Annotated in this window: 8 protein-coding genes and 3 pseudogenes; 4 read left to right on the top strand and 7 right to left on the bottom strand. The window is 73.8% G+C overall.

Annotated features, from left to right (window positions below):
• Together AB0389_RS32685 and AB0389_RS32680 are read right to left on the bottom strand one after the other, a co-directional pair.
• On the bottom strand, positions 1–1816 hold a 1816-nt coding region (locus AB0389_RS32685), incomplete at its 3' end, for a beta-ketoacyl synthase N-terminal-like domain-containing protein (RefSeq protein WP_366399162.1).
• Positions 1817–1893: 77 nt separating this feature from the next.
• A pseudogene (locus AB0389_RS32680) lies at positions 1894–5184 on the bottom strand (beta-ketoacyl synthase N-terminal-like domain-containing protein); the annotation flags it as partial.
• A gap of 357 nt (positions 5185–5541) precedes the next feature.
• Here AB0389_RS32680 and AB0389_RS32675 point away from each other — a divergent pair.
• The 4 genes from AB0389_RS32675 (at position 5542) to AB0389_RS32660 (ending at position 9555) form a co-directional block, all read left to right on the top strand.
• Positions 5542–6930 carry a glycosyltransferase gene (locus tag AB0389_RS32675; RefSeq protein ID WP_366399161.1) on the top strand — a complete coding sequence of 463 codons (1389 nt, stop codon included), beginning with the start codon at positions 5542–5544 and terminating at the stop codon, positions 6928–6930.
• Positions 6931–6942: 12 nt separating this feature from the next.
• A complete protein-coding gene (locus AB0389_RS32670) occupies positions 6943–8001 on the top strand; it encodes a DegT/DnrJ/EryC1/StrS family aminotransferase (RefSeq protein ID WP_366399160.1) in 1059 nt (352 codons plus the stop codon).
• A gap of 97 nt (positions 8002–8098) precedes the next feature.
• Positions 8099–9286, top strand: a complete 1188-nt coding sequence (locus AB0389_RS32665; protein WP_366399159.1) for a cytochrome P450 — start codon at positions 8099–8101, stop codon at positions 9284–9286.
• Positions 9287–9306: 20 nt separating this feature from the next.
• Positions 9307–9555, top strand: coding sequence for a ferredoxin (locus AB0389_RS32660; protein ID WP_366399163.1), 249 nt, complete (start codon positions 9307–9309; stop codon positions 9553–9555).
• Positions 9556–9641: 86 nt separating this feature from the next.
• Here the strand turns inward: AB0389_RS32660 and AB0389_RS32655 are convergent, their stop codons facing one another.
• From AB0389_RS32655 to AB0389_RS32635, 5 genes and pseudogenes are all read right to left on the bottom strand, one after another.
• Positions 9642–10826 (bottom strand): cytochrome P450, encoded by a 1185-nt coding sequence (locus AB0389_RS32655; RefSeq protein ID WP_366399158.1) that lies wholly within the window; start codon positions 10824–10826, stop codon positions 9642–9644.
• A gap of 139 nt (positions 10827–10965) precedes the next feature.
• Entirely contained in the window at positions 10966–17346 is a 6381-nt protein-coding gene (locus AB0389_RS32650; protein WP_366399157.1) for a type I polyketide synthase, read from the bottom strand.
• A gap of 75 nt (positions 17347–17421) precedes the next feature.
• On the bottom strand, positions 17422–34329 hold the full coding sequence (locus tag AB0389_RS32645; RefSeq protein ID WP_366399156.1) for a type I polyketide synthase: 16908 nt from the start codon (positions 34327–34329) through the stop codon (positions 17422–17424).
• Between the two features lie 56 nt (positions 34330–34385).
• Positions 34386–43799, bottom strand: a pseudogene (locus AB0389_RS32640) (type I polyketide synthase); the annotation flags it as partial.
• Between the two features lie 192 nt (positions 43800–43991).
• Positions 43992–51173, bottom strand: a pseudogene (locus AB0389_RS32635) (type I polyketide synthase); the annotation flags it as partial.

The raw sequence follows: 51173 nt of genomic DNA, 5'->3' as shown, positions 1-51173 counted from the left end.
ACGACTCCACCAACAACCGAGCCCCCATCCCCACCCACTGAGCCCCCTGCCCAGGAAACACCCACACCGACCTACCCTCGACATCAGCGACACCCTCAGCCAGCCCGTTCACATGCCGGCCGGCACTCAACGCATCCGTCGCTGCCAGGAGTTCGTCCCGATCGGCGCCGATGACGACGGCCCGGTGTTCGAAGAGCGCACGGGAGGTGACCAGCGAGAACCCGACATCGCCCGGCGACACATCCACACCACCCGCCGCCACACGAGCCACCAACCGGCCCGCCTGCTCCCGCACCGCGGCACCACTCCGACCCGACACCACCCACGGCACCACAGGCATCTCGGGCACCACAGACGCCACGGGCACCACCGGAACATCACCATCGACGTCACCGTCACCGGCGCCGTCAACAGACGCCTGCTCCAGCACCACATGCGCGTTCGTACCACTGATACCGAACGACGACACCGCCGCCCGACGCACCCGACCCGTCTCCGGCCACCCCTCCACCCCCGACACCAACCGCACCGCACCCGAAGACCAATCCACGTGCGACGACGGCACCCCGGCATGCAACGTCGGCGGCAGCACACCCGCACGCAACGCCATCACCATCTTCATCACACCCGCGACCCCGGCGGCGGCCTGCGTGTGCCCGATGTTGGATTTGAGGGAGCCGAGCAGGAGCGGCCGTGCCGCGTCGCGGTCCTGGCCGTACGTGGCGAGCAGCGCCTGCGCCTCGATCGGGTCGCCCAGCCGCGTACCGGTGCCGTGCGCCTCCACCGCGTCCACGTCGGACGCGGCCAGACCGGCCGCCGCCAGCGCCTGGCGGATGACGCGCTCCTGCGCCGGGCCACTGGGCGCGGTGAGGCCGTTGGACGCGCCGTCCTGGTTGACGGCGGACCCGCGGATCACCGCCAGCACCGGGTGGCCGTTGCGCCGCGCGTCCGAGAGCCGTTCCACGACGAGCACGCCCACGCCTTCCCCCCAACCCGTGCCGTCCGCTTTGTCGGAGAACGCCTTGCAGCGACCGTCCGGGGCCAGGCCGCCCTGCTTGCTGAACTCGACGAAGACCGACGGGGCCGAGAGCACCGTGACACCGCCGACGACCGCGAGCGACGACTCACCGCTGCGCAGCGAGGCCGCCGCCATATGGAGGGCGACCAGCGATGAGGAGCAGGCCGTGTCCACCGTGAGGGCGGGGCCTTCGAGGCCGAGGGTGTAGGAGATCCGCCCCGACAGCACACTGGCCGCCGTGCCGGTCAGCGCGTGTCCATGAAGTTCGATGCCGGAGCCGGTGCCGGTCCCGCGGCCGCTGCCGGTGCCCGCTGACGGTTGTCCCCAGTGGTACGCGCCGACGAAGACGCCGGCCGCTGTGCCGTGCAGCGTGTCCGGGGCGATCCCCGCCCGTTCGAGTGCCTCCCACGCCACCTCCAGCAGCAGCCGCTGCTGCGGGTCCATGGCCTGTGCCTCGCGCGGCGAGATCCCGAAGAACGCCGCGTCGAATTCGGCGGCCTCGTGGAGGAATCCGCCCTCCTGGGTAGCGCTGCCGCCGTCGCCGGTGCCGGCGAGCCGGTCGAGGTCCCAGCCGCGGTCGGCCGGGAATCCGCCGATGGCGTCGCCGCCGGTGGCGACGAGTCGCCAGAGGTCTTCCGGCGAGTTGACGCCGCCGGGCAGGCGGCAGCCCATTCCCACGATGGCGATGGGTTCACTGCTCTGGAGTTCCAGTTCGCCGATGCGCCGCCGCGCCCGGCGGAGATCGGACGTGACTCGCCTCAGGTAGTCAACGACTTTTCCCTGCTGGTCTTCAGACACCGTGCGTCATCCTCATCGTCCGCGTCTTCTCTTGCGTCTTCGTCTCTGTCTTCCGCGTCCGGCCATCGCGCGGGAATTCAGCGGATTCCCGGCTCCTCAGCTATTTCGAACTCTTCATCGATAATGTCGAGCAACCGGTCGATCGATACGGTTTCGAGGTCCTCTTCGATGTCCACGTCAGTGGAACGCGCCGCGTATTTCTCTTCCGTCGGGCCGGTGAAGTACCGCGCGAGATGGTCGGCGACGCCTGCCGGAGTGGGGAAGCTGAAGACGAGCGTGCTGGGCAGCGGGTGACCGGTCAGGGCGCCGAGGCGGTCGCGGAGTTCGATGCCCGCCAGGGAGTCGAGGCCCAGTTCTTTGAAGACGGCGTGGGCGCCGATCTCGTCCACGCCGCTGTGGCCGAGCACCGCGGCGGTCTCGACGCGTACGAGATCGAGCAGATGCCGTACGCGTGCGGCCCGGGGCATCGCGGCCAGCCGCCGCCCGGCCGACGCGGGTGTCTCACCACGGCCTGCGTCACCGGCCGCTTCGGCGCACGTCGGCGGCCCCGGGCGCACCGCATCGGCCGAGAACACCGGGGCACCGGCGGTGTCGTCAGCGGCGGCGAGCGCGAACGTACCGGCGCCGGTCGTCGGCGGCGGGGCCGGCCAGTGCCTGCGGCGCTGGAACGCGTACGTGGGCAGCTCGACCCGGCGGGCCGACGTGTGCCCGAAGAAGGCCCGCCAGTCGACCGGAACGCCCACCGTGTGCAGCCGTCCCAGCGCGCCGACGAAGCCGGTCTCCTCGTCCCGGTCCGCAGTCCTGCCTTCGCGCCCGCGCCCGCTTCCTCTTCCTCTTCCGCGCAGGGCCGGTACGACGGTCAGCGGCCGGTCCGTGGCGCTCGTACACTCCTTGGCCAGCGCGGACAGGGCGCCGCCGGGGCCGAGTTCCAGCAGGACGTCCATGTGCTCGTCGCGCAGGGCCGTGATCCCGTCGGCGAAGCGCACGGTCCGCCGTACCTGCCGCACCCAGTACTCGGGCGTGGTCAGCAGCCCCGGGCCTGCCAGGCCGCCCGTGACGTTCGAGAGGACGGGCACGGCCGGTTCGTGGAAGGTCAGCGTCTGCGCCACGCGTCGGAAGTCGTCGAGCATCGGGTCCATCAGCGGGGAGTGGAAGGCGTGCGACACGGGCAGCCGCTTCGTGTCGCGGCCCAGGTCGGCGAAGTGCGCGGCGATCGCCAGGACGGCGCTCTCCGCGCCCGAGATCACCACGGAATCCGGCCCGTTGACGGCGGCGACGGACACGGGATCGGCGTGGCCGCGCAGCGTCTCGGCCACGCGCTCGATCTCGGTCTCGGTAGCGCGTAAGGCAACCATCGCACCACCGTCAGGCAACGCCTCCATCAGCTTCGCGCGCGCCGCGACCAGCACACACGTGTCCGCCAGCGACAGCACACCCGCGACATGGGCCGCCGCCAGCTCACCGACCGAGTGGCCGCCCACGGCCGCCGGGCGCACGCCCAGCGACTCGACGAGCCGGAAGAGCGCGACCTCGACGGCGAAGAGGGCGGGCTGCGTCCAGCCGGTGCGGTGCAGCGGTTCGGGGTCCTCGCCCCACATGACCGGGCGCAGAGGGGCTTCGAGGTGCGGTTCCAGTGCGGCCAGGACCGTGTCCAGCGCGTCGGCGAAGACGGGGAACCGCCCGTACAGCCGCTGTCCCATGCCGAGCCGCTGGCTGCCCTGCCCGGGGAAGAGTACGGCCGTGACGCCGTCGCCCGCCGCGCCCCTGGCGGTCTCGGTCACGCCCGCCGGTCCTGCGAGCAGCACCGCGCGGTGGCGGAGCGCGGCGCGGCCGGTGGCGAGCGAGAAGCCGATGTCCGCGCGGTCGAGGCCGGGCCGCTCGGCCACATAAGCGGTCAGGCGGGCGAGTTGCGCGTCCAGAGCGGCCGGGCTCGCGGCCGAGACGGGCCAGGGCACGACGGCGGGCACAGCCGTCGCCTCCCCGCCCGTGACCTCCCCGCCCGTGGTCTGCCCAGTGCTGGTCCCCTCGGCAGTGATCCCCTCGGCCGCAGTCCCTCCGGTAGCTGTCACGACGGGTGCCGGTTCAGCCTGCTCGATGATCAGATGCGCGTTGGTGCCGCTGATCCCGAAGGACGACACGCCCGCGCGGCGCGGTCGGCCGGCGTCCGGCCACGCGACGGTCGCGGTCAGCGGTTCCACCGCGCCCGCGTCCCAGTCGACCCGGGAGGACCGCGTGCCCAGATGGAGTGTGCGGGGCATGGTCGCGTGCCGCAGCGCCAGTACGGTCTTGATGACGCCCGCGACCCCGGCCGCCGCCTGCGTGTGCCCGATGTTCGACTTGACTGAGCCGATCCGCAGGGGCCGCCCGGGCGCGCGCCCCTGCCCGTACGTGGCGAGGAGCGCCTGCGCCTCGATCGGGTCGCCCAGCTTCGTACCGGTGCCGTGCGCCTCCACCAGGTCGATGTCGGCGGCGGTGAGTCCGGCGGCGGCCAGTGCCTGCCGGATCACCCGTTCCTGGGCCGGGCCGCTGGGTGAGGTCAGGCCGTTGGACGCCCCGTCCTGGTTGACGGCGCTGCCGCGCAGGACGGCAAGCACCGGATGTCCGTGGGCGCGCGCGTCCTGGAGGCGTTCGAGGAGGAGGATTCCGGCGCCCTCGGCCCAGGCGGTGCCGTCGGCGTCGTCGGAGAACGCCTTGCAGCGGCCGTCAGGGGCCAGTCCGCCCTGCCGGGAGTGGCCGATGAATCCCATGGGGGTGGACATCACAGTGACACCGCCGGCGAGCGCCATCGTGCACTCCCCGGCGCGCAGGGAGCGCGCGGCCCAGTGGAGGGCGACCAGCGAGGAGGAGGACGAGGTGTCTACGGTGACGGCCGGGCCTTCGAGGCCGAGGGTGTAGGCGAGCCGGCCCGAGGCCAGGCCCGGTGAGAGCCCGGTCATGGCATGGCCCGCCAGGTCGTCGGCCGAGCGCTGGGTGACGGTGGCGTAGTCCTGGCCACTGACACCGACGAATACACCGGTCGCTGTGGCGCGCAGCGAGTGCGGGTCGATTCCGGCGCGCTCCAGCGCCTCCCAGGCGGTCTCCAGCACGAGGCGCTGCTGGGGGTCCGTGGAGACGGCCTCGCGGGGGGACATGCCGAAGAACGCGGCGTCGAAGTCGGCGGCTCCGTCGAGGAATCCGCCGTACGGGGTGGCGCTGCGGCCTGGTCCTTCGCCCGCGAGAGCGGCCAGGTCCCAGTCGCGGTCGGGGGGAAAGCCGGTGATGGCGTCGCGTTCCGCGAGGACGAGTTCCCACAGTTCTTCGGGGGAACGGACTCCGCCGGGATAACGGCAGGCCATCGCGGTGACCGCGATCGGGTCTTCGTGGGCTCCGCTGTTCATGACGTCTTCACTCCCCCTGGGAATCGCCGGCATTGTCTTCGAAATCCGTCCCGCACTTCATCTTCCCGCCGGATCGTACGGTCGCCAACCCTGTACTTTCCCCTAGGGAATTCTTCGGGAGGGAGAGAAGCCTCCGGGGTTTCCGGTGGAAGAAGCTGCGGAAGGGCACGAAAAACTGCGAATGACATGCGAAAGGCCGCGAAAGACTAGGGATTCCCCGGAACGTGGCGTGAGATCAAGTACCTGTCCCGCGTGCGGCAGTACGGCGCGGCCACCGGCGACCGCCGGGTGGAGGGTGGTTTCGGGGGCACCGGAGGGTCGGGCCGCCGCTTCCGGAGGGTGTGGTCCATGGGCTCGACGCGACGGCCGGTGCTGTTCGTCAGTTACGCCGAGAGCGGTCTGCTCAATCCGCTGCTGGTGCTGGTGGAGGAGTTGTCCCGGCGGGGCGTGCCGGACCTGTGGTTCGCCGCCGACGAGAAGGCGCGCCCGCTGGTGGAGGCGGCGGGGGTGGGAAGTCCCGTGTCGTTCGCGTCGCTCGGGGACACCGTACCGACGATGTCGGCGGTCACCTGGGACGACGCGACGTATCGGGAGGTGACGCAGCGCTCGCGGTTCCGGGCGCACCGGGCGGTCGTCAAGCACTCGTTCGTGCCGCGCGCGCGGGTGGAGAAGTACCGGCGGCTGGAGGCGGTGGCCGAGGAGGTGGAGCCGGCGCTGATGGTCGTCGAGAGCATGTGCCAGTTCGGCTACGAGCTGGCGATCACGAAGGGGATCCCCTATGTCCTGGGGGTGCCGTTCGTACCGAGCAATGTGCTCACCTCGCACGTTCCGTTCGCGAAGTCGTACACCCCGAAGGGGTTTCCGGTGCCGCACTCGGGTCTGCCGGGACGAATGTCGTTCCCGCAGCGGGTGGCGAACCAGTTGTTCCGGCTGCGGACGCTGGGGATGTTCCTGACCTCGTCGCTACGTGCGGTGGCCCAGGAGGACGACCGGGTCCGTACGGAGCTGGGGATCGTGCCGGAGGCGCGCCAGATGATGGCCCGGATCGACCATGCCGAGCACGTGCTCTGCTACTCGGTACCGGAGCTCGACTACCCGTTCCCGTTGCCGGAGAAGGTGCGGCTGGTCGGTGCGATGGTGCCGCCGCTGCCGCAGGCGCCGGACGACGGGGGCCTCGCGGAGTGGCTGGACGCGCGGCGCTCGGTGGTCTACATGGGGTTCGGGACGATCACCCGGCTGACCCGGGAGCAGGTGGCGGCGCTGGTGGAGGTGGCCCGGCGGCTGTCGGACCGGCACGCCGTGCTGTGGAAGCTGCCGAAGGAACAGCAGGGGCTGCTGCCCGCGCCGGAGACCCTGCCGGCGAATCTGCGGATCGAGGGCTGGGTTCCCTCGCAGCTCGATGTGCTGGCCCATCCGAATGTCGGTGTGTTCTTCACCCACGCGGGTGGCAACGGCTTCCACGAGGGGCTGTACTTCGGCAAGCCGCTGGTGGTGCGGCCGCTCTGGGTGGACTGCGAGGACCAGGCCGTGCGCGGCCGGGACTTCGGGGTGAGCCTGACGCTCGACCGTTCGGAGACCATCGATCCGGACGTTGTGTTCGACACGCTGTCCCGGGTGCTCGACGACGGTGCGTTCCGTGAACGCGCTGAGCACTTCGGGTCGTTGCTGCGCGCGGCGGGTGGCCGTGGCGCGGCGGCGGATCTGCTGCTCGGCCTGCCGGCCCTCGCCCACAACTGATCGGGGCGCTCCATGTCCTTCACCCATCCCGTCGCCGTGCCCTGGCTCGGCGGGCGCGAGCTCGAATATGTGACCAAGGCCGTCGGCGACGGCTGGATCTCCTCCCAGGGTCCGTATGTCCCGCGGTTCGAGAGTGAGTTCGCCGAGTACAACGGCGTCTCGTACGGCGTCGCCTGCTCGTCCGGTACGACCGCGCTGACGCTGGCTCTGCGGGCGCTGGGCATCGGTCCGGGCGACGAGGTGATCGTCCCGGAGTTCACGATGATCGCGAGCGCGTGGGCGGTCACCTATACGGGAGCCACGCCCGTTTTCGTGGACTGCGGGGACGATCTGAACATCGATGTCTCGCTCATCGAGGAGCGGATCACGCCCCGGACGAAGGCGATCATGCCGGTCCATATCTACGGGCGGCGGTGTGCCATGGACGCGATCATGAATCTGGCGTACGAGTACAACCTCCGGGTGGTGGAGGACTCGGCGGAGGCTCACGGGGTGCGTCCCGTCGGGGACATCGCCTGTTTCTCCCTCTACTCCAACAAGATCATCACGGCGGGAGAGGGCGGGATCTGTCTCACGGACGACAGGCATCTAGCCGAGCAGATGGCCCATCTGCGGGCGATGGCCTTCACCCGGGACCACAGCTTTCTGCACAAGAAGCTGGCTTACAACTTCCGGATGACGAACATGCAGGCGGCGGTGGCGCTGGCGCAGACCGAGCAGCTCGACACGATCCTGGCGAAGCGCCGGGAGATCGAGCGGCGGTACGACGAGGCGCTGGCCGGGATCGACGGGATCACGCTGATGCCGCGGCGCGATGTGCTGTGGATGTACGACGTGCGTGCCGAACGCCGCGAGGAGCTGCGGGACTTCCTGGCGTCGGAGTCCATCGAGACGCGGGTCTTCTTCAAGCCGATGAGCCGGCAGCCCGGCTATCTCGCCCCCGACTGGCGCTCCCTGAAGGCGCATCGCTTCAGCGAGGACGGTTTCTATCTGCCGACCCACACCGGACTGACCACGCGGGACCAGGAGTTCATCACGGACACGGTCCGCAAGTTCTGCGGCGCGCGCTGAGTGCGCATGGGCGCCGCGTGCGCGTGCGCGCGCGGACGCCGAGTAAGCGTGCGCGCCGCCGCGGAGCGTACGGAACCCCCCAGGGAGAGCGAGAGAGATGACAACCACCGACAGATGCCCGGTCGCCTTCCCGCTGCGGCGGCCCGGTAAGCCCTTCCCGGCACCGGAGTACGTGGAGTACCGCGCGCTCGACGGTCTGGTCGAGTCGGTGCTGCCGACCGGCGCCCGGGTGTGGCTGGTGACCCGGCACGAGGATGTGCGGACGGTGCTCACCGACCCGCGGATCAGCTCCAATCCGGCGCATCCGGGGTTCCCCCGGCCGGGGAAGACCGTCGGGGTGCCCTCGCAGGACGAGGTGCCCGGCTGGTTCGTGGCGCTGGATCCGCCGGAGCACGGCAGGTTCCGCCGCACCCTGATCCCGGAGTTCACGGTCCGGCAGGTCAGGGAGATGCGGCCGGCGATCCAGCAGATCGTGGACGCCAGGATCGACGCCATGCTCGCCGCGGGTAGCACCGCCGACCTGATCGCGGACTTCGCGCTGCCCGTACCGTCGCTGGTGATCTCCAGTCTGCTCGGGGTGCCGAAGGCCGACCGTGACTTCTTCGAGGCCAAGACGCGGGTGCTGGTCACGCTCTCCTCCGGTGACGAGGAGCGCGAGGCGGCGTCCAGAGCGCTGCTGCGCTATCTCAACCGGCTCATCGCGGTCAAGCGGAAGCGGCCTGGGGACGATCTGCTGAGCCGGCTGCTGGCGGAGGGGACCCTGTCGGGGCCCGAGCTGTCCGGGGTGTCGATGCTGCTGCTGATCGCGGGGCACGAGACGACGGCCAACAACATCGGGCTCGGGGTGGTGACCCTGCTGTCGCATCCGCGGTGGATCGGCGACGAGCGGGCGGTGGAGGAGCTGCTGCGGTACTACTCGGTGGCCGATCTGGTGGCGTTCCGGGTGGCCGTGGAGGATGTGGAGATCGGCGGGCAGCTCATCAGGGCGGGCGAGGGCATCGTGCCGCTCGTCGCGGCGGCCAACCACGACGGGACGGTCTTCGAGCGGCCGGCCGAGTTCGATCCGGGCCGCTCCGCGCGGTCCCATGTGGCGTTCGGGTACGGGGTGCACCAGTGTCTCGGGCAGAACCTGGTGCGGGTCGAGATGGACATCGCGTACCGGACGCTGTTCGAGCGGATTCCCACCCTTGAACTGGCCGTGCCGGTGGAGGAGTTGCCGCTGAAGTACGACGGGGTGCTGTACGGGCTGCACGCGCTGCCCGTCCGCTGGCAGGAGGGCGCATGAGCAACGGAGGAGGAGCGACGGTGCGGATCAGTGTGGACACCGAACGCTGTGTCGGAGCCGGGCAGTGTGTACTGACGGCTCCCGATGTGTTCGACCAGAGCGACGACGGGCTCGTGGTCGTACTGGCAGATCCGGCGGACGGGCCAGCGGACGGGCCGGCGGACGAGGCGATGCGCGAAGCGGTGCGGGAGGCGGTGCGCCTGGCGGGCAGCGTCTGCCCGTCCGGGGCGATCACCGTACGGGAGGACGGACCGGCCTCCGCTCCGTAACCCTCCGCGGATTACGCACGTAGCGTACGCAACGTACGACGAGCGGGCGCGCCCCCACGGACCGGTGGGGGCGGCGCCCGTCGCTTCTACCAGGCGACCTCCAGCTCGGCGAGGCCGCCGGACAGCTGCCCGCCCGGCACCCGGATCTCGTCGGCGGGCGCGGTGAGCCGCAGCCCCGGCAGCCGGCTGAACAGCAGGGTGTACGCGGTCTTCAGCTGCGTCCGTGCGAGCGGGGCGCCGATGCAGTGCCACATGCCGTGCCCGAACGTCAGATGCGGGTTGGGCGAGCGGCCGATGTCGAACAGCTCGGGGTCGTCGAAGACCCGCCGGTCGAAGTTGGTGAGGGTGAAGTCCAGCAGGACGAGTTCGCCGGTCCTGATGGTGACGTCACCGATCTCGACGTCCTCGGTGGCGTAGCGCGGCAGTACGGAGCCGCCGGCCTTGGCCGAGCGGAGGATCTCCTCCACGGCGCCCGCCATCACCTTCGGGTCGGCCAGCGCCCGGTCGCGCTGCTCGGGGTGGAGGGTGAAGAGCACCACGCCGAGGTCGATGTGGCCGGCGACGCTCTCCAGTCCGGCGAAGAGCAGCCCGGCGGCGATCGGGCCGATGCGCGCGTCGGACGGCTCGGCCGCGCAGAGCCGGGAGATCACGTCGTCACCGGGTTCGGCCCGTTTGCGGACCGCCAGCTCCTCCAGATAGCCGAAGAGCTCCCGCTGTCCCCGCCGGCCGCCCTCGGGATCCCCGAGGTCTCCCATCCGCGCCAGCGCGGCGGTCAGCCGCCCCCGGTCCTCGGCCGGCACACCGAGGAGTTCACCGAGGACGCCGAGGGACAGCGGCAGGGAGAACCCTCCGTGCAGATCGGCGGGCGGTCCCTGGGCCACGAAGTCCGCCAGCGTGGCTTCCGCGACGGCCTCCACCTTCGGCATCAGGCCGAGCACACGCCGGGCCGAGAAGTTCGGTGTGAGCAGGGCGCGGGCCTCGGCGTGCATCTTCCGCGCGACTTCGGCGTCCTCGACGATGAGCATGTCGAGGAACGGATTGCGCACGTACCGGGGGGCGTTGGCGAGGTCCGGGTGGGCCCGTCCGAGCCGCTCGTCGTGGAGCAGCGACTTCAGTTCGGCGTGCCGGGTCACGAGCCAGCCCTCGTCACCGGCGGGGGTCCGTACCTTGCACAGGGGCGCGCGGCTCTGGAGGTCGCGCAGCAGCGGGCTGAGCCGCAGCACGGAGGGTGAACCGCCCTGGTACGCGGGCAGTTCCTGGGATGTGACCATGGGGGGCTCTCCGTTGGTGTCCGTGTCCGGGCGGTATCCCTGTCCGGGCGGTATCCCTGTCCGGGCGGTATCTGTGTCCGGGCGGTATCTGTGTCCGGGCGGTATCCGTGTCCGGGCCGTTCTGTTGGCTCTGGTGGTGCTACGGGTGGCAGCCGTCGCCGAAGCGCTCACCGAGCCACTCCTCGATCGTCCGCGCCGTCAGGGCCGAGTGCTCCTTGGCGAGGGACAGATGGTCGGCCTCGATGTCGCGGATGTCGTCCGCGGGAACGGCGGAGGTGTCGAAGCGGAAGCCGTCGAGCGACCGCGCGCACCGCACCAGGAGGGTGGGTGCGGTGGGGGGCGGTGCCTCGATGTCGGTCATCGCCATGAACCAGTGGGCCATCGCGGACATCCTGGCGCTGTTGAGTGTGACCGACGGGGAGTCGATGTCGGCCAGGTAGAAGCGGGTCGTACGGTCGAGGTCGTTGTTCTCGCCGCTGCTGTAGCGGATGCTCGCGGTGTCCAGCAGGACGACCGCCTCGGGTGTGACGCCCCAGGTGTCCTCCAGCACGCCGGCGGCGAGATAGGCGAGCGAGCCGCCCGTCGAGTGTCCCGCCAGTACGAAGGGTTCGCCGTCGCTGGCGTGCAGGGCGCTCTCCGCGACGACGCGGGCGGCGGCCGTGCTCGTGGCGGGCAGCGGCTCGCCGGGGGCGAAGCCCATCAGCGGCAGCGCGGAGACATGGCGCCTGCCGCGGAAGTGGGCGGCGATACGGGCGTACTGGTGGACGCCGCCGGTGGCGCCCGGCGCGCTGACGAACACCAGCCTCGGCAGGCCGGGGCCCTCGGCCAGCACCACGGGCGCCGACAGTTCCTCCAGGTCGGCGGGGGTCTCGAAGGTGGGCCGGGTGTTGGCGACGGCCTTGAGCATGCGCATGGCCTCGACGAGCTTCCCGCCCGTGACTGCGCTGTGGAACAGGCCCACCAGCGTCTCGTCCGTATCCCGCGCGGCCGTCCGGACCCCGGTGACCGCCGTGCCGTCCGGTGAGCCGGGTGCGAGGTGTCCGGCGAGTTCGCCGCGCAGCCGGCGGGCGAGCTTCGCGGGGGTCTCGTGGTCGAAGACCATCGAGGTCGGCAGCCGCAGCCCGAGCGCCTCGCCGAGCTGGTTGCGCAGCCCGACGGAGACCAGCGAGTCGAAGCCCAGCTCCAGGAACCCACGGCGCGGGTCGACGGCGCCCGGGTCGCGGTGGCCGAGCAGGGCGGCGGCGTAGCCGACCACCAACTCGGTGAGGAACGCGTCCTGTTCGGCCTCGCCGAGGCGCCGCAGCCGTTCGCGCAGGGTGACCGGAGAGCGGTCGGCGCCACCGGCGGAGCGGCGGGTACGGGGCACCAGCTCCCGCCAGAGGGCCGGCAGCGCCTGCTGGTCCCGGAGCGCGGACACCTGGAGCGCGGTCGGGACGACGGTCGGAGCTGCCGTCGCGCCTGTACGGGCGAGGGCCGCGTCGAAGAGCGCCAGGCCCCGGTCGGCGGAGAGTGGCGGCAGACCGGCCCGGGAGATCCGTTCCGCGTCGGCGCCGCTGAGGTGCCCGGTCATTCCGTCGCCGCTCGCCCAGGGGCCCCAGGCGAGCGAGAGCGCGGGCAGTCCCCGGCTCGTCCGGTGCCGGGCGAGGGCGTCGAGGCAGGCGTTGGCAGCGGCGTAGTTGCCCTGTCCCGGGCTGCCCACGATGCCGGAGACGGACGAGTACAGCAGGAAGGCCGACAGGCCGAGGTCACGGGTCGCCTCGTGCAGATACCAGGCGCCGTCGGCCTTGGGCCGCAGGACGCGTTCCAGCGAGCCGGGCGTGAGCGAGCCGATGAGCGCGTCGTCCAGCACTCCGGCGGTGTGCACCACGGCGGTCAGCGGATGCCCGTCGGGGACGCCCGCCAGCAGTGCGGCCACCGCGTCGCGGTCGCCGATGTCGCAGGCCACCGCCGAGGCGGTCGCGCCTCCCTCGGCCAGCGCGGCCAGAAGGCCGGCGGCGCCGGGCGCGTCGGGACCGCGCCGGCTCGCAAGCAGCAGATGCCGTACGCCGTGCCGGGCCACCAGATGCCGGGCGAGCAGCGCGCCGAGACCGCCGGTGCCGCCGGTGATCAGTACGGTGCCCGCCGGGTCCCAGGGGGCTGCCGCCGAAGTGCCCTCCACCGGACCGACGGGCTCGGCGGTATCGGCGGGCTCGGCGGCATCAGTCGGCTGGGCGTTCTCAGCCGGCTCAGCCGACTCGGCGGCCGGCCGGGTCAGCCGCGCGGCCCGGACGCCGTTCGACCGTACGACCAGCTGCTGTTCGTCGAGGGCGAGGAGCCCCGGCAGCACGCCCGCCGACAGGAACGCGTCGTCCATGTCGACGAGCAGGAATGAGCCCGGGGTCTCCGACTGCGCGGCGCGGACGAGGCCCCGGGCGGCAGCGGCGGCCAGGTCCCGTACGTCCTCGCCGTCCACGGCGACGGCGCCGCGGGTGACGAAGACCAGCCGGGACGCGGCGAACCGGGCGTCGGACAGCCACTCCTGGAGCAGGCCGAGCACCCACGAGGTGAGGGCGAGCACCGCGTCGGGCGTGTCCTTCCCGGGGTCGCCGACGACGGGGGCAAGGAGGACGTCGGGTGCCACTCCGCTGTCGCCGAGCGCGCCGGTGAGCGTGGCGGCGTAGGCGCTGACGGTTTCGTCGGCGCGGTGCAGGGCGTACCCCAGGTCGAGTTCGTCGACGCCGACGACCGCCCAGCGGGTGCCCACCACGGGGGCGGACGCGGTGACGGGCAGCCAGTCGAGGGCGAAGAGCGCGCCCTGTTCGCCGTCGCCCGCGTACGGCGCCGGCGCCGGCTGTCCGGAGACCGGGGCGAACAGCACGGAGTCGGCGGAGAGGACCGGCGCGCCCGCCGGGTCGACGGCGGTCACCGTGACGCCGTCGGAGCCGGCCCCGGTGATCCGCACCCGCAGCGAGGAGGCCGCCGCCGCGTGCAGGGTGAGTCCGCGCCACTCCACGGGGACGAGGGCCGCCGGTGGCCCGTCGGTGATGTGCGCGCCCGCCGCCCGCAGCGCGGCGTCGAGGAGGGCCGGGTGGATCCCGTACGCGGAGGTGTCCCCCGCCGGGGCCGGCAGGGTGGCCTCGGCGAACACCTCGCCCGCGCGCCGCCAGACGCCCGTCAGGCCGCGGAGGGCGGGGCCGTACGTGAGGCCGGCGTCGGTGAGCGGTGCGTACAGCGCGTCCAGCGGTACGGGAGCGGCGCCCTCCGGCGGCCAGACGGCGGCATCGAGGACCGCGCCGGTGCCCGCGTCGGAGTTCTCCTCGTCGCGGACCAGCACGCCCCGGGCATGCTGCGTCCACTCGGAGCCGTCGGCGGGGCGGGCGTGCACGGTCAGCGAGCGGCGCCCCGACGCGTCCGCCGCGCCCACCCGCACCTGGAGGGTGACCGCGCCGCGCTCGGGCAGCGCGAGGGGGGTGAGCAGGGTCAGTTCGTCGATCCGGTCGCCGCCCGACCGGTCCCCGGCGTGGATCGCCAGCTCCGCGAAGGCCGCGCCCGGCAGCATGATCCGGCCGTCGGTCCGGTGGTCCGCGAGCCAGGGATGCGACGCGGCCGAGAGCTGTCCGGTGAGGACGGTCTCGTCCGTCCCCGCCACCGTGACGGCTGCTCCGAGCAGCGGATGCCCGGTCGGCGTCACGCCAAGACCGGCCGCGTCGCCGGTGGCCCGGCGCACCGTGGGCCAGTACCGCTCACGCTGGAACGGATACGTCGGCAGCTCCACCCGGCGTGCGCCTGTGCCGGTGAACAGCGCGGCCCAGTCGACCGAGGCGCCGCGCGCGTACAGCCCGGCGAGCGCGGTGAGGGCCTCGGTCTCCTCGGGCCGGTCCTTGCGCAGGAGGGGCAGCGCGGTGACGGCCGGGTCCTGGAGGGTCTCCGGTACGAGTGCGGAGAGCACCCCGTCGGGGCCCAGCTCCAGGAAGGTCCGCACCCCGCGCTCGGCGAGGGTCCGCAGTCCGTCGCCGAACCGTACGGTCGCGCGGACATGGCGGACCCAGTAGTCGGCGGAGCACAGCTCCTCGTCGGTCGCGAGCGCGCCGGTCACGAGGGAGAGGACCGGCAGCGTGGGCCGCTCGAACCTCAACTCGCCGACCACCGAGCGGAATTCGTCCATCATCGGTTCCATCAGCGGCGAGTGGAAGGCATGGCTGACCGGCAGCCGCGTGGTCCTGCGCCCCCGCTCCTCGAAGCGCCGGGCGAGCGCCAGGACTGCGTCCTCGTCGCCGGAGACGACCACCAGGTCCGGGCCGTTGACCGCGGCGAGCGACGTCCGGTCCGTCAGCAGCGGGGTGATCTCGTCCTCGGCCGCCCGTACGGCGACCATGGCTCCGCCGGCGGGCAGGCCGCGCATCAGCCGGGCCCGCGCGGCCACCAGCCGGCAGGCGTCCGCCAGGGTGAACACCCCGGCGAGGTGCGCGGCGGCGATCTCGCCGACCGAGTGGCCGGCGAGGAAGTCCGGTACGACGCCCCAGGATTCCACCAGGCGGTACAGCGCCACCTCGACCGCGAACAGCGCGGGCTGGGTACGGCCGGTGTCGTTCAGCGCACCGGCGTCGTCACCCCAGATCACCTCGCGCAGAGTCGGCGTGTCGGCCGTATCCACGGTGTCCAGGTGGGCGAGTACGGAGTCGAAGGCCTCGGCGAAGACGGCGAATCGCCCGTACAACTCCCTTCCCATACCCAGCCGTTGGGCGCCCTGCCCGGAGAGCAGCACCGCGAGCGGGCCCTCGTCCGCGGTGGCGTCCGCGATGCCTCGCGCCACTTCGCGGACCTCCGCGCCCTGGGGGCCCTCGCCGCCCTCGGCGAGCAGCACCGCCCGGTGCCCGAAGGCGGAGCGGGTCGTGGCGAGCGAGTGGCCGACGTCCAGGGGGGTGTGGCCGCGCGCCGCCGCGAAGGTACGGACCCGGTCCAGCTGGGCGTCGAGCGCCGCCCCGTCCCTGGCGGACACGGGCCATGGCACGGCGTTCGGGACGACCGCCGGGGCGGATACGGCCCCCTGAGCCTCCTCGGCGGCCGGCTCCCACGGCGGCGCCTGCTCGACGAGTACGTGCGCGTTGGTGCCGCTGATCCCGAACGACGACACCCCGGCGCGCCGCACCCGGTCGCCCTGCGGCCACTCGACGGGCTTCGTGAGCAGGCTGACGGCGCCGGCACGCCACTCGACGTGCGCGGACGGCGCGTCCACATGGAGCGTCTGGGGCAGCACACCGTTCCGCAGCGCCAGGACCATCTTCATCACGCCCGCGACACCGGCCGCCGCCTGCGTGTGGCCGATGTTCGACTTTACGGAGCCCAGCCACAGCGGGCGGCCCGGCTCGCGGTCGTGTCCGTACGCGGCGAGCAGCGCCCCTGCCTCGATCGGGTCGCCGAGGGTGGTGCCCGTACCGTGTGCCTCCACCGCGTCGACATCGGCCGGGGAGAGCCCGGCGACGGCCAGGGCCTGGCGGATGACGCGCTGCTGCGCGGGCCCGTTGGGGGCGCTCAACCCGTTGGACGCGCCGTCCTGGTTGACGGCGGAGCCGCGCAGGACGGCCAGCACCTCGTGGCCGTTGCGACGGGCGTCCGACAGCCGTTCTACGAGCAGCAGACCGGCGCCCTCGGACCAGGCCGTGCCGTCGGCGGTGGCGGAGAACGCCTTGCAGCGGCCGTCGGGGGCGAGGCCGCCCTGCACGGTGAATCCGGCGAAACTCGCCGGGGTGGTCATCACGGTGACACCGCCCGCGAGCGCGAGCGGGCACTCCCCGTTCCGTACGGCCTGGGCGGCGAGGTGCAGGGCCACCAGCGACGAGGAGCACGCGGTGTCGAGCGTCACCGAGGGCCCCTCCAGGCCGAGTACGAAGGACAGCCGGCCCGACAGGACGCTCGCCGCGAGCCCGTTGGCCGCGTATCCGCCCATGTCGTCCTGGGCGGCCAGTACGAGATGCGCGTAGTCCTGGGAGTTGGTGCCGACGAACACACCGGTCCTGCCGCCGCGCAGGGCGGCGGGGTCGAGGCCGGCCCGCTCGACGGTCTCCCAGGCGACTTCGAGCAGCAGCCGCTGCTGCGGGTCCATCGCCACCGCCTCGCGCGGGGAGATACCGAAGAATCCGGGGTCGAAGTCCGGTGCGTCGTAGAGGAATCCACCCTCCTGGGTGGCGCTGCGGCCGGGTCCTTCGCCGGCGAGGGCGGCCAGGTCCCAGCCCCGGTCGGCGGGGAAGCCGGAGATCGCGCCGCGACCGGTGGCGAGCAGCTCCCAGAAGTCCTCCGGGGTCCGGATCCCGCCGGGGAGGCGGCAGCCCATGCCGATGATCGCGACCGGTTCCTGACGGCCGGACTCGGCTTCTCTGAGCCGCTGCCGCGTCTGGTGGAGGTCGGCCGTGACCCACTTCAGATAGTCGACCAACTTCCTTTCGTCCGGCCTCTTTTGATCGGCCGCCTGCTCGCCCGGCTTCGTCTCGCCCGGCTTCGTCTCGCCCGGCTTCGTCTCGTCCGGCTTCGTCTCGTCCGGCATCGTCGGTGCACCTTCCTGGGGTGTGGCGTGGGGGGTTTCGTGTACGAACGGGTCCGGCGAAGGGGCGGGGGCCGGTCAGGCGCCGGCCGACCGGCCCAGCTCGTTGTCGATGAAGGCGAAGACCTCGTCGGCGCTCGCGGCCTCGATGCGCTCGCTCACCGCGTGCGCGCCGTTCCTCTCCGTGCCGGGTCCCGCCGTGTCCCAGCGGGCGAGCAGCAGACGCAGCCGGCCGGCCACACCGGTGCGGGTGACCTCGTCGAGCGCGTCCCCGGCGAGCGCCGCCTCCAGCCGGTCGAGTTCGGCGAGCGGTGATGTGCCCGCCCCCGGCGCCTCGTCGCCGAGCAGCGTGGCCGCGAGGTGCCGGGCGACGGCGACCGGGGTGGGGTGGTCGAAGACGAGCGTGGCGGGCAGCCGTACGCCCGTCCGCGCGGTGATCCGGGTGCGGGCCTCCACCGCCATCAGCGAGTCGAAGCCGAGCCCGCTGAAGTCGCGGTCGGCCGGGACCGCTCCGGGGGTGGTGTGGCCCAGGACTGCGGCGGCCTCGGTCCGTACCAGCTCCGTCAGCAGCCGTACGCGTTCGCTCTCGCCGAGCCCGGCGAGCCGCCCGGTCAGCCCGGCCCTGCGGTTGCCCGCGCCCGCCGTGCGGCGCCGGGTGCGGACCAGCGCGCGCAGGATGGCGGGCACCTCGTCCACCGCGCGCGGGGTGTCCGTGGCCGCGCCGGTGGTGACCCGGATGGCCGCCACCAGGGCTTCGTCCCGTACGGTCGCTGCGTCGAACAGCGCGAGGCCCTGCGCCACCGAGAGCGGGGGCATCCCCGAGCGGGCCATCCGCTCCATGTCGGCGGCGGTCAGCGCGCTGGTCATGCCGCCGCCCTGTGCCCAGGGGCCCCAGGCCAGCGAGAGCGCGGGCAGGCCGAGCCCCGCGCGGTGCCCGGCCAGGGCGTCCAGGAAGGTGTTGGCGGCGGCGTAGTTGCCCTGACCCGGACCGCCGGTGATGCCGGAGACCGAGGAGTACAGGACGAACGCGGCGAGGCCGAGGCCCCGGGTCGCCTCGTGCAGATGCCAGGCGGCGTACGCCTTCGGCCTCAGGACGCGGTCGAGCTGCCCGTGGGTGAGGGAGCCGATCGTGGCGTCCTCCAGGGTGCCCGCGGTGTGCACCACGGCGGTCAGCGGATGCCCGGCCGGTACGGTCGCGAGGAGCGCGTCCAGCGCCGTACGGTCGGATACGTCGCAGGCTGCGAGGGTCACCTCGGCGCCCAGGCCCGCGAGTTCGGCGCGGAGCGCGGCGGCGCCGGGGGCGTCCGCGCCGCGCCGGCCGGCGAGCAACAGGCGGGTGATCCCGTGCTCGGCGACGAGGTGGCGGGCGAGCACACCGCCGAGGCCGCCGGTGCCGCCGGTGATCAGGACGGTGCCGTCGGGATCCCAACCCCCGTTCTGGACAACGGACTTCGAGGTTCCCGTGTCCGTTTCCCGGTCCGTGTCCGGTTGCGCTGCCGCGTCCGATTCCGCCAGCCGGGCCAGCCGGGCCAGCCGGGCCACGCGTACGGCGCCGCCCCGCACCGCGGCCTGGGTCTCCCCCGCGTCGAGGAGCCCCGGCAGGGCGGAGGCGGCGAGGCCGAGGGCGGCCGGTTCGTCGAGGTCCAGCAGGAGGAAGGTGCCGGGGTTCTCGGACTGGGCGGAGCGCACCAGCCCCCACACGGCGGCGGCGGCCGGATCGGGCACGGCCTCGTCGCCGGCGGCGACGGCACCCCGGGTGACGAAGACCAGCCGGGCGCCACCGGTGCGCGGGTCGGCCGCCCACCCGTGCAGCAGATCGAGCGCCCCGGCCGTCATGTCGCGGACGGTGTCGGGGACGGACCGGGTGTCGCCCGGCGCGCTGAACACTGGAACGAGAACGGTGTCGGGCACCGGGCCCGGAGCGTCGAGGAGTGCGGCGAGCGAGCCGGCCCGTACGACGGTGAGGCCGTCGACCGGGTCCAGCACACGGGCCACACCGGCGGCATCGGGGCCGATGACCGCCCAGCGCACGCCACGGAGCACAGCGGGGGTGGGGGCGGCGGAGGTGGTGGCGGGGGTGACCCAGTCGAGGCCGAACAGCAGTGCCCTCTCGGTGACTTCGCCCTCCTCGCCCTTCTCGCCCTCCTCGCTCGCCTCACTCACACTCCCGGAGTCCTGGCGGAAGAGGGACTTCGGGGTCAGGGAGCGCACCGAGAGCACGGGCGAGCCGTTCTCGTCGGCCGCCGCCAGGGCCACGGTGTCCGCGCCGGCCGGGGTCAGCCGTACCCGCAGGGCCGTGGCTGCGCTCGCGTGCAGGATCAGTCCGCGCCAGACGGCCGGGGTGGTCCCGCCGGGCAGCGGGTCCTCGTCGTCCAGCAGCCCGGCCGTCCGGACGGCGGCGTCCAGCAGCGCCGGGTGGATGCCGAAGTCCCCGTCCATGCGGGCCTCTTCGGCCAGCTCGATCTCGGCGTACACCGCGCCGTCCCGCGACCAGGCCGCCCCGGGCCCCCGGAACACCGGCCCGAGGTCAAGACCGAGGGCGGCGAGCCGCTCGGCGGAATTGGCCAGGTCCAGGGGTACGGCGCCGGCCGGCGGCCACACCGCCGTGTCGAACTCCGCTTCCGGCACGGCTGATCCGTCAGTGGTCGCGTCGGCGAGTACGGCGGTGGCGTGCGCGGTCCACGGCAGGTCGCCGCCCGCCTCGGCGCGTCCGTACACCGTCAGGGCGCGGCGGCCCGCGCCGTCGGGCGCCCCGATACGTACCTGGAGCCGGACCGCGCCGCGCCGGGGCACGGTCAGCTCCGTGGTGACCGTCAGCTCCTCGATCAGGCCGAGGCCCGCCTCGTCGCCTGCGCGGACGGCCAGTTCGGCGAAGACCGAGGCGGGCAGGACGGTCCTGCCGCCCACCCGGTGATCGGCAAGCCAGGGGTGGGACGGGAGCGAGAGCCGGCCGGTCAGCATCACCTCGTCGCCGCCTGCCACCGGCACCGCCGCGCCCAGCAGCGGATGCCCGGCGGCCACCAGACCGAGTCCTGCGGGGTCGCCCGGGGCGTTGGGCGCGGTCGGCGCCGGCCAGAAGCGCTCGCGCTGGAACGCGTACGTGGGCAGCTCCACCCGGCGCGCGCCCGTCCCGGTAAGTACGGCCGTCCAGTCGACCGGCACACCCTGCACATGCAGATGGGCGAGGGCGGTGACGGCGGTCAGCTCCTCGGAGCGGTCCTTGCGGAGTACGGGGACGACCACGGTGTCGTCCGGCGCGGTGGCCCGGACCAGGGCGGCGAGCACACCGTCCGGGCCCAGCTCCAGGAAGGTCCCGACGCCTGCGTCGGCCAGGGTCCGCACACCGTCAGCGAAGCGGACCGCCTCGCGGACATGGCGTACCCAGTGGTCGGCGGTGCCCAGTTCACCGGCCGTCGCGAGCCGGCCGGTGAGGTGGGAGACGACCGGGATACGGGGCGCCGCGTACGCCAGTGTGCCGGCGACGGCACGGAACTCCGCCAGCATGGGTTCCATCAGCGGCGAGTGGAACGCGTGGCTCACCGCGAGCCGGGTCGTCCGGTGCCCGTCGGCCGCCAGTCGGGCGGCGGCGCGCAGCACGGGCTCCTCGTCGCCCGAAAGCACCACTGCCGCAGGCCCGTTGACGGCGGCGATCGCCACCCGGTCGGAGAGCACGGCCCGTGCCTCGTCCTCGGTGGCCCCGACCGCGACCATGGCGCCGCCGGGCGGCAGCGCGGCCATCAGGCGGGCGCGGGCGGCGACCAGCCGGGCCGCGTCCGCGAGCGGGAACACGCCGGCGACATGGGCGGCCGTGATCTCCCCGACGGAGTGCCCGGCCACGAAGTCCGGTGTGACACCCCAGGATTCCACCAGGCGGTACAGCGCCACCTCGACCGCGAACAGCGCCGGCTGGGTGACCTCCGTACGGTTCAGGGCCTCGGCGTCACCGCCCCAGATCACCTCGCGCAGCGGCTGCCGGAGGCCGGACCCGTCGTCCAGCAGAGCGAGTACGGAGTCGAGCGCGTCGGCGAACACCGGGAAGCGCGCGTACAGTTCGCGGCCCATCCCGAGCCGCTGCGAGCCCTGGCCGGAGAAGAGGACCGCCAGGGGCCGCTCGTCCGCCACGCCCCGGGCGATCTCCCGGAGCCCGCCGTCGGCGGACGGTGTCAGTACGGCACGGTGCTCGAAGAGCGAACGGCCGGTGACCAGCGAGAACCCGACGTCGGCCGGTGCGAGTTCGGGCCGGGCCGCGGTGAAGGACCGCAGCCGGTCCAGCTGGCCGTCCAGCGCAACTTCACTCCTGGCCGATACCGGCCATGGCAGGACTGCGGGTGTCACCTCGGGGGCGCGGGCGTCGGTGTGGGCCGCCAACGGCTCGGCCGGGGGCGCCTGTTCCAGGATGACGTGTGCGTTCGTTCCGCTCATACCGAAGGACGACACGGCGGCCCGGCGGGCCCGGCCGGTGTCCGGCCAGTCCTGCGGTTCGGTGAGCAACTCGACTGCCCCGGCGGACCAGTTGATGCGGGTGGAGGGCTCGGTGACATGGAGGGTGCGGGGCAGGACGCCGTTGCGGAGCGCCAGGACCGTCTTCATGACCCCGGCGATCCCGGCCGCCGCCTGGGTGTGGCCGATGTTCGACTTCAGGGAGCCGAGCAGCAGGGGCCGCTCCGGGTCGCGGTCCCTGCCGTACGTGGCGAGCAGCGCCTGTGCCTCGATCGGGTCGCCGAGCAGGGTGCCGGTGCCGTGCGCCTCGACCGCGTCCACGTCGGCCGGGGTCAGTCCGGCGCCGTCGAGTGCCTGCCGGATGACCCGTTGCTGGGAGGGGCCGTTGGGCGCGGTGAGCCCGTTCGACGCGCCGTCCTGGTTGACGGCGGAGCCGCGCAGCACCGCGAGCACTTCGTGGCCCTGCCGACGGGCCTCGGAGAGCCGTTCGACGACAACGACGCCCACGCCCTCCGACCAGCCGGTGCCGTCGGCCGAGTCGGAGAACGCCTTGCAGCGGCCGTCGGGGGCGAGGCCGCCCATCCGGGAGAAGCCGGCGTAGCTGGTCGAGGTCGTCATGACGGTGACCCCGCCGACCAGAGCCATGGAGCACTCACCGGCGCGCAGCGCCTGCGCGGCCCAGTGCAGGGCGACCAGTGAGGAGGAGCAGGCCGTGTCCACGGTGACGGCCGGCCCCTCGAAGCCGAAGGAGTAGGAGAGCCGGCCGGAAATGACACTGGCGGCGAGCCCGGTGCCCGCGTGGCCTTCCACGTCCTCCCTGGCCCGCATGATCAGGTTGGCGTAGTCCTGCCCGTTGGTGCCGATGAAGACACCGGTCCGGCTGGAGCGCAGCGACACGGGGTCGGTCCCGGTCCGCTCGACGGCCTCCCACGAGGTCTCCAGCAGCAGCCGCTGCTGGGGGTCCATCGCGAGGGCCTCGCGCGGGGAGATCCCGAAGAAGGCGGGGTCGAAGTCCGGTGCGTCGTAGAGGAATCCGCCCTCGGTGGTGGCGCTGCGGCCCGGTCCTTCGCCGACGAGCGCGTCGAGGTCCCAGCCCCGGTCGGTGGGGAACGCTGCGATGCCGTCGCGGCCCTCGGTCAGCATCCGCCACAGGTCCTCGGGGGACCGCACACCGCCGGGGAAGCGGCAGGCCATACCGACGATGACGACCGGGTCGTCCGCCGCGTCGCGCACGGCGTCCGTGGTGCCGGCCGCGGTGTCCGCTGTGCTTGTGGCGCCGGCTTCCGTACGGTCGTCACCGGGTGCGGCCCCCAGCAGTTCGGCCAGCAGATGGCCGGCGAGCGCCGTCGGGGTGGGGTAGTCGAAGACGAGGCTGGCGGGCAGCTCCAGACCGGTCAGCGCGCGCAGCCGCCGGCTCAGCTCCACCGCCGTCAGCGAGTCGAATCCGACGTCGCTGAACGCCTTGTCGGCCCTGATCGGTGTGGCGTCCGGGTGGCCGAGGACCGCGGCGGACTCGGTACGGACGAGGGCCAGCAGCAGCGCCGCGCCCTCGGTGCCGGTCGCGCCGGCCAGCCGTTCCCGCAGCGCCGAGGCGGCGGGCGCGCTCTCCCGGCGAGCCGCCCGGATCTCCTTCAACGCCTCTCTGGCCGCCGGCAGTTCACCGAGCAGCGGGCTGGGCCGCAGGCTCAGTACGGCGCTCAGCAGCCGGGGCTGCTGGAGGTCGGCGAAGACAGTGGTGGGCGCGGGCTCCACGGCGAGGCGCAGGAGGGCGGAGACGGCGAGCGCGGGGTCGAGGACGGCTGCCGCCCCGGCCTGGCTGCCGCCTGTGCCACCACTGCCACTGCCACTGCCACTGCCACTGCTGCCACTGCTGCCACCGCTGCCCCGGCCGCCCCAGGCGACGGAGGTCGCGGGCAGGCCGCGCGCCCGACGCCGCTCGGCCAGTGCGTCGAGGGCCGCCCCTGCGGCGGCGTGCGGGGCCTGGCCGAGGGCACCCACGGAGCCCGCGACCGACGAGCACAGGGCGAAGACGGCGAGATCGAGGCCGTGGGTCAGTTCGTCGAGGAGCAGGGCGGGGGCGACGGTCAAGCGGAACACCGTCGCGAAGCGCTCGACGGAGGCATCGGCGTCAGCATCGGCGGCTCCGGTCGGGCGTCCGGTCGTGGCTCCCGTGCCCGGTCCGGTCGCCGGGAGCGGGTCGTGGTCCCCCGCCGCGTGCACCACTCCCGTCAGCGGGCAGTCCTCGGGAACGGCCTTGAGTACGCGGGCCAGTTGGTCGCGGTCGGCGATGTCGCAGGCGGTGACGGTGGCCTCGGCGCCGAGTGCGGTCAGCTCGGCGAGCAGCGCGGCCGCGTCGGGCGAGCCGGGCGAGCCGGGCGCGTCGGCCGCCCTGGGTCCGCGCCCGCTGAGCAGGACGAGCCGGGGCGCGCCCGCACGGGCCAGCCCGCGCGCGAGGTCCGCGCCGAGACCGCCCGTACCGCCGGTGATAACGACGGTGCCGGTCGGCCGCCACCGTTCCGGGAGGCCGCCTGCGTTGTCCGTGTCGGGCGCGGGCACCATGCGGCGGCCGTACACCCCGGACGCGCGGACGGCGACCTGGTCCTCGTCGCCACCGCCGGACAGCACACCGATCAGCCGCCGCACCACCCGTTCGTCCGGTGCTCCCGCGTCCGGCAGCCCCTCGTCCCACTCCCCCGGGAGGTCGACCAGTCCGCCCCACCGCCGGGGGTGTTCCAGCGCGGCAACGCGCCCGAAGCCCCATACGGCGGCCTGAGCCGGGACGGGAAGCGGTACCGGCCTGTCGGCCCGTCCGGCGGAGGCCGACAGCGGGACGGGGACCGGAACCGGGACCGCGACCGCGACCGCGCCCCGGGTGAGGGACCAGAGCGGCGCGTCGATGCCCGCGTCCCCGAGGGCAGCCGTGAGCGCGGCCGTGTCCAGCAGTCCGGTGGGCACCCCGCCGGGTCCCGCCGACTGGTCCAGCGCGAGCAGCGACAGCACACCGGTCACCTCCGGTACGGACGCGGAGGAGGCATACGTGACCTCCGGTACGGACGCGGAGGAGGCATACGTGACCTCAGCCGCCAGCCGGGCGGCGAGTGTGCCCGCGACGGAGTCCGGTCCGTCGAGGTCGACGCGGTGCGCGGCCGGGCCGAGCGCCGCGATCAGTCCGGTCACCCAGGCGTCGGCGACACCGCGCGCGGGGGCCACGACCAGCCACACCCCCGCGAGGACGGCCGGAGCGGGCGCGGTGGTCAGCGGCTGCCAGGTCGCCCGGTAGCGCCAGGCGTCCATCGCCGTACGGTCCTTGCGGCGGGTCCGCCACGACGACAGGGCGGGGAGTACGGCGCCGAGCGCGTCGCCGTCCACCACCAGACCGGCCGCAGTCAGGGACCGCACGTCCGCGCGCGCCACGGCCGCCCAGAACTCGGCGTCGACCGGGTCCGTACCGTCGCCCGGTCCGGGCGCGGCCACCTCGGGCCAGTACCGCTCGTGCTGGAAGGCGTACGTCGGCAGGTCCACCCGCCGGGCGCCGGTGCCCGCGAAGAACGCCGGCCAGTCGACGCGCACGCCCCGGACATGGAGTTCGGCGAGGGCGGTGACGACGGACCGCTCCTCGGCCCGGTCCCCGCGCAGCGCCGGTACGGTTACGGCGGCGCCGCCGGCCGACTCCCCCGCCGCCGCGCAGAGCGTGCCGTCCGGGCCGAGTTCCAGGAACACCGTCACGCCCTCGTCGGCCAGGGCGCGTACCCCGTCACCGAACCGGACGGCCTCGCGGACCTGCCGTGCCCAGTAGCGGGGCGAGCACAGCTCGTCGCCGGTCGCGAGCCGGCCCGTCAGGGTCGACATCACGGGGATCCGGGGTTCCCGGTACGTCAGGGTGGCGGCCACCGTGTGGAAGGCGTCGAGCATCGGATCCATGAGGGGCGAGTGGAACGCGTGGGAGACCCGCAGCCGATGTGTTCTCCTGCCCCGGTCCGTCAGCCGGTCCGCGACCGCGTTGACCTCGTCGTCGGCGCCCGAGATCACCACGGACGAGGGGCCGTTGAGCGCCGCCACCGACACACCGGTCGTGAGCAGCGGCAGAACCTCCTCCTCCGTCGCCCGTACGGCCACCATCGCACCCCCGACGGGCAGAGCGGCCATCAACGAAGCACGCGCGGCGACCAGCCGACAGGCATCCTCCAACGACAACACACCCGCCACATGCGCGGCAGCCACCTCACCCACCGAATGCCCCACCACAAAATCAGGTACCACACCCCACGACTCCACCAACCGATACAACGCCACCTCAACCGCGAACAACGCGGGCTGCGCACACCCGGTGTGATCAAGCACCTCGGCGTCATCACCCCACATCACCTCGCGCAACGGCCGCCCCAACTCGCCCTCGAACAGAGCGAATACCGAGTCCAGCGCCGCCGTGAACACCGGGAACCGGCCGTACAGCTCCCGCCCCATCCCCAGCCGCTGCGCGCCCTGGCCCGCGAACAGCACCGCCGAAGTGCGCTCGGTCGCCAGGCCCCGGGCGATCTCGGGAGTGTCGGCGTCACCGTCGCCGGTCGCGAGCAGGACGGCCCGGTGCTCGAAGAGCGCCCGTCCGGTCGCCAGCGAGAATCCGATGTCCGTCGCGGAGTCGTCATCGCCACGCGCCCCGGCGTGGGCCCGGAGCCGGGCGAGCTGTCCGTCCAGCGCGGCCTCGCTCTTCGCCGACACCGGCCAGGGCACCACGCCAGATGTCGCGCCCGACGCCAACTGCCCTGTTCCCACAGCCGAATCCGCCGTATCGGATGTATCCATCGGTTCGGTCGAATCCGCCTGCTCCAGCACCACATGCGCGTTGGTGCCACTGATGCCGAACGACGACACTCCCGCACGCCGGGCGCGCCCGGTCTCCGGCCATGCGGTGGTGTCGGCCAGCAGTTCCACCGCGCCCGCCGTCCAGTCCACGTGCGACGAAGGCTCGGTCAGATGCAGGGTGCGCGGCAGGGTGCCGTGGCGCAGCGCCATCACCATCTTGACGAGTCCGGCCGCACCCGCCGCGGCCTGTGTGTGGCCGAGGTTGGACTTGACGGAGCCCAGCAGCAGCGGCCGGTCCGCCGCGCGCTCCTGGCCGTACGTGGCGAGCAGCGCCTGCGCCTCGATGGGGTCGCCGAGCGGGGTGCCCGTACCGTGTGCCTCCACCGCGTCGACCTCCGACGCCGTCAGTCCGGCGTTGGCCAGTGCCTGCCGGATCACCCGCTGCTGTGCCGGGCCGTTGGGCGCGGTGAGCCCGTTGGACGCGCCATCCTGGTTGACGGCTGAGCCCCGCACGACGGCGAGGACGGAGTGGCCGTTGCGCCGGGCGTCCGAGAGGCGTTCCAGTACGAGGACCGCCGCGCCCTCGGACCAGCCCGTGCCGTCGGCCGCGTCCGAGAACGCCTTGCAGCGCCCGTCGCCGGCCAGGCCGCCCATCCGGGAGAACCCGGCGAAGTTGGCGGAGGTGGTCATCACGGTCACCCCGCCGGCCAGCGCCAGCGCACACTCACCGCCGCGCAGCGCCTGGGCGGCGAGGTGCAGGGACACGAGCGACGACGAGCACGCCGTGTCGACGGACATGGCCGGGCCTTCGAGGCCGAGGGCGTAGGCCAGCCGGCCCGACACGACGCTGACGGCCAGGCCGGTGGTGGCGTGGCCCGCCATGTCGTCCTGGGAGCGCATGACGAGACCCGCGTAGTCCTGGCCGCTGACACCGACGAACACACCGGTGCGGCTGCCGCGCAGTGTGTCCGGGTCGAGGCCGGCCCGTTCCGCGGCTTCCCAGGCGACCTCCAGCAGGACGCGCTGCTGCGGGTCCATGGCGAGCGCCTCGCGCGGGGAGATGCCGAAGAATCCGGCGTCGAAGCCGGCGACGTCCGTCAGGAATCCGCCCTGGCCGCCGACGGCGCCGATCGAGGCGTCGGACTCCCAGCCTCGGTCGGCGGGGAAGCCGGAGATGGCGTCGCCGCCGGCGAGGACCAGCTCCCAGAGCCCTTCGGGTGATGTGATTCCGCCGGGGAAGCGGCAGCTCATGCCGACGATCGCGACCGGGTCGTCGGCGGGGCCCGCCGGGCCGGCCGTCTCGGGCGGGGTGAGGGCGTCGGCCCGGTCGGCGCCGACCAGTTCGCCGAGAAGGTGGGCGGCGAGCCGGGCCGGGGTCGGGTAGTCGAAGACGAGGGTGGCGGGCAGGGTGAGCCCGGTGGGTCCGGCGAGCCGGTTCCGCAGCTCCACGGCCGTCAGTGAGTCGAAGCCGAGCTGCCTGAACTCCCTTTCGGCGGCCATGGCTTCGGGTGAGGTGTGGGCGAGGACTACGGCCGCCTCAGTACGGACGAGGTCGGTCAGCAGGCGCAGCCGCTCGCTCTCGCCGAGCGGGCCGAGCCGCGCGGCGAGGTCGGCCCGGGACAGCCCGGCGGCGGCGCCGCGCGCGGTGCGCCGTCCGGTCCGTACGAGTCCCCGGAGGAGGGCGGGGACGGAAGCACCGGCGGGGACGGAGGCGCCGGCGGGGACGGAGGCGCCGGCGGGCGCGTGGGAGCCGCTTCCCGCGTCGAGCGGGACGATCAGCGGCTCGTCGCTCACCGTCGCCGCGTCGAACAGCGTCAGTCCCCGCTCGACGGTCAGGAGTGGTGTTCCGGAGGCGGCGCCGACGCGGCGCGCGTCGTGGGCGCCCAGTGTGCTCGTCATGCCCACGCCCTGTTCCCAGGCGCCCCAGGCGAGCGAGGTCGCGGGGAGTCCGCGCGCCCGCCGGTGCGCGGCCAGCGCGTCGAGGAACGTGTTGCCCGCCGCGTAGTTGGCCTGTCCCGGGCCGCCCATGACCCCGGCGGTCGACGAGTACAGCACGAACGCGGCGAGGTCGAGGCCGCGTTCGCCGGTCAGTTCGTGCAGCAGCCAGGCGGCGTCGGCCTTCGGCCGCAGTACGGAGTCGAGGCGCGCGGGTGTCAGTGAGCCGATCACCCCGTCGTCGAGGACTCCGGCGGTGTGGACGACTGCGGTCAGCGGGTGCCCGGCCGGGACGGTGTCGAGCAGTCCGGTCAGCGCCTCCCGGTCCGCCGTGTCGCAGGCGGCGACGGTCACGTCCGCGCCCAACGCGCGCAGTTCGGTGGCCAGTTCGGACGCACCGGGCGCGGCAGGGCCCCGGCGGGAGGCAAGCAGAAGCCGCCGTACGCCGCGCGCCTCGACCAAGTGGCGGGCGAGGACGCCGCCGAGGCCGCCCGTACCGCCGGTGATGAGTACGGTGCCCACCGGGTCCCAGGCTCTCGGGACGGTCAGCACGATCTTGCCCACGTGCCGGGCCAGGCTCATGAAGCGGAACGCGTCGCGCGCCCGCCGGACGTCCCACGATCGGACGGGCAGCGGCTCCAGCACCCCGGTGTCGAACAGCTCCGTCAGCGCGCGCAGCATGCGCTGGATGCCGTCGGGATCCACCCAACCGAGGTCGAAGTGGCGGTAGTCGAGACCGTCGGGCAGCTCTGCGGGCTCACGGATGTCGGTCTTGCCCATCTCCAGGAACCTGCCGCCCGGCCGCACCAGCCGCAGCGAGGCGTCCACGAACTCACCGGCCAGCGAGTTCAGTACGACATCGATCCCACCGTCGCCTTCATCCCCGCCGTCCCCACCATCGCCTCCATCCCCACCGCCCCCGGCGACCCGTGCGAACGCCGCCTCGAAGCCGGTCGTCCGGGACGAGGCGATGTGGTCGTCCGGCACACCCAGTGCGCGCAGCACCTCCCACTTGCCCTCGCTCGCCGTCGCAAAGACCTCGGCCCCCAGATGGGTCGCGAGCCGGATCGCGGCCATCCCCACCCCGCCCGCGCCGGCATGGATCAGCACCTTCTCGCCGCGCTTCAACCCGGCCAGCTCGACAAGCGCGTGATAGGCCGTCAGATGGACGAGTGGCATCGAGGCCGCTGTCTCCCACGACCACTCCTCGGGTACGGGCGTCAGCCGCCGTTCGTCACCCACCGCGTGGGTCCCGAAGCCGCCGAAGAGCATGCCCATGACCCGGTCGCCGACCCGCAGCGTGGTCGCCCCGGGGCCCGTCGCGACCACCACACCGGCGGCTTCGGAGCCAAAGAGCCCCGCGTCCCCCGGGTACATCCCGAGGGCGTTGAGGACATCCCGGAAGTTGACCCCGGCGGCGCGGACCTCGATCCGTACGTCCCGGCCGGTCAGCGGCTCCAGCGCCTCGGGGTACGGCGCGAGTGTCAGCCCGTCGAGGCTGCCCTTGGCCCGGCTGCCCAGCCGCCACGGGCCGGCCGGCGGCGGCACCAGCCCCGTACCGGAGTCGAGGCGGGCGAGCCGTCCGACGCGCGGGGCGCCGTCGCGGACCACGACCTGGGGCTCGCCTGCGGCCACCAGCCCCGGGAGCATCGGGAGCACGCCCGGGGGCACCCCCGCCGAACCGGCCGCAGGTTCCCTGTCATCCGTGTCGACCAGCAGGAACCGGCCCGGGTTCTCCGCCTGCGCGGAGCGTACGAGACCCCAGACGGTGGCGGCGGCGACATCGCTGACGCCCGAGGTGCCGTCATCGGCTGCGCCCCGGGTGAGGAACACCAGCAGCGAGCGCGCGAACCGCTCCTCCCCCAGCCACTCCCGCACCAACGCCAGTGCCTGACGGGCCAGTTCATGGGCGGACTCGGGGACGCGCGCCGGGTCCCCGACAAAGGGGACGACCACGACGTCCGGCACCGGCCCCGGCGCGTGCGGGGGCAGCAGCTCGGCCAGCGAATCCGCCGGAGGGCCTTCCGGACCGAGTACCGCCCAGGTGGGGCCGGGCGCGGGCGCCTCCGGGGCGACAGGCACCCACTCCACGCGGAACAGCGCGTCCCGCTCGTCACGACGGCCGGCGGGCCCGGCGGACGGGGGCCCGGCGGGCCGCAGGGCGAGCGACTCGACGGAGATCACCGGTGCGCCGTGCGCGTCGACGGCCGCCAGCCGGACCGCGTCCGGGCCGCTGCTCGTCACCCGTACGCGCAAGGTGGTGGCGCCGGAGGCGTGCAGGGACACCCCGTTCCACGCGAACGGCAGCAGACTCCGCCGGTCGCCGTCCGCGCTGACGAACACCGTGCTGTGCAGGACCGCGTCGAGCAGCGCCGGGTGCACCCCGTAGGCGTCCGCGTCGTCGGCGCCGGGCCCGAGAGCGACCTCGGCGAAGATCTCGTCGCCGCGCCGCCACACCGCGCGCAGCCCCCGGAAGGCCGGACCGTACTCCAGTCCGGTAGCCGCGTAACGGTCGTACAGCCCCTCGACGTCTACCACGGTCGCGCCCCGGGGCGGCCAGACGGACGCGTCGAACGGGATCGGCCGCTCGCCGCCGCCGATCCGGCCCGAGGCGTGCAGGGTCCAGTCGTCGTCGGGCGCGTCGGCCGGGGCGTCGCCGGGCCGGGTGTAGAAGCGCAGTTCGCGGCGGCCCTCGCCGTCGGCGCCACCGACGGAGATCTGCACCCGAACCGAGCCGGTGGGGGGCAGGATGAGCGGGGCGGCGAGGGTGAGCTCCTCCACCCGGTCGCAGCCGGCCTGGTCGGCGGCCCTGACCGCGAGTTCGAGGAAGCCGGTGCCGGGGAAGAAGACCATGCCGCCGACGACGTGGTCGGCCAGCCAGGGGTGGGTGGCCAGGGAGAGTGTGCCGGTCAGCAGGAGATCGTCGGAGCCGGCCACGGACATGGCGGCGCCGAGCAGCGGATGGTCGGCCGAGGTCAGACCGAGCCCGGCGGCGTCGGCCGGCCGGAAGGTCGCCTTCGGCCAGTACCGCTCGCGCTGGAAGGCGTACGTCGGCAGGTCCACCCGGCGGGCGCCGGTGCCCGCGAAGAAGGCCGCCCAGTCCACACGTACGCCCCGGACATGCAGGTGGGCGAGCGCGGTGACGGCGGTCCGCTCCTCGGGACGTCCCCCGCGCAGCAGCGGTACGGTCAGGGCGCCGTCGGCGGCTGACTCCTGCGCCGCCGCGCAGAGCGTGCCGTCCGGGCCGAGTTCGAGGAACGCCGCCACGCCCTCGTCGGCCAGGGCGCGTACCCCGTCACCGAATCGGACGGCCTCGCGGACATGCCGTACCCAGTACTCCGGCGTGCCGAGTTCGCCCGGTCCGGCGATGGCGCCGGTTACGTTGGACACCATGGCGACCGTCGGCTCTGCGAACGCCAACTCGTTTACCACCGAGCGGAATTCGTCGAGCATGGGGTCCATCGCCGCCGAGTGGAAGGCATGCGAGACCCGAAGCCGGGTGGTCCGGTGCCCGGCCGCCGACAGCCGCCCGGCCACCTCCATCACAGCTTCCTCGCCGCCCGAAACCACCACGGACGCAGGCCCGTTGACCGCCGCCACCGACACACCGGCCGTGAGCAGCGGCAGAACCTCCTCCTCCGTCGCCCGTACGGCCACCATCGCACCCCCGACGGGCAGAGCGGCCATCAACGAAGCACGCGCGGCGACCAGCCGGCAGGCATCCTCCAACGACAGCACACCCGCCACATGCGCGGCAGCCACCTCACCCACCGAATGCCCCACCACAAAATCAGGTACCACACCCCACGACTCCACCAACCGATACAACGCCACCTCAACCGCGAACAGCGCGGGCTGCGCCATCCCCGTGCCGTTCAGCACCTCGGCGTCGTCACCCCACATCACCTCGCGCAACGGCCGCTCCAACCCGCCATCGAACACCGCGAGTACGTCGTCCAGCGCCGCCGCGAACACCGGGAACCGCCCGTACAACTCCCGCCCCATACCGAGCCGCTGCGCGCCCTGCCCCGGGAACAGCAGCGCGCACTTGGCGCGGCCCGTGGCGACACCCTCGGCCACGCCCGGAGCCGCGCCGCTCTCCAGCCAGGCCGACAGCACTTCGCGTGCCGCCTCCGTACCGCAGTCGCCGTCCCTGTCCGTGTCCGTGTCGCCGTCCACGACGACGGCGAGGCGGTGTTCGAGGCTTGCCCGTGTGGTGGCCAGGGACAGCCCGATGTCCACCGGGCGCGACGCGCACGCGGTCCCCGGCTCGCCCTCCAACCGGGCCAGCAGTGCACGCACTTGGTCCCGCAGTGCCTCGGCGGTACGGGCCGACACGAGCCACGGCAGCGCGGTCGCCCGCCGAAGGGGAGCCTCCTCGGCGGGCGTCCCGTCGGCGGGGGCCTGTTCGATGATGACGTGCGCGTTGGTGCCGCTGACGCCGAACGACGAGACACCGGTCCGGCGCGGGCGCCCCGTGTCCGGCCACGGCCGCGCCTCGGTGAGCAGTTCGACCCGGCCCGCCGACCAGTCGACGTGGGACGAGGGGCGCTGTGCGTGGAGGGTGCGGGGTGCCACGCCGTGCCGCATCGCCAGCACCATCTTGATGACGCCCGCCACGCCCGAAGCGGCCTGCGTGTGACCGATGTTGGACTTCACGGAGCCGAGCAGCAGCGGCCGTTCGCGGCCCTGCCCGTACCCGGCGATGAGGCTCTGCGCCTCGATGGGGTCGCCGAGCGGGGTGCCCGTACCGTGTGCCTCCACCGCGTCGATGTCCGCGGGGGTGAGTCCGGCGTTGGCGAGCGCCTGCCGGATCACCCTTTGCTGCGCGGGGCCGTTGGGCGCGGTGAAGCCGTTGGACGCGCCGTCCTGGTTCACGGCGGAGCCCCGCACGACGGCGAGGACCGGGTGACCGTGGCGCCGGGCGTCCGAGAGCCGCTCCAGCACGAGGACGCCCGCGCCCTCGGACCAGCCGGTGCCGTCGGCGTCGTCCGAGAACGCCTTGCAGCGCCCGTCGCCCGCCAACCCGCCCTGTCGGCTGAACTCGATGAGGGAGCCGGGGGTGGACATCACATTGACACCGCCGGCGAGGGCGAGGGCGCATTCGTCGTTGCGCAGCGCCTGTACGGCCAGGTGCAGCGCGACGAGCGACGACGAGCACGCGGTGTCGACGGTGACGGCGGGTCCCTCAAGACCGAGTGTGTAGGCGAGCCGGCCCGATACGGCGCTCGCGGCGATGCCGGTGCCGACATCGCCGGTCGCGTCGTCCAGCGACCGGATCAGCAGATACGCGTAGTCCTGGCCGTTGGTGCCGATGAACGCGCCGGTACGGCTGGCCCGCAGCCGGCCGGCGTCGATACCGGCGCGTTCGATCGCCTCCCAGGCGGTCTCCAGCAGCAGCCGCTGCTGCGGGTCCATGGTGACGGCCTCGCGCGGGGAGATCCCGAAGAAGCCGGGGTCGAAGTCCGCGACGCCGTCCACGAATCCGCCCTGCCTGCTGACGGAGGTGTCGCGGGCGTCGGTGGTGCTGTCGCGCAGCGCGGCGAGGTCCCAGCCCCGGTCGGTGGGGAAGCCGGAGATGGCGTCGGTGCCGGCGGCGACGAGGTCCCAGAGCCCCTCGGGCGAGGTGACGCCACCGGGGAAGCGGCAGCCCATGCCGATGACGGCGATGGGCTCCTTGGCGGCGGCGGTGATCATCCTGTTCTGGCGCCGCAGCCGCTCGGTCTCCTTCATCGCGGCGCGCAGGGCCGCCACGACGCCCTCGGCGGGGGCCTCCTGGGGCGGGATGTTCTGGGTGGGGGCGTTCATCGTGTGCTCCATCGGATCGTTCGCGCGAGAAGTCGAGAGGTGCGGGCGCGCCGGCGCTACAGACCGGACCGGTCACCCGGTTCGGACCCGTTGCCCGACTCGGATCCGCCGTTCAGCGCGGCCCGTACGAGGTCCGCCACGTCCATCGAGTCGATGGACTCGTCGGACACGCCTGCCTCGTCCTCTCCCGCCAGCCGGAACAACTGTTCGAGCACACCGCTCTCCCGCAGCCGGTCGAGCGGTACGGAGGCGAGCAGCGCACGGATCTCCGCCTCTTCGCCGTCGGCACCGGCGTTCGGAGCCCCGCCGGAAGCCCCACCGGAAGCCCCACCGGGGTCCTCGTCGGGGACGAGCAGACGCAAGATGTGTGCGCCGAGGGCCGCCGGGGTGGGGTGGTCGAAAACAAGGGTCGCGGAGAGCCTCAGCCCGGTGGCGGTGTTGAGCTGGTTGCGCAGTTCGACGGCGCCGAGGGAGTCCACACCGAGATCGCGGAAGGACCGTTCGGCGCCGACGGCCTCGGTGGACGGGTGGCCGAGCACCTGAGCCGCGCGGGTACGGACCAGTTCCACGGCCTCGTCCAGGCGGCGGTGCGCCGACAGGGCGGCGAGCCGGTCGCGCAGGGTGCCCCCGGCCGTACCGGCGCCGGCCGCCGCCGCTGCCGCCTCCGCCGCCTCCGCCGAGGCGATCAGCTCGCGGTAGCCGGGGAAGTCGCGCAGCAGGGCGCCGGCCCCGCCGGACCCGAAGGCACCGCCGGCGCTCACGAAGCGGTCGAGGTCGACCCCCGCGACGACGGCGGTGGGCTCCGGTTCCATGACCAGCCGCAGCAGTGTGTCGCAGGCCGCCGCCGGATCCATGGCGTCGACCCCCGCACGGCGTGCGGCCACGTCGGCGTCCGCGCCGCCGGCCATTCCGCCACCGCCCCAGGCGCCCCAGGCGATGGAGGTGGCCGGGAGATCCTGTGCCCGGCGCCGTTCGGCGAGTGCGTCGAGAACGGCGTTGGCGGCGGCGTAGTTGGCCTGGCCGGGGTTGCCGACGACTCCGGAGGCGGAGGAGAACAGGACGAACGCGGTCAGCTCGCAGCCGCGGGTGAGTTCGTCGAGCACCAGCGCCGAGGTGACCTTCGCACGGAAGACGGCTTCGAAGCGGTCCGGGGTGAGCCGGTCCAGTACGCCGTCGTCCAGCACACCGGCGGCGTGCACCACCCCCGTCAGCGGGTGTGCGGCGGGCAGTGCGGCCAGTACGGCGGCGACCGCGTCGCGGTCGGCGGCGTCGCAGGCGGTGACGGTGACGGCCGTACCGAGCGCTTCGAGTTCGGCGCGCAGCCGTTCGGCGCCGGGGGCGTCGGGACCGCGCCGGCCGAGCAGCACCAGGTGCCGTACGCCGTCCTCGGCGAGCCTGCGGGCGACACGGGCGCCGAGTGCGCCGGTGCCGCCGGTGATCAGTACGGTGCCCGCCGGGTCCCAGATCCGCTCCGGGTGCGTACCGGGCGCCGGCACGAGCCGTCGGGCGAGAACAGCGGAGGCTCGTACGGCAATCTGGTCCTCGCCGTCGTGGCCCGCCAGCGCTCCGGCGAACGCGGCGGCGGTCCGGCCGTCGAGTGTGCCGGGCAGGTCCACGAGACCGCCCCAGCGCTCCGGGTACTCCAGCGCGGCGACCCGGCCGAGCCCCCAGACGGCCGCCTGGAGCGGATGGCTCGGCTCCTCCGTCCGGCGGACGGACACGGCACCCCGGGTGACACACCACAGGGGTGCGCCGATCCCGGCGTCGCCGAGTGCCTGAAGGAGTACGGCGGTGAGCGCCACGCCCTCGGGGGCGCTGCCGCCGCCCGTGGTGTCGCGCAGGGCGAGGAGGGAGACGACACCGGCGAAGGCGCGGGAGCCGAGGGCCCGCAGCGCGTCGGTGAGCGCCGTTCGGTCGGGCGCGCCGACGGGCAGCCGTACGACATCGGTCCCCAGCGCGTCGAGTGCGGTGTGCGTCCACGTGTCGTCGGCCCGCTCCTCGGGCACAACGGCCAGCCACGTACCGGCCGGTGGCCTGCGGTCGGCGGTGGCGGATCCGGAGAGCGGCTTCCACACGACGCGGTGGCGCCAGCTGTCACGCAGGGACGCGTCGTCGCGCCGCTTGCGCCAGTCCAGCAGCGCGGGCAGCACCTTCGACAGGGTGTCGCCCTCGATGTCCAGTGCCGTTTCGAGCGAGGTGAAGTCCTCGCGCGCGACCGCGTCCCAGAAGGCGCGGTCCGTCGCGTTGTGGGTGCCGGTGTAGGGCGTGGTGTCGGGTGCGGCACCCGGTGCGGTGTCGGGCCAGAACCGGGCGCGCTGGAAGGCGTACGTCGGCAGGTCGACCCACCGGGCGCCGGTGCCCGCGAAGAAGGCCGGCCAGTCGATCCGTACGCCGTGGACGTGCAGCCGGGCGAGCGCGGCGACCAGGGTGGTCTCCTCGCCGCGCCCCTTGCGCAGCAGCGGTACGGCCACGGCCGCCGTCGCGGTCTCCTGGGCGAGAGCGGCGAGCGCGCCGTCGGGGCCCAGTTCCAGGAAGGTGGCCACGCCGAGGCCGGTCAGGGTGCGTACCCCGGCGGCGAAGCGGACCGTCTCGCGGGCGTGCCGTACCCAGTACGCGGCGGAGCAGAGCTCGTCGGCGCCGGCCTGCTCCCCGGTGAGGGTGGACACCACCGGGATACGGGGAGCGTGGTAGGTCAACTCCGCCGCCACCGAACGGAATTCGTCGAGCATGGGGTCCATCGCCGCCGAGTGGAAGGCATGCGAGACCCGAAGCCGAGTGGTCCGGTGACCGGCCGCCGACAGCCGCCCGGCCACCTCCATCACAGCTTCCTCGCCGCCCGAAACCACCACGGACGCAGGCCCGTTGACCGCCGCCACCGACACACCGGCGCACAGCAGCGGCCGTACATCCTCCTCCGTCGCCCTTACGGCCACCATCGCACCCCCGACGGGCAGCGCCGCCATCAACGAAGCACGCGCGGCGACCAGCCGACAGGCATCCTCCAACGACAACACACCCGCCACATGCGCGGCAGCCACCTCACCCACCGAATGCCCCACCACAAAATCAGGTACCACACCCCACGACTCCACCAGCCGATACAACGCCACCTCAACCGCGAACAGCGCGGGCTGCGCCATCCCCGTGCCGTTCAGCACCTCGGCGTCGTCACCCCACATCACCTCGCGCATCGGCCGCTCCAACCCGCCATCGAACACCGCGAGTACGTCGTCCAGCGCCCCCGCGAACACCGGGAACCGCCCGTACAACTCCCGCCCCATCCCCAACCGCTGCGCGCCCTGCCCGGAGAAGAGGAAGGCGAGCTTGCCGACCCGCCGCACCTCGTTCTCGGCCACTTCGGAGTGGCCGACGCCGTCGGCGAGCGCCGTGAGGCCGTCCAGCAGGACATCGCGCGCGCCGGCCGTCACCACGGCGCGGTGCTCGAAGGCGGTACGGGTGGTGGCGAGGGCGTGTGCGAGGTCGGTCAGCGCGAGGTCCGGCCGGTCCTTCGCGTATCCGAGCAGCCGGCGGGCCTGCGCGCGCAGGGCGTCCCGCGACCGGCCGGAGAGCAGGACGGGCAGGGGCCCGGCCGCCTGTACGGGCGTCCTGGGCGCCGGTACGGGCGCGGCCGGCGGCGGCGCCTGTTCCAGGATGGCGTGGGCGTTCGTACCGCTGGCACCGAACGAGGAGACGGCGGCACGGCGCGGGCGGCCCTGGTCCGGCCAGTCGGCGGGCTCGGCGAGCAGCCGGAGGGCGCCGGCCGTCCAGTCGACATGTGTGGAGGGATTGTCCGCGTACAGGGACCTGGGCAGGGTGCCGTGGCGCAGCGCCATGACCATCTTGATGACGCCCGCGACCCCCGAAGCGGCCTGCGTGTGACCGATGTTGGTCTTCAGCGAGCCGATCAGCACCGGGCGCTCCGGGTCCCGGTCCCGGCCGTAGGTCGCCAGCAGGGCCCCTGCCTCGATCGGGTCACCGAGCCGGGTGCCGGTGCCGTGTGCCTCCACGGCGTCGATGTCGGCGGGCGACAGTCCTGAGTTGGCGAGCGCCTGCCGGATGACGCGCTGCTGCGCGGGACCGCTGGGGGCGGTCAGTCCGTTGGAGGCGCCGTCCTGGTTGATGGCCGAGCCGCGCAGGACCGCCAGCACCTGATGGCCGTTGCGGCGGGCGTCGGAGAGCCGTTCGACGACGAGCATGCCGACGCCCTCCGCCCAGCCGGTGCCGTCCGCCTCGTCGGAGAACGCCTTGCAGCGGCCGTCGGGCGAGAGTGCGCCCTGGGCGCTGAACTCGACGAAGCCCACCGGGGTGGCCATCACGGTCACACCGCCGGCCAGCGCGATCGGGCATTCGCCGCCGCGCACCGCCTGTGCGGCCAGATGCAGGGCGACCAGGGACGACGAGCAGGCGGTGTCGACGGAGACCGTGGGTCCCTGGAGACCGAGGGAGTAGGCCGTCCGACCAGAGAGCAGGCTCGCGGACTGGGCGGTCTCCCACTGTCCGGTCTCGGCGGGCGGCCGGTAGTCGCCGCTGCCGCCGCCCACGTACACCCCGGCCGTGCTGCCGCGCAGGGTCGCCGCGTCGATGCCCGCCCGTTCCAGCGCCTCCCACGCCGTCTCCAGCACGAGGCGCTGCTGCGGGTCCATCACGAGGGCTTCGCGCGGGGAGATCCCGAACAGGGCCGGGTCGAAGTCGGCCGCGTCGCGCAGGAAGCCGCCGTGGCCGGTGACACTGCGGCCCCGGCCGCCCTCCGGCGGGCCGCCGAGGAGGGTGTCGAGGTCCCAGCCACGGTCGGTGGGGAACTCCCCCACTGCGTCGGTGCCGTCGGTGACGAGCTGCCACAGGTCCTCGGGGGAGGTCACGCCACCGGGGTAACGGCAGGCCATGCCGACGATGACGACCGGGTCGTCACTGCCTGCCGCCGCCGGAGCCGGGAGTGTGGATGACGCCACGGCGTCGGCCGCCGGGGCGTCTCCGAGGAGCGATGTCCGCAGCCACGCGGCGAGTTCGGAGGGCGTCGGACGGTCGAAGACCAGGGTGGCGGGCAGGCTCAGCCCCGTCTCGGCGGCGAGCTGGTCGCGGAGGTCGACGGCGGTCAGCGAGTCGAAGCCGAGGTCACGGAAGGGCAGGTCGGGCTCGATGGCCCCGCCGTCCGGGAGCCCCAGCACGGTGGCGGCCCTCTCGATGACCAGCGCGAGGAGGGTGCTCGTGTGCGCCGACTCGGGCAGTTCGCACAGCCGCCGCCGGTAGCCGCCGGCCGCCGAGTCCCGTTCGGCGCGGTCGTGTTCGGCCGTCTCGATGGCCCGCCGGGCCTCCGGGAGACGGTCGAGCAGCGGGCTCGGGCGGGTCCCGGTGAAGGCGGGCGTGAAGGTCTCCCAGCGGACGTCGGCCACGGTGACGGCGGGTTCGCCGGAGGCGACGGCACGGCCGAGCGCGGCGAGCGCCGCGTCCGGGTCGAGCGGGGGCAGGCCGCTCAGCCGCAGGTGGGCAGCAAGCGCGCGGTCCACCCCGCCCTCCCAGGCTCCCCAGGAGACGGCGAGCGCGGGCGCGCCCCTGCCGCGCCGGATCCGGGCGAGGGCGTCGAGGTACGCGCCGGTCGCGGCCTCCTCGTACCGGCCGCGTACGCCCCAGACCCCGGCGATCGAACCGAAGAGGACGAAGGCGTCGAGCGGCCGGTCCCCGAGGACGGCGTCGAGCGCAGCGGCCACGGCCTCCGCACCTGACCCAATGCCTGTGCCGGTACCGGTGCCGGTACCGGTGCCGGTGCCTGTGTCAGTCCCGGGCAACTCCGCGTGGACGACAGCGGTGAGCGGGGCCTCCGGCATGGCTCCGTCGACCGTGGCGAGCAGCTCTGTCAGCTCCGCGCGGTCCGCCGCGTCGCAGCGTACGAGGGTGACGGTCACGCCGAGCCGTTCCACTTCGGCGACGAGGGCCTCGGCACCTGCGAGGTCCGACTCATGACGGCCCGTCAGCACAAGATGCCGGGCGCCCTCGTGGGCCAGTCGGCGGGCGACTGCACTGCCCATGGCCCCCGTTCCGCCGATGACGAGCACCGTGCCGGTGGGCCGCCAGGTGTCGCCGGTGGGAGCCGCCACCCGGACCAGGCGACGGCCGAAGGTGCCGGCGGCGCGGACCGCCATCTGGTCCTCGGCGTCGGGCCGCGCCAGCGCCGCGGCAAAGGCCGCGCCGGTACGGTCGTCCCATGCCCCGGGCAGATCGATCAACCCGCCCCAGCGTTCGGGGTGTTCGAGCGCGGCGACCCGGCCCCGGCCCCACACGCCGGCCTGCCCGGCGCCGATCGGCGGCTCGGCGGGAGCGGACGAGACGGCGCCGCGCGTGACGCACCACAGCGGCGCGTCGTCGATACCCGCCTCGGCGAGCGCGCCGAGCAGCGTCTCGGGTCGCGCGAGGTCCGGCAGCGGTTGCCCGTCGCCGGGGCCGTCGGTGTGCGCGGCGAGCAGCGACACCACCCCGGCCGGTCCGGACGCCCCGTCGCCGCCGCGGACGGCCGTCAGCCGCTCCACCAGTCCGGCCCGGTCGGTGGGGTCGGTGGTCACCCGTACGGTGTCCGGGCCCAGCGCGGTGACGGCGGCGGTCAGCCAGGGCGCGTCGGCTCCGGCCGGGGTGATCACGAGCCAGGGACCAACTGAAGTATCCCTCTCTACCTGCGTGTTGAGTTCCGGAAGCGGTACCCAGGTCTCCCGGTAGTGCCACGCCTGCCCGGCGGCCCGCTGGTCGGCGCGGCGGCGCCACGCGGAGAGCGCGGGCACCATCGACGCGACGGTCTCACCGTCCAGGTCGAGCGACGCGGCCAGCCCGGTGACGTCATCGCGTTCCACCGCCGCCCAGAACTGGGCGTCGCCCCCGTCGGGGGCACCGGCCGGGGCCGCCGGGGCGGCGGGCTCGGGCCAGTAGCGCTCGCGCTGGAAGGCATAGGTGGGCAGTTCGACGCGGCGCGCGCCGGTGCCCGCGAAGAACGCCGTCCAGCGCGGCGACACACCGTGGGTGTGCAGCGTGGCCAGCGCGCCCGCGATGGCCGCCTCCTCACCCTGGCCCCGCCGGAGCAGCGGCACGACCAGCGGCGCGGCTCCTTCATCTGCCTCCGCACCCGTACCTGTGCCGGTGCCTGTGCCTGTGTGGTCCAGGCTCTGCTGTGCCATGGCCGACAGCACCCCGTCGGGCCCCAGCTCCACATACGCCGAGACGCCCGCGTCACGCAGCGCGCGTACCGCGGCGGCGAAGCGCACGGGCTGCCGGGCCCCCCGTACCCAGTACGACGGCGAGCACAGCTCCGCCGCGGTGGCTCGGGCGCCGGTCACCGTGGAGATCAGCGGGATGCGCGCCTCGTGGTAGGTGAGTGTGCCGGCGACGCGGGCGAACTCCGCGAGCATCGGGTCCATCAGCGGTGAGTGGAAGGCGTGCGAAACCCGCAGCCGGCTCGTCCGCCGCCCTTCGGCGGCCAGCCGCTCGGTGACCGCGCGCACGGCGTCCTCCGCACCCGAAATCACCACCGAATCGGGTCCGTTGACGGCCGCGAGCGCGACATGCTCACCGAGCAGCGGTGTGATCTCGTCCTCGGTGGCCTGTACGGCGGCCATCGCGCCGCCGGCCGGGAGGGCCTGCATCAGGGTGGCGCGCGCGGCGACCAGTCTGCACGCGTCGGCCAGTGGGAGGACGCCCGCCGCGTGGGCGGCGGCGATCTCCCCGATGGAGTGGCCCGCGACGAAGTCGGGAGTGATCCCCCATGACTCCATCAGCCGGTGGAGCGCGACCTCGACGGCGAAGAGCGCGGGCTGGGTGCGGCCCGTCGCGTCCAGCGTCCCGGCGGCGGCGCTGCCGGGATCGGCGAACAGCGCTTCGCGCAGCGGGAATTCGAGTTCCGTGTCGAGATGGGCGAGCACCTCGTCCAGCGCTTCCGCGAAGACGGGGAACCGCGCGTACAGCTCCCGTCCCATCGCGGCCCGCTGACTGCCCTGTCCGGAGAAGAGGAAGGCGGTGGTGGCCGAGGTACGGGCGGCGACCGCTCGCGCGGCCTCCCGTACCCCGTCGGGGCCGACCAGCAGTACCGCCCGATGGGCGAAGACCGTACGGTCCGTGGCCAGCGAGCGGCCGATGTCGAGGGCGGCCGGCGCGTCTGCTCGGGCGGCGAAGGCCGTGAGCCGCTCGATCTGTGCCCGGAGCGCCTCAGGGGTCCGGCCCGAGACGGTCCACGGCACAACGGCCATATCCACCGGGGGCGTTGCCGTGTCCGCACGGGCTACGCCGGCGTCCGGTGACTGCTCGACGATGACATGCGCGTTCGTACCGCTCACTCCGAACGCCGAGACGCCTGCCCGGCGCGGCCGGCCGGTCTCGGGCCAGGGCGCCGCCTCGCGCAGCAGCTCCACGGCGCCGGCGGACCAGTCGACATGCGTGGACGGGGTGTCGATGTGCAGGGTCTTCGGCAGGGTGCCGCGGTCCATGGCGAGCAGCATCTTGATGACGCCCGCGACGCCCGCCGCGGCCTGTGTGTGGCCGAGGTTGGACTTCACCGTGCCGAGCAGCAGCGGCCGTTCGCGCTCCGCGCCGCCGTACGTGGTGAGCAGGGCGTGGGCCTCGATCGGGTCGCCGAGGGTGGTGCCGGTGCCATGGGCCTCGACGGCGTCGATGTCACCGGCGGTGAGTCCGGCGTCGGCGAGCGCCCGGCGGATGACGCGCTGCTGGGAGGGGCCGTTGGGGGCGGTGAGGCCGTTGGACGCGCCGTCCTGGTTGACGGCGGTGGCGCGGATGACACCGAGCACCCGGTGTCCGGCGCGTACGGCGGCGGAGAGCCGTTCCAGCACCAGGATGCCGACGCCCTCGGACCAGGCGGTGCCGTCGGCGCCGTCCGCGAAGGCCTTGCACCGGCCGTCGGGGGCGAGGCCGCCCTGCCGGGAGAACTCCACGAACGAGTCGGGGCTCGACATGACGGACACACCGCCCGCGAGGACGAGTGAGCACTCCCCCGAACGCAGCGCCTTCGCCGCCCAGTCGAGCGCGACCAGCGAGGAGGAGCAGGCGGTGTCGACGGTGACGGCGGGGCCTTCGAGCCCGAGCGCGTAGGAGAGCCGGCCCGACAGCACACTGGCGGTGTTGCCGGTGGCCACATAGCCGCGCACATCGGCGTCGGATCCGCGCAGGAGCGTCGGGTAGTCCTGGCCGTTGGTGCCGACGAACACCCCGGTGGGGGTGCCGCGCAGGCCGGCCGGGTCGATCCCGGCGCGCTCCAGCGCCTCCCAGGCCGTCTCCAGCAGCAGCCGCTGCTGGGGGTCCATGGCCAGTGCCTCGCGTGGCGAGATGCCGAAGAAGCGGGCGTCGAAGTCGGCCACTCCGGTGAGGAATCCGCCTTCGAGGGTGTCCGAGGCGCCGGCGCCGAGCGCGCCGAGGTCCCAGCCCCTGTCGGTGGGGAAGGGGGTGATGCCGTCCCCACCCGCCGCGAGCAGCCGCCACAGGTCCTCGGGCGAGGAGACCCCGCCGGGGAAGCGGCAGCCGATGCCGACAACGGCGATCGGATCGTCGTCCGGCGCCCGACCGGCCTGCTTCGTGGGGGAGTTGGCGGCGGCGGACAGGTCCTCGGGCAGCGTGTCCGTCAGTTCGGTCAGCAGGAAGTCCGCCATGGCGCGCGGGGTCGGGAAGTCGTAGACCAGGGAGGCGGGCAGCCGCAGGCCGGTGAGGGCGGCGAGGGTGTTGCGCAGTTCGAGGGTGGTCAGGGAGTCGAAGCCGAGGTCGCGAAAGGCCCGGTCGTCGTCGATGTCGCGGACGTCGGTGTGGCCGAGGACGGCGCCGATCTGTGCGCGCAGCAGGTCGCGCACATAGGGGCCGCGCTCGTTCGCCGGCAGTTCCGCGAGCCGCCGCCGCGGCTCCGGTTCACCGGACGGGGTGCCTACGGACATGCCGGGCCCCGCACCCGCCATCGCCCGCCGTACCTCGGGCAGTTCGGCGACGAACGGCAGGGGCCGGGTCGCGGCGAACGCGCGCAGGAAGCGCGGCCAGTCGAGGTCGGCGATCGCCAGGGTGGTGTCGTCGAGTTCGACCGCCCGCAGCAGCGCGCGGACGGCCGCGGCGGGTTCGAGCGGTGTGAAGCCGCCGCGCCGTACACGGCTCTCGATCTCCGCCGTCCCGGCGACCATTCCCGAGCCCGCCCAGGGACCCCAGGCGACGGAGAGGGCGGTTCGGCCCTGCGCGCGCCGGTGCTCGGCCAGCGCGTCCACGTATGCGTTGGCAGCGGCGTAGTTGCCCTGTCCGGCGGCGCCGAAGGTTCCGGCGGTCGAGGAGAAGAGTACGAACGCCGACAGGTCGAGTCCGGCGGTCAGTTCGTGCAGATGGCGCGCGGCCACGGTCTTGGCGCGCAGTACGGCGGTGAAGCCGTCCGGGGTGAGCGCGTCCACCACCCGGTCCTCGACCACACCGGCCGCGTGGATCACGGCGGCCAGCGGCGCGTCCTCGGGGACTGCGGCGAGTACGGCGGCGAGCGCGTCGCGGTCCGCGAGGTCACAGGCGGCAAGGGTGACGCGGGCGCCGAGTGCGGTGAGTTCGGCGCGCAGCGCGGCGGCGCCGGGGGTGTGTTCGCCGCGCCGTCCGACGAGCAGCAGATGGCGGGCTCCCGCGGCGGCGAGTGCGCGGGCGACATGTCCGCCGAGGCCACCGAGACCGCCGGTGATGAGTACGGTGCCGGCCGCCGGGGCCAGGGCGTGCTGCGAACCTCCCGCCTGCCTGGCGGCGGAGGCCGCGGGGCCCCGGGTGAGGCGGCGCACGAAGACGCCGGAGGCGCGTACGGCCACCGCGTCCTCGCCGTCGGCGGCGGCCAGGACACCCCGCAGCCGACGGGCGGCGTGGGCGTCGATCACGTCCGGCAGGTCGACCGATCCGCCCCAGAGGCCCGGCTGTTCGAGCGCGAGCGAACGGCCGAGCCCCCAGACGGCGGCTTGGTCGAGCGCGGTCACATGCTCGGAGCGGCCGATGGCCACGGCGCCCCGGGTGATGTTCCACAGCGGCGCCTCGACACCGGCGTCGCCCAGTGCCTGGGCGGCGGCGGTGGTCAGGGTGAGCGCGGCGGGGACATCGGGGGTGCCGGGCTCCGCGACGAGGGAGAGGAGGGACAGCACACCTACGAACGGGCTTTCACCGGCGGTGAGTTCGGCCAGCCGTGCGGCGATGTCCGTCCGGTCAGGGGCGGTGACCGTGAGGGTCACGGTGACCGTGGCGAGGCCGTCGAGTGCGGCGACGGCCTCGGCGGACCAGGCAGGGTCCTGGGTACGGTCCGGTGCCAGCACGAGCCAGCGCCCGGCGGACGCACCCCGCGCGCCGGCCACGGCGGGTACGCCCGTCACGCCTGATGCGCCCGGCCCGGTGGCGGCCGAACGCGGCAGCCACACAACCCGGTAGCGCCGGCTGTCGAGGGCGGACTCCTCGCCCCTGCGCCGGCGCCACGCCGTGAGCGCGGGGACCATGGCGCCGATCGTGGTGTCGTCCAGTCCGAGCGACGCGGCCAGCTCGGTGACGTCGTCGCGTTCGACCGCCGCCCAGAACTCGGCGTCCGCTCCGTCGGTCACCGCGCCGCGCCCCGCGGTCTCCGTCGGCTCCGGGGCCTCGGGCCAGTACCGGCGGCGCTGGAAGGCGTACGTCGGCAGCTCGACCCGGCGCGCACCCCCGCCCGCGAAGTACGCCGGCCAGTCCACCCGTACGCCATGGGTGTGCGCGCCCGCCAACGCCGCTGTCAGCGCGCGAACTTCGGGCCGGTCGCCGCGCAGCGCCGGGAGCAGCGCGCCGTACGCTCCCTCGGCCAGGATCTCGCGGACCAGCCCGCAGAGCACACCGTCGGGGCCCAGTTCCAGGAACGTACGGACCCCGGCGGACCCCGCCAGCCAGCCGACGCCGTCGGCGAAACGGACCGCCTCGCGGACGTGCCGTACCCAGTACTCGGGCGAGCACAACGCGTCGGCCGGAGCGAGGGTGCCGGTCACGTTCGAGACGACGGGGATCACCGGCGGGTGGTAGGTGAGGGAGCGCGCGACGGCGGCGAAGTCGTCGAGCATGGCGTCCATCAGCGGCGAGTGGAAGGCGTGGCTCACCCGCAGCCTGGTGGTCTTCCGGCCGTCGGCGGCGATCCGCGCGGCGACGGCGAGGACCGCCTCCTCGGCTCCGGCGATCACCACGGAGGCCGGGCCGTTGACGGCCGCGACGGAGACCTGGTCCGCGACGCCGGTGAGCAGCGGGCGCACCTCGTCCTCGGCGGCCTGGACGGCGATCATCGCGCCTCCCCCGGGCAGCGCCTGCATCAGCCGTCCGCGCGCCGCCACCAGGGCACACGCGTCGTCGAGCGACAGCACACCGGCGACGTGCGCGGCGGCGAGTTCGCCGATGGAGTGCCCGGCGAGGTAGTCCGGTGTGACGCCCCAGGACTCGAAGAGCCGGTACAGCGCCACTTCGACGGCGAAGAGCGCGGGCTGCGCGTACCCGGTCCGGTCCAGCAGGGCGGCCTCCGGGGAGCCCTCGGCCGCGAACACGATGTCGCGGAGCGACCGGTCCGAACCCTCCCAGCCTTCCGAACCACCCGTCCCGGTCGGCCCGCCCGGCCTGGCCGCCTCGTGCGACCCGCTGTCGAACCGTGCCAGTACGGCGTCCAGAGCGTCGGCGTAGACGGGGAAGGCCTCGTACAACTCATGCCCCATGCCGGGGCGTTGGCTGCCCTGTCCACTGAACAGGAACGCGGTACGGCCGGCTCCCGTACCCCCGGTTCCGCCCGGTGCCGGGACGGCGTGGATCACCCCGGGTCCCGGCAGCCCGTCGCGCAGCGCCAGCAGCCCGCGCAGCAGCTCGTCGCGCTCCCCGGCGACGACGGCGGCCCGGTGCTCCAGACTCGCGCGGGAGGTGGCGAGTGAGAAGGCCAGATCGGGGAGGACGGCGTCGGGGCGCTCCGCCAGGAGATCCAGCAGCCGGCCGGCCTGGGCGCGCAGCGCGGCCCCGCTCCTGGCCGACACCAGCAGGGGTACGATGCCGGGCCGGTCCGCGGGACCGGCCGACTGCCCGGAGCCGGGCTGCTCGGCGGGCTCCCCTGCGGGTTCCTCGGCGGGGGCCTGTTCGAGGATGGTGTGCACGTTGGTGCCGCTGAGGCCGAAGGACGAGACGGCGCCGCGCCGGGGCCGGCCGGTCTCGGGCCACACGGTCCGCTCGGTCAGCAGGTCGATGGCGCCCGACGCCCAGTCCACGTGCGAGGACGGAGCGTCGATGTGCAGGGTCTTCGGTGCGATGCCGTGCCGCAGCGCGTGGACCATCTTGATGACACTGGCGACGCCGGAGGCCATCTGGGTGTGGCCGATGTTGGTCTTGACCGAGCCGAGCAGCAGTGGCTGTGCCGGATCGCGGTCCTGTCCGTACGTGCTGAGCAGGGCCTGTGCCTCGATCGGGTCGCCGAGGGCGGTGCCGGTGCCGTGCCCCTCGATGACGTCGACATCGCGGGTGCGGAGTCCGGCGTTGGCCAGGGCCTGGCGGATGACACGTTGCTGGGAGGGGCCGTTGGGGGCGGTGAGGCCGTTGGACGCACCGTCCTGGTTGACGGCGGAGCCGCGTACCACCGCCAGCACCGGATGGCCGTTGCGGCGCGCGTCGGAGAGCCGCTCCAGCAGGACCAGCCCGACGCCCTCGGCCAGTGTCATCCCGTCGGCCGCCTCCGCGTACGCCTTGCAGCGGCCGTCGGCGGCGAGCGCCCGCTGCCGGCTGAAGCCCACGAAGGCGCTGGGGGTGGACATGATGCTGACCCCGCCGGCGAGCGCGAGGGAGCTCTCGCCGTCGCGCAGCGAGCGGCAGGCCAGATGCAGCGCGACGAGCGAGGAGGAGCAGGCCGTGTCGAGGGTGACAGCCGGGCCCTCGAATCCGAAGAGGTAGGAGACGCGCCCGGACAGCACACTGGAGAGTGTGCCGGTGATCATGTGACCCTCGGAGCCTTCCGCGGCGCCCGGCACACTCTGCGCGTAGTCCTGATAGCTGGCGCCGATGAAGGTGCCGGTGGGGGTGGCGCGCTGGGAGAGCGGGTCGATCCCCGCATGTTCGAAGACTTCCCAGGCGGTCTCCAGCAGCAGGCGCTGCTGCGGGTCCATCGACACGGCCTCGCGCGGCGAGATCCCGAAGAACGCCGGGTCGAAGTCCGCGACGTCGCGCAGGAATCCGCCCTGGACGGAGTACGTCCGGCCCTGCCGGTCCGGGTCCGGGTCGTAGAGCGCCTCGGCGTCCCAGTCGCGGTCGGCGGGGAAGGGAGAGATGGCGTCCCCGCCGTCGAGGACGAGCTGCCACAGCTCCTCGGGCGAGTTCACACCGCCGGGGTAGCGGCAGCTCATGCCGATGATGGCGATGGGGTCGTCGTCGGTGGTGCAGGCGGTGGCGGTGGGCGGCGCGGGGGCTGTGCCAGTGGTGGCGCCCGCGAGTCCGGTCGCCAGGAAGCCGGCCAGAGCGGCGGGGTTCGGGTAGTCGAAGACCATGGTCGTCGGCAGCGTCAGTCCGGTGACGGACGCGAGCCGGTTACGGAGGCCGACGGCGGTCAGCGAGTCGAACCCGACGTCACGGAAGGCCCGTTGGTCCGACAGCGCTTCGGCGGAGGCGAGGCCGAGGACGGCCATGGCCTCGGTACGGACCAGCTCAAGCAGCAGCCGGTCCCGCTCGGCGGGGGCCAGCGCCCGCAGCCGCGCGGCGAACTCGCCCTCCGCCACACTGCCCGCGCCGCGCTCGGCGGCCTCGGTCAGCCGCCGTACCTCGGGAACCTCGGCGAAGAGCGGCGCCGGGCGGCTCGATGTGAAGACGGGGTGGTACGTGTCCCAGTCGATGTCGGCGACGGCGACTACGGTCTCGTCGTCGTCCAGCGCACACTTCAGTCCCGCCAGCGCCAACTGCGGTTCCATGAAAGCGAGTCCGCTGCGCCGGATGTGCTGCGGGTCGACCCGGCCGAGCTGGAGGTCGTCGGCCCAGATGCCCCAGGACAGAGACATGGCGCGCAGCCCGCGGGCGCGCCGGTGAGCGGCGAGCGCGCCGAGGTAGGCGTTGCCCGCGACATAGGCGGCGTGTGCCCCGCTGCCCCAGAAGCCGGCGGTGGAGGAGTAGAGAACGAAGTCGTCGAGGTCTTGATCGTCGAGCAGTTCGTCGAGCACGTGGGCGCCTGCCACCTTGGCGTGCATGACCCGGGCGAAGGCGTCCATGGTGGTCTCGGCGAGCGGAGCCAGCTCGATGAGGGCGGCGGTGTGGATGACGGTGCGTACGGTACGGCCGTCGGCCTTGAGCCCGGCGAGCAGCTCGGCGACGGCGGCCCGGTCGGTGACATCGCAGGCCACGGCGGTCGCTTCCGCGCCCGACTCGGCGAGTTCCGCGAGGAGTTCGGCCGCGCCGGGGGCGTCGGGGCCCCGGCGGCTGATCAGCACCAGATGCCCGGCGCCCCGCGCGGCGAGCCAGCGCGCGAGATGGGGGGCGAGGGTCCCGGACCCGCCGGTGATGAGTGTGGTCCCGCGCGGGGTCCAGTCGCGGGCGGTACGGGCCCGGTCGGCGGCCCCGGCCCGGACAACGCGGCGGGCGAAGATACCGGAGGCACGGAGGGCGAGCTGGTCCTCGTCCCCGAGGGCGCCCGCGAGAGCCGACACCAGCCGTCCTGCGGCCCGCCGGTCGAGTACGCGGGGGAGGTCGATCACACCGCCGATCCGCTGCGGATGCTCCAGCGCGGCCGTCCAGCCGACCCCCGCCACCTGCGCCTGCACGGGGGCGAAGACCTCGTCGGACCGCCCGGTGGACGCCGCGCCCCGGGTCAGGAACCACAACGGCGCGGCCACCTCGGCGTCACCGAGCGCCTGCACCAGGGACACCGACAGCGCGAGACCGAGGGGCAGGTCCCGGTGGCGCGCGCCGGGCCGTTCGGCGGCGGCGAGTACGGAGACGATCCCCGCGACCTCGCCCAGCTCCGCGAGCCGTTGCCCCAGCAGGGCCGTCAGCACCTCACGGTCCACGCACTGCTCGTCCAGGACCAGCCGGGCGATGTCCGCGCCCGAGCCGTCCAGCGCCGCCACGACATCGTCGGCGGTGTTGGCATCGGCGTCCTCGGCACAGACCACGACCCAGGTGCCGGACAGCGCGGCCGGCGGGACCTTGTTGACGGGGGCCCAAGTGACGCGGTAGCGCCAGGAGTCCACGGTCGTACGGTCCGTGCGCGACCGGCGCCACGACGACAGCGCAGGCAGCACCGCCGCCACCGCCCCCTCCTCCGCACCCGCGCTCGCACCGAGCACCGACGCCAGCGCCGGAAGATCCTCACCCTCCACCGCCGCCCAGAACGCGGCGTCCTCGGGGTCGGCCGGGGCGCTCCGGTCGGGCGCCGGAGGCACGGCCCAGAGGTGCTCGTGCTGGAAGGCATACGTGGGCAGGTCCACCCGCCGAGCCCCCGTGCCTGCGAACAGACCGGCCCAGTCGACCCGTACCCCCCGGACAAATGCCTCGGCCGCCGACAGCAGGAACCGCGCCGCACCGCCCTGATCACGACGCAACGTACCCACGGCGATGCCGGGTTCGGCGATTCCGTCGATCATGTCCTGTACGGGAACGGTCAGTACCGGATGGGCGCTCACCTCGATGAACGCGCGATGCCCGGACGCCAGCAACTCCCCCACCGCATCCGCGAACCGCACCGTCTCCCGCAGATTCCGGAACCAGTACCCCGCATCCAACCCCGCCGTATCCAGCCAACCACCCGTCACCGTCGAAAAAAACGGCACCTTCGACGACCGAGGACACACCGACCCCAGCACATCCAACAACTCATCCTCAAGATCCTCCACATGAACCGAATGCGACGCATAATC

It is taken from the genome of Streptomyces sp. NPDC093109 (assembly GCF_040701725.1).
Lineage (GTDB): Bacteria > Actinomycetota > Actinomycetes > Streptomycetales > Streptomycetaceae > Streptomyces.
Note: the sequence above shows the minus strand (reverse complement) of the source record. Positions and strands in the feature narration are given on the sequence as shown.

Coding starts and splice junctions, on each gene's coding strand:
- AB0389_RS32675 (WP_366399161.1), top strand. CDS start 5,542: ATGGGCTCGACGCGACGGCCGGTGCTGTTCGTCAGTTACGCCGAGAGC.
- AB0389_RS32670 (WP_366399160.1), top strand. CDS start 6,943: ATGTCCTTCACCCATCCCGTCGCCGTGCCCTGGCTCGGCGGGCGCGAG.
- AB0389_RS32665 (WP_366399159.1), top strand. CDS start 8,099: ATGACAACCACCGACAGATGCCCGGTCGCCTTCCCGCTGCGGCGGCCC.
- AB0389_RS32655 (WP_366399158.1), bottom strand. CDS start 10,826: ATGGTCACATCCCAGGAACTGCCCGCGTACCAGGGCGGTTCACCCTCC.
- AB0389_RS32650 (WP_366399157.1), bottom strand. CDS start 17,346: ATGCCGGACGAGACGAAGCCGGACGAGACGAAGCCGGGCGAGACGAAG.
- AB0389_RS32645 (WP_366399156.1), bottom strand. CDS start 34,329: ATGAACGCCCCCACCCAGAACATCCCGCCCCAGGAGGCCCCCGCCGAG.